This window comes from Streptococcus halotolerans, from assembly GCF_001598035.1.
GTDB lineage: Bacteria > Bacillota > Bacilli > Lactobacillales > Streptococcaceae > Streptococcus > Streptococcus halotolerans.
Genome location: NZ_CP014835.1, coordinates 922,743 through 980,413 on the forward strand (window position 1 = coordinate 922,743; position 57,671 = coordinate 980,413).

The window sequence follows — 57,671 nt, forward strand, 5'->3', positions numbered from 1 at the left end:
TAAGTCAAATCTTTTGGTCCGACTTCTGCTGGGTTTATAAAGGCTGCTTTGGCTATCTTATAAGAGGGATCTTTCTCTGCTAAATCGCTATTCCAAGCCGCTAAAGACTTGGCATAAGGATCCAAAGTTAAGACAGACTTATCACCTCGCTTAATGTCATAATGGTAGTAATAGCTGCGATAGTCCGTAATACCTAAACCACTATTGCTTGTCAAAGTCGCGTTCCAAGTACCTTTTTCCCCCTTAACCATGGCTACTCGTCCGACAACCTTGCTCTGGTCCACCTTATCATAGACCACTAGTGAGACCTGATCTGCACTTGGTGACCACACGGTAACTGCCACTTTCTGACCATTTTCCGTCACACGAGCTCCTAGCTCACCGTCAAATTGATAGAGGCTATCTTTTAACTGCCAATTGATGCCTGTCTTAAATTGCTCACTGCCGTAAGTTATGGTATAAGGTGCATCTGCCTGCCCAAATTCTCCCTGAAGAATCACTTTTTTTGCCTTGTTATCTAAGATAAGGTCCTTGATTGATACAGGCTGATTGTCCTTATTTTTGACCTGCATATTCTTTAAAATAGCTTCTTTTTTGAGATTTTCAAAGTTAGTAAAGGTCGTCTCAATCTCAGTTAAGCTAACATGCTGCGCTCCAGTCATGCGGATATCATTCACGAAATAAGGATTGGTATAAATCGTAGGATCGACATCTCTCAAGAAAAGCTGACGATGGTTTTTCAAATCTGTAAAATGATAATCATTTGGTTGAATCTTCACGTCATCGCCTGATTTGCTCTCATCTAGTAATAAAAAGCCGATTGATTTAGCTAGATCAGCTAATTTGACATCAACATAAGCCCCATACTTCCCCTGCTTGGCAAAATCAATCCCGTTAGGCCAGTCTGTCGTAGGCTGTTCAACATCTCCCCACAACCACAAGGATTTACGGTCATAATTCTTGTCTGAACGCAGGTAATTAATCCGCACCATCCCTTCTGCGATTGGCTCATAAGGGTAGGCTTTATACTTTTCATCAAGCCAGACTTCATTCATCTTAGGACTAATGAGATCAACACTCTTATCTCCTGTCAGGTTGTCACCCGCCGTATTATTGATTAAAAAGCTAATTTTTTCTCGTTTTTCTGCCGATAGTGGTACATCTAAGTAATGCCCGTAGTCATCCGTCTTAGCTTCTGAAAAGCTGGTTGCCCCTGTGGGCCAAGAACCTTTCTGGCTAGATGGTTGCTCCACATCGTCCCATGTCCACAGACCAAGGCTGGCTGGATTATCAGATGGTAATTTCTTGAAATGCATACGGATAGAACCTTCTTGGACCTTATCAGCGGTTGCTAAAGTTTCTTCCTGAGTTGCAGAGGCCTTTACTGTATCAGTTTTTTCTTCTGGCTGTGTCAATACTGCTTGATCAGAAGTATTATTGATGTTCCTTGTCGTCTCTTCAGGTAGAGGCTCTACCACCTCCTTATCTCCTGTCTGATCAGGGCTTCCTGCTGTATCCTCAGCAGCTACCGAGGATTCTACCTGTAGATTGGTGTTAGCTACAGCTGGTTCTTCCGCCTGGACAACCTGTCCACCAAAAGCACAAAAACTGACCGACAAAAGAACTGAGGCAGTCCCACATTTTAACGTCCGCAAGCCAAAATGCTGCCGTTCCTTGCTAAATGTTTCTTGTTTCATTCAGAAACCTCCAAAAATAATATCTGTGCAAGCGCTTGCTTTACTCGTTTATTATACTCTTTATCTCAGATGATGTAAAGGCTTTCATTTAAACCTATAAAAAGGTGTACGGATAAATTTTTTAGCCAATGGATATAAAAACATCACGATCTGATCGTCTCGTGATGTTCTGTTAATCTTATTTAGTCTTGGTAGGCTTGGTCCAATTTTTTCAGGAGTTTATCTTTTTCTTCTTCCGTTGTGAAGCTGGCCCTAATAGCATTCTGGTTAAAGTGATAAAAGTCTGTCTTGCTAGTGTTAAAATGCTCAACAAACAGAGCATACTCCTTGGTTAAATTGGTGTCTGATACCGTGCGATTATCCGTGTTAATCGTGATATTGGCCCCCAGGTCATAGAGGGCTTGGTAAGGGAAATCTGCCAGCGTTTGAGCTGCTCTTGTCTGCAAGTTACTCGTCAAACACATCTCAACCGTCGTACCAGATTGGACAAGGGTTTCCATTACTTGACGATCTTTCAAAAGAGCTGTTCCGTGACCAATCCGAGAAATACCAAGTTGCATAGCATGAGCGACATTGGCAACACATCCACATTCTCCGGCGTGAAAGGTTAGGGGCAAACCAAGTGTCTGCGTCTCCTTAATCGCTTCTTCCAGTGCTTGGGTCGGAAAATCTGCTTCATTTCCTGCAAAGTCAAATCCCGCCAAACCCTCTCGGGCTAGGCTTGCAACTTCTTTAAAGATTGCCTGTGTCTGTTCGGGTGGGCTTTGTTTCAAGCCACAGACCAAGACTTTAGCAACAATTCCAAACTCTGCTTCTGCTTCTTTGAGGCCTTCCAAAACTGCTTCAACCGTCTCTAAGGCAGTTAGTCCTTGATCCCTAGACAATTCAGGGGCAAAGCGAATTTCCATATAGAGAACATTCTCTTGTGCCGCTTGAGCTGCCACATCATAGGCAGCTAGCCGAAGCGCTTCCTTAGTCTGGAGTAAGGGACGAATAAAATCGAACACAGTCAGGTAATCCAGCAGAGATTCCGTCTGCTTTGGTGCTGTCACTAGGGCCCTTAACTCCTCATCATGAGGAGGCAAAGAAATCTGTGCCATCTCTGCCAATTGTCGAATGGTCCCTAGAGATAAAGAACCATCTAAATGGCAATGAAGTTCTGTTTTCACTAATGTATGGAGCATTGTTTCCTTCATTTGTCACCTCTATATTTGTTTATTTTTTTCTATCATACCACATTTAAATTAAATTTCAATAAAAAACAAGTAAGATTTCGTGTTATTTATATTAATTTATACTTACTTTCAAAAAAACTATAAGAATTACTCTATCAACACTCATCACTTAAAAAAAGTGGCGTTTTTCTAATATTTAATCCAAGCAAACACATCATAAATACTCTAAAATTTATAATCCATTAAACGCATTAAAATAAATATCAAGATAAAAAGGCTTCCTCCAAGAGACGGGACCAGTACATTATCCTAGGTCATGAGTGACTTACCTTCCTAGCCATTGGTAAGACTCCTTACTTCCGTGCTAAAAGCAGCTAGTAGCCAACTTTTTGAGGCTTAGTAACATCTCTAGAAAATCAGTCTACGCTGCATTGGTCTGACGTAAAACTGTCTGTTCTATAATGAAATCCTACCACTTTGATCTAAGATCGGAATGGTGTATTCACTAGATTTTCAGAACATCTCCCAAAATAGCATGACCTAATTGTGATGCCGTTTCGCTCTGTTCTTGCTTCATGTGACGATAACATGATATTCAGATGTCCTTGCTTGCTTTTCGAAAATCAGAGGGTTTTCTTAAAAAAACTTATAAAAAAACGTTGTAATCTTAGCTTCTTACAACGTTTTTACATCATGATGTTAAGGATAAGCTTAACAATTAAGGGCATGATCAGCACCGTATAGAGGGTACGACAAATTTGAATGGTTGCAATCTTGGGCATATCTCCGCCTAAATCGCCAGCCAAGAGCGACATGTCTGTTGCACCTGCTGGAGAGGAGGCAAAGAGTGCCGACTGCACATCTAGCAGACCTGTTTTCGCTATCCACTTACCAAAGAAAACATTGATGACTAAATAACTTCCTAAAAGTAACAAAATAGGAATGACAAGTGTGCCCATGTGAAGAAGGCTATCGTGTGAAAAACTAGTTCCGATAAGCGATCCTGCAAGCACTTGCGCAGCGAAGCGATAGTTTCTAGGTAATGGTTGGGTATTTCGTGTCATTTTTAAGATTGACGATACAAGGACAGAGCCAATTAAAGCTCCCACCGGTAAGCCTAACCAGAGACCAAACACCCCACCAAGCGTTGACAGAATCAAAATCAAGCCATCATTGTGCCAAAAACGCGGTTTCGCCCTCTCTCTTTCTTTTTTAATAGAAACTATTTGCGATGCACGCGCAGTCGAAGAACCTGTCTTGTTGCCAATTCGTTTTGTCCAATAAGAAACCCATGCTGGTAAAATGAGCATCATGCCAACGAAGCGAGCCGTTTGAAGGGTTGCCACAACATCAGGCTCTGCACCCATATCAATACTCATCAGAGACACGTCCATAATGCCACCGGGAAGACAACTCAAGAGGGCCGTTGCGGCATCAAATTTAAAAAACACTATCAAACTAAAACCCACTATAAGCATATTCAGTGTAAAGATAAGCATTAGGGTAATAATCAATGGGCCAAGTTTGGGCAAGTGTTTAAGGTCACTTTTGGTAATATTTTGCCCAATATAAGCGCCACTGACAAGCTGAGCAATAATTTTAAAACTAGAAGACAGTTCTATATCGCCATATAAAATCGAAAAAATACCTACTGAAAGCATACTGCCAAGCATAAAAGGTGCTGGAAAGCGCAGGATTTTCCCAATAAAACCTCCTAATAAACCAATGAAAAGGGTTATCAACACTATCATCATACGATCTTCTTTCTAAACTACTCCTTTTATTTTATCACCTTTCAGCTGTTGTGACTTCTACTTTTGCAGCGTCAATTGTCTTTCTATTGTTCTTTCCTTTTATTCCTGAAAAGTTCCAACATCTGAAGTGTTATAATGGAGACAAATGATTTGAACGGTTAGGAGAAGGAATGGTCAATCATCAGATTTCTAGAGTTTTTCCCTTTGACATTGCCAATATGGCTAAGGTGGAAGACCTTTTAAGAAAAGAAAATATTCGCCTCGATCAAAACCTAGACTACACCTGTGCTATTTTTAATGACGATAATCACGTCATCGCAACAGGTTCTTATTTTGGTAACAGCCTGCGTTGTCTTTGTGTTTCCAGTGATTATCAAGGTGAAGGCTTACTCAACAGCATCGTCAGCCATCTGATTGCGGAAGAATATGCCATTGGCAATTTCCATCTTTTCGTCTACACCAAAACTTGCTCAAGCAAATTTTTCAAAGATTTAGGATTCACTGAGATCGCCCGCATTGATGGTAAGATTAGCTTTTTAGAAAACAAAAAGACAGGATTCCAAGATTATTTATCCTCTTTGGAGGGGCCTATGGAAGATTCTGATAAGATAGCCGCCCTTGTTATTAACGCCAATCCCTTTACACTCGGTCATCAATACCTGGTAGAAAAAGCTGCCGCAGAAAACGATTTGGTCCATCTGTTTATGGTTAGCGAGGATAAGAGTCTTATCCCTTTCTCAGTTCGTCAAAAACTCATCCTATCTGGATTGTCGCATTTGAACAATATCATTTTCCACGAAACTGGGCCTTATCTGATTAGCCAAGCTACCTTTCCCAGCTATTTCCAAAAAGAAGTCAGTCAAGTGATTGAAAGTCAAGCCTTGTTAGACACCGAGATCTTTTTAAGCATTGCTAAAAGATTATGCATTACGAAACGCTATGTCGGGGAAGAACCAAGCAGTCAAGTTACTGCTATCTACAATGACATCATGGTGCAGCAATTAGCACAGCATCAGATTGACCTTGTTGTTGTACCGCGAAAAATGACAAGCAATCAAGAACAATTCATCAGTGCTTCAACAGCTCGATTAGCTCTCAAAGAAGACAATTGGCAACTGCTGGAAACACTTGTTCCTAAAACGACGCTTGATTTTTTTCAATCCGACCAAGCGAAAGCTATTATTGATACGATCAAAAAAGCAGACAATGTCGTGCATTACTAAAAAACAGCTTCATCATATCTCTTGTGGGGAGATCCCCTCCAAGGATGATGAGGCTGTTTGCTATATATCCTAAAAGTTTCATTAGACTGATTCTGACGAGCAACTCAATAATGACAGATCAGAGAGACTTCTTGACACTCCTTAAAAAGGCGACAGAAAGCCAGTTATCGACTCAAAGCCATGATGACAACAAGCACCGGCAAAGTATTCTTTGATAGGACGTCTCTAATCTATCAAGTCATGAAATGGCATTGACGGATTCTCCATAGAAACAGCCGTCAAGCATCTAAAACGCGATTTTATCCCCTAATACTGCCATTAGTGAAGAACAGAAACGCAGGCTTGCTTCGATGTGGTGTGCTCTTACGAGATCATCTGCTCTTTCATTATCAAAAGCAACTTTTTAACAATCGTTAACATCTAATATTGCCAATGCTCGCCAACTGCCTGATACTAGCACTCAATAATAAGTCGCTAATTCAGTCATCAAAAACATTTGGCTTTTCAACCTTTAAACTGATGGAACCATAACTTTAGTCGTCTTAAGACTAATCAAAGCTGAAGACGCTCTTGGGGCATGTCTAAGAGTAAAAGACAGCTACTATGCTGACAGTTTGCATTTTTTGAAACGTAACTCCCTTCGATGCCTATGATGCTACCTGACAAAGGATGACTCAGTTCGCGAAACAAACTCCTAGACTTCCTGGCGACAGCAAAAAACACAATGATTTCACTATTGATAAATCAAAGATTGAAATCATTGTGTCCGGTCTTTAAAAACCAGTCTTTGTTTGGAAATTCGGCTAATTATGAGAAAGGATTAAGACGCGATTTCTTCAAGTGTCTGAATGTTAACGCGAACAGTGCTACCATCTGTTTTGGTCAACTGAACCACTGAATTACCAGGATATGAGAAGTTTTCCATGCTGACGCCATATTTAAGCGCAATTTTTAGAAGTTTATCTTCAAAAGTATCAGGATCCATCCCGTACTGTTGCGCATGTTGACGTAGAGCCAAGTCAAACTCATCTAGTTCTTCACTATCATCTTCTGCTTCTGCATTAGCATCAGTTTCAGAACTTGCTTGGTCATTCGTTTCTTGCTCATTGGTCTTAGCGTCAGTTTCTGTTGTTGGCGCCTCGTTTTCACTGGTATCGGTTTTACCGTGATCGCTATCGTCTCCCCAACCATCTTCTTTTGGAAGCTCATCTCTATGCTGCATATAGTATTTTATCGTTGAAAAGAGATCAGACAAGCTGTAACCTTCTGGAGCTTCCCAACCATTTCCACCATCAAACCAATGCAATGGCACATTGTGATAATGATCAAGGTGAGGAACAATCAGGTATTTATTCTCGTAACCAACAGCATAAGCCATATGAGCCCTAATTTGATCTAATGGAACAATTTTTTTAGGAGTTGCTTCTTCAAAGAGTTCATGTGCCAGTTTTTTGACTTCTTTCTTACTTGCTTGTTTATCTGACTTCTTAGGCGTTTCCTTTTTATCAGCTTTATCAGCATCCTTGGCGATTTGGGCATCATTACCCCATTCTTTCACTTTTGGACGTTTTTCAGGGTGCATCATATAGTATTTAGCCGTTGCCAGGTAATCTTCAAGGCTATAAGTCTTATCGAAGTCTTTTAGAATATTTGGATCTTCATCGAACCAATCTAACTTGACATAATGGTAATGATTTTTATGAGGAATGACAAAGGTACCATCACGATATTGTGTTGCTTGAGCGATTCCATAAATCAAATCGTCTGGATCAACAATCGCTTTAGGTTCAATGGCTTCATAAATTTCTTTTGTTTTTCTAACCTTGTTTACTTCATCTGAAGAGCCTGATTCTTCCTCTTTGGAAGCAAGGAAGTCTTCTGCAGCTTTTAATTCTTCTTTAGAAAGATCTTTCTTGGGAACCCAATGCTCATGTGTCATATGAGGAATGACATAACCACTACCAGCATCTTCCTTAATGTCTTTGGCATCAAAGATATAGCCATCAGAAGTGGTGTATTTTCCTGCTGCTTTGGCTGCTGCTATTTCTTCTGGACTGTAAACAATCTGGCTATTTGGTTTGCCCTTGCGTTCCTCTTTAGGCGTAACATGATGTGCTTCCTCTTCGGCTGAAACAATTGGCTTAATAGGCTTGGTGCTATCTGTTTTTGATGGATTTGGTTTCGAACTTTGAGAAGCTGTATCTTCTTTCTTAGGATCTGTTGATGACGGTGTGTCTTCTTTCTTAGGATCTGTCGATGGTGCTGTGTCTTCTTTCTTAGGATCTGTCGATGGCGTTGCATCATCTTTCTTAGGATCTGTCGATGGCGTTGCATCATCTTTCTTAGGACTTGTTGGTTTTGAGCTAGGTTTAGCATCGTCTTTCTTAGGACTTGTTGGTTTTGAGCTAGGTTTAGCATCATCTTTCTTATCCGTTAGCCCTTCAATGGTAATCCCATGATAGATAGCAACTTGTTTTGTCGTTTCTAGTTCCAAAGGAGACATGTCTTTATAATGGATAAAGTGGAAATGGTTACCATGTGGAACAGAAACCCCTGTCTTAGTAAAGCTTGTAATCTTAGCTGGATCATAAACCAATCCATCGCTTTCCACATGTCTTTCTGATAATGACTGGGCATAGAGGCGTTTTAAAATCTTGTCCAAGACTGATTCTTTCACTACTGAATCTGGCTTTTCAGACTTTGTGATTTTTGGTTTTGAGACAGTCGCCCCAGCATTTGGCTTCGTTATTTGAGAAGTATTTGGCTTAGCTGATGATGAAGGGGCAGCTGCCTGGTGATCGTTGTGATAACTTGGGGCCTTCTGCTTGGTCTTGTGAGCAGGTGCTGCGGCTGAAATAGGTGTCTTAGAGCTGTGATTGCTATTTGATTTTCCTGATTTCTTATTCCAGTAAGACTGCGCAGCAGCTAATTCACCAGCTGATAAATCTGCCTTGGGAATATAGTGGAAATGATTTCCATGAGGTACAATAAACGCATCGCCAGTATCTTCTACGACATCTGTCGGACTGAAAATGTAACCATCATCAGTCGTATAACGACCATCCTTCTTAGCTGCTTTAATCGCTTTTGCCTTCTCAGGAGATCCAGCATTTGAAGAAGAATGACGACCATGTTTACCGCCATGTTGTTTAGCTTCTAAAGTCCCTTTTTCGACTTGTTGGGCAATTTGTTCCTTAGTACGAAGATTGGTTCGCTTGCTACCTTCTTTAAGATAGAGGTAATACTTCCCATTAACTTTAATGATGTAGCCATCTTTAACTTCATTGACAACGTCTGACTCATTAAAAACATAATTAGGGTCTTTCATCATCAACTCTTCGCTAATTAAGGCATTATAAGGAACTTTACCATTGTAGTAATGATAATGGTCACCATGTGAGGTAACGTAGCCTTTATCCGTGATTTTTACCACGATTTGTTCAGCTGTGATGCCTTCTTCATTACTGATCTGTTCTGGGGACTTGTCTGCCTTCTGCTTAGCTATCTTGCTCTTGTTTGCTTTAGAATCATTAACATAAGCGACCTGATTATCGTGTTTTTGTTCAGCTTGATATCGTCCCAATTGATAACTAGAGACGCTCGCCAATAAAGCAACGGCTGCTGCAGCAGTCAGCACTTGTTTCTGTTTCATATTAACCTCCTGTTTATTTCAGTTCTTGATAAAGAATGTCTAAATTTGCCTTAATATTGTCAAGGTAAGTCCGATTATTTTTAGGATCAGCTTCCAAGGGACTAAGCATTTTTAGCTTAGCACCAGTTGATTTTGCAACTGTCTGGGCAATCTTAGGAGACACATTTGATTCAACAAAAATCGTTTTAACCTTATAAGTATTGATAAAATCTCTTGTTTCCTTTAATTGTCGTGCTGTTGGTTCTTGTTCAGGGCTAATCCCAGCAATCCCTAACTGAGTTAATCCAAAACGCTTAGCCACGTACGAAAAGGCTGTGTGTTGCGTCACAAAGGTACGCGATGAAACGGTTTTAAACTTCTTCTCGTAATCTTTATAAATCTTGTTAGCCTCCTTACGAAAGCGGCTAGCATTTTTTTGATAAATGGCTTTGTGCTCAGGATCAACTTGACTTAATTTAGCGGCAATGACATCTGCTTCGTCAGCAGCAAGTAAAGGATCTGACCAAGTATGAGGGTCATAAAGAGTCGCAGGATCGATCCCCTTATCGGCTTTAATATCTTCCAAACCAGCCACTCGTTGCAATTTTAAGGTTTTACCAGCTTCTAGCACTTTCACATCAGAGTGATGACTGTTGGCATCTAAATCACCAGCCCAACTCTCTAGAGTATGAGAGTGGTAAACAAATAAATCAGCTTCATAGATAGCGGCAACATCATTTGGTGATGGTTCAAAACTATGAATACCTGCACTTGAGCGAATCATCCGGACATCGTTCAAGTCTCCCGAGACGTATTTCGTCATGGCATAAATGGGATAAAAACTAGTTACAATATGTAACCCTTTATCGTGGCTTTGCTTCTTAGAGTGACATCCAAAGAGACAAACTAAAGATAGGCAACAGATGATAAACACACCGAAACCTAAACGCTTTTTCTTCAAGATTAAACTCCTTTCCAAAAAATAAATAACTGTCATTATAATTAACTAGTTAACTATAAACTTAACTAGTTAATTATATGGTTTAAAAAAAGGTTTGTCAATCTTTTTTTTAAAAATCTTGATAACCTCTTTTTACTGATCGTTGACTATCACTGTCGTAAAGGCAGAATTTTCAGCACCAAAAAGCCGTATGACTTAATCAGATCATTGATCATCAGTCAAATGGAATCCATTAAAATATGGCATATTTAAGTCGGAACTCAACCTCTCTTCATTAACATCAGACATTGCTAACTTGATTTAGTGACCTTCAGTTCTATCGGCATAGGAGTCGATTAGTCTTCTTTTGATTGTCATTGCATATTAGAACACTATTGTCTAATGGCGATAATCTTCTTGACATCTTATTGTCTTATTCCTATTTCAATCACCCCTGTGCTCACCACCAGAAAATCAAAAAGCAAGAGAATTCATTCCCTTGCTTTTTTGGTATCTTCTAGAACGTTTGTCCTAAAGTCAACTATTAGTTTTTCTAATCACCATTATCGTGAATGGAATCCTAATTATTTTTGATCTTTTTTGCGTTTAGCAACGAGACCTGCTCCGAGAAGAAGTCCGAGACCTGCTAAAAGACCATTATTGGTTTCTTCACCAGTGTTTGGAAGTGTCTCAGCTGACTCTGATGATGAGTGAGATTGACTCGCTGAGGCATTTGCGCTCATTGAAGCACTCAAGCTGCTTGAAGTACTCATTGACATTGAGGTACTTGTTGAAGTTGAGAGACTCATACTCATTGAGCTTGATACACTTGTTGACATTGATGCACTTGTTGATTGACTTGCGCTCATTGAAGTTGAAGCTGATACAGACACACTATTCAATCCTGAGATTGAAGCTGATGTTGAGTCTGACAATGAGGCTGAGTCTGATGCAACGGCTGATAATGACGCACTCAAGCTAGTTGAAGCTGATTCTGAAAGTGAAGCATTCATTGAACGTGACATTGAGTCTGATGCTGATACTGAAGCTGACTCTAAATCGCGTGTTGAATCACTCAAGGATGCTGAAGCACTTGCTGAGCTTGATAATGAATCACGTGTTGAAGCACTTAGTGACAAGCTGTTGCTATCAACGTTTGAGTTGTTAGACAATGACAATGACGCTGAAAGTGATTCTGATGCTGACATTGAAGCACTTGCTGATTGGCTGTCACGAACTGAATCTGAAAGTGATTCTGATGCTGCAACTGACATTACCTTAGAATCTGAAGCGCTAGTTGAAGCTGACTTAGACTCTGAAGCTGAGTTGCTCAAGCTATCACGTGCTGAATCTGAAGCTGATGTTGACTCACTCAAGCGGTTTGATTCAGAAACTGAAGCACTTGCTGACGCTGAGTTGAAGCCTGACAATGATTGTGACAATGACTCTGAACTTGACGCATCTAGTTGTGAATCTGAAACAAGAGTTGATAGACTTGCTGAGAAGCTATCTGAAGTTGAAACAGAATTTGAAACTGATGTTGAAGTCGCTTTTGAAACAGAAGCTGAATCACTTGCACTCATGCTATCTGAAGCAGTTGAGTTTGAAGTTGATGCTGAGTCTGACAATGAGGCAGAGATTGATTCTGACAAATCAGTTGACTTACGGATTGATGCTGAATCTGCAGCACTTGTTGATTCAGAAGCTGACACTGACATTGACTTAGAGTCTGAGTCAGAAGCTGATGCTGATTGTGAAGCAGCTGCTGATACTGACTGACTTGCGCTCATTGAGCTTGAAGCTGACACAGACACACTGTTCAATCCTGAGATTGATGCTGAGGTTGAGTCTGACAATGACGCTGAATCTGAGGCAACGGCTGACAATGACTCACTCAAACTCATTGACGCTGAAACTGAAAGTGAAGCATTCATTGAACGTGAGTCTGATTCTGAAACAGATACTGAAGCTGACTCTAAATCGCGTGTTGAATCACTCATTGATGCTGAGTCTTTTACTGCATTTGATAATGAATCACGTGTTGAAGCACTTAGTGACAAGCTGTTGCTATCAACGTTTGAGTTATTAGACAATGACAATGACGCTGAAAGTGATTCTGATGCTGACATTGAAGCACTTGCTGATTGGCTGTCACGAACTGAATCTGAAAGTGATTCTGATGCTGCAACTGACATTACCTTAGAATCTGAAGCGCTAGTTGAAGCTGACTTAGACTCTGATGCTGAGTTGCTCAAGCTATCGCGTGCTGAAGCTGAAGCTGATGTTGACTCGCTCAAGCGGTTTGATTCAGAGACTGAAGCACTTGCTGACGCTGAGTTGAAGTCTGACAATGATTGTGACAATGACTCTGAACTTGACGCATCTAGTTGTGAATCTGAAACAAGAGTTGATAGGCTTGCTGAGAAGCTATCTGAAGTTGAAACAGAATTTGAAACTGATGTTGAAGCCGCTTTTGAAACAGAAGCCGAATCACTTGCACTCATGCTATCTGAAGCAGTTGAGTTTGAAGTTGAGGCTGAGTCTGACAATGAGGCAGAGATTGATTCTGACAAATCAGTTGACTTGCGAAGCGATACTGAATCTGCAGCACTTGCTGATTCAGAAGCTGAAACGGACATTGACTTATTGTCTGATTCAGAAGCTGAGGCTGATTGTGAAGCAGCTGCTGATACTGACTGACTTGCGCTCATTGAAGTTGAAGCTGACACAGACACACTGTTCAATCCTGAGATTGATGCTGAGGTTGAGTCTGACAATGAGGCTGAGTCTGATGCAACGGCTGATAATGACGCACTCAAGCTAGTTGAAGCTGATTCTGAAAGTGAAGCATTCATTGAACGTGACATTGAGTCTGATGCTGATACTGAAGCTGACTCTAAATCGCGTGTTGAATCACTCAAGGATGCTGAAGCACTTGCTGAGCTTGATAATGAATCACGTGTTGAAGCACTTAGTGACAAGCTGTTGCTATCAACGTTTGAGTTGTTAGACAATGACAATGACGCTGAAAGTGATTCTGATGCTGACATTGAAGCACTTGCTGATTGGCTGTCACGAACTGAATCTGAAAGTGATTCTGATGCTGCAACTGACATTACCTTAGAATCTGAAGCGCTAGTTGAAGCTGACTTAGACTCTGAAGCTGAGTTGCTCAAGCTATCACGTGCTGAATCTGAAGCTGATGTTGACTCACTCAAGCGGTTTGATTCAGAAACTGAAGCACTTGCTGACGCTGAGTTGAAGTCTGACAATGATTGTGACAATGACTCTGAATTTGACGCATCTAGTTGTGAATCAGAAACAACAGCTGATAGGCTTGCTGAGAAGCTATCTGAAGTTGAAACAGAATTTGAAACTGATGTTGAAGTCGCTTTTGAAACAGATTCTGAAGCACTTGCACTCATGCTATCTGAAGCAGTTGAGTTTGAAGTTGATGCTGAGTCTGACAATGAGGCAGAGATTGATTCTGACAAATCAGTTGACTTGCGAAGCGATACTGAATCTGCAGCACTTGTTGATTCAGAAGCTGAAACGGACATTGACTTATTGTCTGATTCAGAAGCTGAGGCTGATTGTGAAGCAGCTGCTGATACTGACTGACTTGCGCTCATTGAGCTTGATGCTGATACAGACACACTATTCAATCCTGAGATTGAAGCTGATGTTGAGTCTGACAATGACGCTGACTCTGAGGCAACTGCTGACAATGATTCATTCAAGCTTATTGAAGCTGATTCTGAAAGTGAAGCATTCATTGAACGTGACATTGAGTCTGATGCTGATACTGAAGCAGACTCTGAATTACGTGTTGAATCACTCATTGATGCTGAAGTACTTGCTGAGTTTGATAGTGAATCACGTGTTGAAGCACTTAGTGACAAGCTGTTGCTATCAACGTTTGAGTTGTTAGACAATGACAATGACGCTGAAAGTGATTCTGACACTGACATTGATGCACTTGCTGATTGGCTGTCACGAACTGAATCTGAAAGTGATTCTGATGCTGCAACTGACAGTGATTTAGAATCTGAAGCGCTAGTTGAAGCTGACTTAGACTCTGAAGCTGAGTTGCTCAAGCTATCATGTGCTGAAGCTGATGCTGATGTTGATTCACTCAAGCGGTTTGATTCAGAAACTGAAGCACTTGCTGACGCTGAGTTAAAGTCTGACAATGATTGTGACAATGACTCTGAACTTGACGCATCTAGTTGTGAATCAGAAACAACAGCTGATAGGCTTGCTGAGAAGCTATCTGAAGTTGAAATAGAATTTGAAACTGATGTTGAAGTCGCTTTTGAAACAGATTCTGAAGCACTTGCACTCATGCTATCTGAAACAGTTGAGTTTGAAGTTGATGCTGAGTCTGACAATGAGGCAGAGATTGATTCTGACAAATCAGTTGACTTGCGAAGCGATACTGAATCTGCAGCACTTGTTGATTCAGAAGCTGAAACGGACATTGACTTATTGTCTGATTCAGAAGCTGAGGCTGATTGTGAAGCAGCTGCTGATACTGACTGACTTGCGCTCATTGAGCTTGATGCTGATACAGACACACTATTCAATCCTGAGATTGAAGCTGATGTTGAGTCTGACAATGACGCTGACTCTGATGCAACTGCTGACAATGATTCATTCAAGCTTATTGAAGCTGATTCTGAAAGTGAAGCATTCATTGAACGTGACATTGAGTCTGATGCTGATACTGAAGCTGACTCTAAATCGCGTGTTGAATCACTCATTGATGCTGAGTCTTTGACTGCGTTTGATAGTGAATCACGTGTTGAAGCACTTACTGACAAGCTATCGCTATCAACGTTTGAGTTGTTTGATAATGACAATGAGGCTGACAGTGATTCTGACACTGACATTGATGCACTTGCTGATTGGCTGTCACGAACTGAATCTGAAAGTGATTCTGATGCTGCAACTGACAGTGATTTAGAATCTGAAGCGCTAGTTGAAGCTGACTTAGACTCTGAAGCTGAGTTGCTCAAGCTATCATGTGCTGAAGCTGATGCTGACGTTGACTCGCTCAAGCGGTTTGATTCAGAGACTGATGCACTTGCTGACGCTGAGTTGAAGTCTGACAATGATTGTGACAATGACTCTGAACTTGACGCATCTAGTTGTGAATCTGAAACAAGATCTGATAGGCTTTCTGAGAAGCTATCTGAAGTTGAAACAGAATTTGAAACTGAATCTGAAACCACTTTTGAAACAGATGCTGAATCACTTGTACTCATGCTATCTGAAACAGTTGAGTTTGACGTTGATGCTGAATCTGACAATGAGGCTGAGATTGATTCTGACAAATCAGTTGACTTGCGGAGTGATGCTGAATCTGCAGCACTTGTTGAGTCTGAAGCTGACACTGACAGTGACTTAGTGTCTGATTCAGAAGCTGAGGCTGATAAGGAACTATCCGTATTATCTATAATCTTAGGATCTACCAAGAATTTAGACTCAACCGTCTCAGTCGAACCGTCTTTATAAGTCACTTTAACAGGTACTGTAATGTCTTTACCTGCTTGATCATCTGTTGGCGTGAAGGTCACTTCTCCAGTCTTAGGATCAATACTTGCGCCTGGAACATTGCCCTCAATTTGGAACGGCTTATCTTCTGCCAATGGCACGTCTTTAGCATCAACTGACTTACCATCCTTATCAGTAAAGGTTGGGCTTACCTTAGTTGCTTCACCTGGTGTTGCAGGAGTCTCTTCATAATGTGGTTCATTTGCATCTGCATTTGTTCCTGGTTTTGCGCCAACTGTAATCTCAGTTGCTACAGTATCTGTTGTGCCATCTGCATAAGTTACCTTAACTGGTATTTTAACAGTTGTACCTGCCTGATCATCAGTCGGAGTAAAGATGATTTGGCCGGTATTTTGATCGATGGTTGCGCCTGGAACATTGCCCTCAATTTGGAACGGCTTATCTTCTGCCAATGGCACGGCTTTAGCATCAACTGACTTACCATCCTTATCAGTAAAGGTTGGACTTACTTCAGTTTTGTAGCCTGGCACTGTACCTGCATTTGGATATTGTGGCTCAAATGAATCAGCATTTGTTGCTGATTTTTCACCTACCGTGAAGACTGATTCTATAGTATCCGTTGTACCATCTTCATATGTTACTTTAACCGGTACTTTAACTGTGCTGCTTGCTTGATCACCGGTTGGGGTGAAAGTGATTTCTCCAGTTTGTGAATCAATAGTTACACCGTCTGGTGTGTTATTAGGATCAAGTTGGAAAGGATTTTCTTTTGCAAGAGGCACGTTTGCAGATGTAACTGTTCCACCATCTTTATCAGTAAATGTTGGACTTACCTTAGTTTCTTTACCTGGTGTTGCAGGTGTTTCCACATAAGAAGGCTCAAATGAATCAGCATTTGTTGCTGGTTTTTCACCTACCGTGAAGACTGATTCTGCAGTATCAGTTGTATCGTCTGCATAAGTCACCTTAACTGGTACTTTAACCGTGCTGTTTGCTTGATCATCTGTTGGGGTGAAGGTTACTTCCCCAGTCTTAGGATCAACTTTTGCACCATCTGGGGCACCCTCACCTAACTCATATTTGGTATCAGCTGGGGCATCTACTGGTGAACCTTTATCATCCTTAAATGTCGGTGTTGAACTTACTTCTGTTCCTGGTGTCGCATCTTTGGTTGGATACTCAGGAGTGAATTGGTCTGCCTGTTTCTTACCTTTTTCTGTAACAGTGAACTTAGCATTAACTGTATCTTTTGTACCATCTGCATACTTCACAACAACTGGTACTGTGATTTCTTTACCTGCATCACCTTCGCTTGTGCTATATTCAATTTCACCTGTTTTTGGATTTACAATTACGTCGGTTTTAGGGAAATCTTCTCCTACTTCACCAATATCAAATGGATTTTCTGCTAATGGAACTTTTGAGAAGTCGACTACTTTACCATCTTTACCGGTAAATGTTGGTGATACTGTTGCTGTGTTACCTTCTACAACGGTTGTATCTTTGTAAGCTGGTTCGTTGATAACATTATCGGCGATCGTGTTTTCATCAACAACTGCCGTGAATGAATCTAAGGCAAGCGCACTGTATAAATCATCTGTTTTTTGATTTGGCAAAAATACTGCTGATGTATATGTTGCATTCTTATCTAAGTTTTCTGGCACTTTAAATGGTACTGAAGAAAGTGTACCGTCTACATTAGACGTTTTTGTAACTGGATCACCTACTGGCTTACCATCTTTAAACCATTGAACTTGGTAGTCGCGTGATGGTAGTAAACCACCAGTTGTTGTTTCTGCAGTATCACCAGGAACTGCGAAATTCCTTACAGAGTCGTACATCAATACATCATGTATAGGCTGTGGTGCCAAAGCAATGAAATTTTGGTTAGGCGCATTGTAACCAGCTAATAACTTCGCATCAAACAAGTCTCCACCTGTTGCTGCTTTTGTAAACATGTTATTTTGGTAGTTATTGCTCCAGATCGCGTAGTTATCTATTAATGCACTTACATACATGTAGTCAGAGTTAATATGACTGTGTACTTTAGGGATAAGTAAGCCACCAGTCCATTGGGTTAATAAACTATGATTAACATCTGCATCTTCAAGCACTTTACCATATTGTTCATTAGTCGTTTTGTTACCTTGTCGATCAGCACTAATACCATATAAACCTTTGAATGGGATATAGTATGAACCATCTGATTCAACTGTACCTACTACTGTTTCAGCAATATGAGAACCTTTACCATGTTTCGCTTGATAAGCATTCACGATTTCTTGTTGCGCTGCTTTGAAATCATCTAATGTATAGTTAGGATTTTCTTTCTTCCATGCATCAAATTGACGTGTGATTTCATCATTTACGTATGACGCAATAACTTTAACGCCTGTTGCATTTACATCATTTGAGTCTTTTTTCCATGCACGTGAATCTGAACCAGCTGGGTCATTTGTTTCATACCAAACATTACCTGAAACTTTACCCATTAGCCCCTCTTTTGGCCAAATACCATCTGAATGTGGTGCTGTTGTCCATTGATCTTCTGGTTTCATTAACCAGTCGTTTTGACGTGGGATTTCTTGAACAAGTACTTGGCCATTAACGATACGGTTGATTCCAGCTGTGAAGTCCCAAGATTCATTTGTACGGTTTGTACGTGTATGGAAACCATATTTTTGGTCACCGTGTTTAATGACATTGTATTTTGATGGATCTGGATTTTCTACCCAAGTTCTTACAGCGAACTTACCATCACCTGCTAATTGGAATTGGTGTTCCTGACCAGTTTGATCAATTAATTTTTGTTTAAGATTAAAATAGTAAGTACCGTCTGGATTTGTTGTAGTGTAATAAACTGGAGATACAAATCCTTTACCATCTACCCATTGCAAGTAAACTTTTGTATTTGGTAGCGGTTCAGCATCTTTGGCATTAAAGTTGTTAATGTTTCCGCCTCGGTAAATCCAAGCTTTACCTTCATAACCCTGTGTTTGACCCTTTTCTCCTGGCGCATAGATTGCGTCTTTTTGAGCTGCTTGTTGCAACTCGCTGTCATAGGCACGAGTACCAGTTTTGATTGTAGCGTCATCAGGATTAGCTGCTGATCCATCTACAGCTGTTCCTTGCGTACTGCTACCAGCCGCTCTTTCACCAAATTTACCTGCGTAAGGTGCTACTGCACCTGCTTCAACACCACGCTTAGCGGCGTTTTCTGTTTCTGCCAAGGCACCGGCAGTTTCAGGTGCTGCAGCATTTCTTGCTACCAAAGCGCTAGGGGCTAGGTTAGAAGCTGCTTTTTCTGAAGTTGTCCCAGAAGGTACTGGAGTTTCAGTTACCGGAGCTTCAGTCTCTGGTTCTGGTTCAACATTTGGTACGGATACCTCAGCTTTTTCTGCTAGTTTTGATGCACTCTCAGCTGTTTTTGAAGCTGATGATGAGTCTTCCTTATCAGCTACTGTTGAATCGTCAGTTGCTGTCTCTGATGCTGCAGCTGATTCTGATGCTGATTCAGATAGTGAAGCTGCTTCTGATGCTGCACTTTCTGACTGGCTAACAGAGAGGCTCTCTTTGAGGCTTTCAGAAAGTGAAAGTGATGCTTCTTCAGATATGTTATCTACTGCAGCTTCTGAGTCATCTCCAACTACTGTGGTTTCTTGTGTTTCAATAACAGCAATATCTTCATTGTTATGAGATTCTTCATTTGAATCTCCTATCTCTTCTTCTGCTTGAACAACGGTATCAGCGACCATCGTGCCCCCACCGATTGCTCCTGCTGCTAGCAAGGCTTTAAGTGCTGTCATATTAGACGTTTGGATAGAATCAATATCCTTGATACGAACAGTTTGACTTGCTCCCTTACCTGCTACACGTAAAAGACTGAGTTGTGACATAACTGTCTTAACCCAGCTCTTACCGGACTTGTGCATTTTGACACGGCTCTTGCGATTTACCTCGTCGAATTCTTTATTAAATTGTTTGCGACGCATGTAATCCTCCTAAGTATGATAGATTCAGAACTCTCTCTTTAAAATGTCGGAATTCTCTGTTTTGAAGTATAACAAAAATCTGACAATTTTACTACCATTTTTGCCCTTTTTTATCAAAAATAACTATTATTCTTACAATCTTATCTCACTTTTAGTTTGGAGATTACAAAACCATGACGAAAGATTGCTATCCGTCATGGTTTTCATTGTCTTATCGTTAATTTTTATTGGCTAAAAAATGCTTAATTTTTAATTAAAAAAGTATTGGATTAAAGAAACGATACTAGCAATCAGCCCTCCCAAGATGGTCAGGATGATGATGAGCTGAAAGTCAAATTTCTTAGGCGTTTTATCCTCTTTTGGTGGCTGATAACGCTCTTCAGATAACCGTTTGGAGATACTGTCTTGCAATGGATTTTTTTTTGTCATCTCTACCTACCCAATAATTGCTTGATAATGTTGCTTAGTTTCAACCCTTGCGCCATCGTACTGAGCTTTTAAAAGATTAGCCATAGCTGTTGGTTGCGTTAGGATTTTCGCTAGACTTTCGTTCATCCCCTCATAGTCATCGGAGGCAAAGATGTTTTCTTGAGCGACGTAATGCCTGTTATGACAGGTATTATCAAAAGCCAAGATTGCCATACGATTTTCGAAGGCTGCACGGATAGCAGAAAGGATTTCATTACCATGGTTAATGTCAAGGTAAAGATCACACTGTTCAAACAATCTGGCCACATTGCTCTGTGAGATATTAGGATACAGGCTGACATTTGGATAGCGGCCCAAGTCCATCAGCTTACTTGACATTTCCGTAATGGCGCCAATATGGAAGTGGAGTTGTTGTTGCTGACGGATGAGTTGTTCAGCATTCTCCAGCTGATCAGAGTTTGTTAAGATCAATGCTTCCTTATGATTGTTATTTTGTCTTCTAAATGGGTAGAGGAAGCCTAGGAAATGCGTTTTTTCCTTTTGTTCCTGAGTCATGAGTTCTTGCATTTTTTCATAAGCCGTATAATCTTGAGCAATAACCGTCGTTTGACGCGAGTAATCGCCGCGTAAGGCAACTGTCATATTTCCCGGAAGCTGATCAGCCAGGCCTTCCTGCCAGAACAAGACATCATTGCCAGGCTTATTGAGACGGTAAGCTACAAGAAAAGGAGTTGCTAAGGAGTTGTAGAAAATACGATCAAGATTAAACTGGGCTGTCTTTAAATAAAAAATGACAAATTCTGAACGGTTTTTAAAGATATGGACCTGTCCTTCAAAGTTTAAAATAACATCGCCAGTGGTATGGTTTTCCGTCAGAACTTCCTGACCTTTTTGGTTGAAATAAGAGGTCAGTGTCGCTTGTCCATCGATATTATAATTGGTTTGGGCAAAACGACTGCCATATTTATTGTAGCGATCCGTTAAACGAAGACGTCCTTTTTCGTCCAACCAATCCACCGATTTCACCTGACGAAGGTGTTTGGGGTTGGCATAGTTAATGATCGCCCGTTTTTTCTCATAATCCAAGATCTCACCTTGAGTGTTATTACCAGCTATCTCCCAATAGTCTGGCACAGGTACTTCATTGAAGTAAAGCGGGCGCCCACTAGCTTCAGAGAATCCTGTGAAATACAAGAAAGGCGACGTGACATCATCTGGTAGAAAACCATCATCTGTAATGGAAATCGTTGGGTTGTTATAGCCTGATACAATGAGGGAATAATGTAAATCCCAGCTATTTTGGTCATAAGTTTCAAATAGATTAATCATCGTGTTGCCTCCTCAATCAGTATTCGCCATTTTTCTTCCACTTCTGTTGTGAGGTAGTCTTTGGCCAAGTCATACGAAACCTCATGAGCCGTTTCTAAGGAGTTAGCCTTAAAGAGCTTAACGATTCTAGCCACAAACTCAGTGACAATCCAAGCTTCATCATCCGTTTCAGATCTTGGAATGAGGTAGCCATTTTCTCCATCTTTAATAAAAGTTTTATTGCCATAACGAACATCAAAGCCAATGAGCGGCAAACCAGATCCTACCGCCTCAAGCAAGGTCAAGCCAAAACCCTCACTTTTAGACCCTGATAAGTAGACTTGATAGTCTTTATAAATATCAGTCATGTCTTGATGCCCTTTTAGTTGGATGTAATCTTGTGCCTTGTTTTCGTCAATTATTTGGCGGAGTTTGGCTTCCTGACCACCGGCGCCATAGATATCAAAGGTTAATTCAGGAATGACTTTTCTAGCTTCAATGACTGCTTTAACCAGCCAATCCACGTGTTTTTCAGTAGCTAGTCGTGAAGCCGTTAACATACTGTAAGCTTTTCGCTCTTTGTCAGGATAGCGGAGTTTGTCTAGGCTACCTACTGGAATCGTCACAATCTTTGGATCATGTTTGGTAAACTGTCTAAATTGCTCCCCAAGCAGCTGGTTTTGGGCATCAGTTGCTGTAATAAAAACATCAACCTTATCAGCATTGGTAAACTGATATTCATAGTAATTATTCCATAAAATGGTGTCATTAGTCACTGCATTTTCACTGAAATGCTCCGCATGGACAACAACAGCTAAACGAGCAGGTTTAACGTATTTAAAGACGGCTTGTCCTGTCCCAGTTGAGCGATCAAGAATAACAAAATCGTTATCGCTAAGTGATAGGCTCTTCATAAACTCAGCGACCAGCTCTTCTTTGGAATAACAGATAAAGTCCTGATGACGATAAACCACGTTGTCTCCATCAATGATTTCCTCAAAGGCAACCGACCCATCTTCATTAAAGAAACGGCGCTGATAGAGATAAGCCCTTCCATCACGCGGTGTGTAGTACTCGGTAAAACTTCGAGTATAGCTGAAAAAGTCCTTTCGAATCAAGCTGCCTCGAGACACGTACTCTACCCGATGGACGATATCTTCGTTCTCATTTTTCAAATAAGCCGTCAAAAAGACGTCCTGATCTGGGTAAAAATACTTAACGACCTTCTGATTTTTTTCAATCCGCTCGAGATTTCCATGAAAATCAGCTTTAAGATCAGCTAAAGTGTAGCTAGTCGGTGCTATTTTTTGATCAGTAAAGTGTGTGTATAACCAGATAACTTGCTCATCTTTAAAGCCAATGTTGCGGGTCAAATCACAAATATTATCCTGTGAGATAAAATCCATGAAAATAAATTTAGCATCAATGCCTAGCTGGTTAAAGACTGTTGAACGATAGGCTTGGGCATATTCGACACCCGAGCTGGCCCAGCCAATCCCTAAATTAATATTATAGACTGTCATTTTTTCTCCCTTTTTAGACGAAATGAATCTCCAATTTATTTTTCTTATTATAAGAAACATCGCTTAGCATCAAATACTGTAAGGCCAAGTTTCTAATGTCTTTTTTCATGCGTTGGTAGGATTGAATCGCTTCGCTATGATACTCGTAGACCGGATTACGTTGGGCTGATTGCCGTCCTTGAACAACAATGCGTAGTTGCTGCAAGTAGTCCACTTCTTCGATCCATGATTCATCAATCGCTTTTAAAACTGCTGTCTGACGAAAAGTCTCAAAATCTTTGGTAATGAGACTTTCTTTTCGTGTCTGTTCTTTTGTGATCAGTTCCCATAAGTAGGCTTTGACTGCTTCTTTATCTGTCGCGTCAAAATCCTCGGGGAAGTCTGTAAACTCGTAAGAGAGGTGATCGAAAATATAGCGTTCAACCATAAAAGGCGTTAACTCATCCTGACTATCAATGAAGTCTGTCAGAGCGTCTTCGATGATCTGTTGAACATCAAAGCCTTCACTGCTACCGTTTAACACACGATTACGTTCTTGATAGATAAAATTACGTTGAATTTTAATGCTTTCATCGTACTGGACAATCGTTGTCCTAGACTCTTTCCCTGAACTTTCACTGGCTGCCTGAGCCTTGGTGATGGCTGTTTTAAAACGCTTTTGTCGAAGTTCTTGCGGACGATACTCATCAATGCTATCTCGATGTTTCTTGAAATACTGTTCAATCCAAGAAGCTCCATACTGCGTTAATAATTCATCTTCGAGAGAGACATAAAACTCGCTGAAACCAGGATCCCCTTGTCTACCTGAACGCCCACGCATCTGCAGGTCCATACGCTCATTAAGCATGCGCTCTGTTCCAATAACTGCTAATCCGCCCAATTCTCGAACACCTTCTGCTAATTTAATGTCCGTACCACGTCCTGCCATATTGGTAGCAACAGTAACCGCATTAAGTCTTCCTGCTTCAGAAATCATCTGCGCTTCCTTGGCAGCGTTATAGGCATTAAGTAAGCTATGAGGAATCCCTTCCATCAACAATATCTCAGAAAAGAGTTCCGACATTCGAACTGATCCTGACACCACCAAAATAGGTTGTCCTGTCCGGTGAATCCGCTTGATTTCCTGAACGCAGGCATTAACCTTCTCAGGTAAGGTGGTGAAAATTTTATCCGGTAAATCTTTTCGCTGAACAGGCTTATTGGTCGGTATGCGGATGACTTCCATGTTGTAAATCTCGATGAACTCTTCTTCCGCTGGTTTACCAGTTCCGGTCATGCCAGCGAGTTTTCGAAAGAGCAAAAAGAGATTTTGATAAGTGATTGAAGCCATGGCACGCATCTCAGGTGATATTTTGACCTTTTCTTTAGCCTCAATCGCTTGATGTTGCCCTCCCTGAAGTTTGGTTGACTCGAGGATACGGCCGTTTGTTTGATCGAGTAGCTGAACTTTGCCATTTTCCACGACATATTCTTTACCTAGGGTAAACAAGGTGTGGGCCTTTAAAGCAAGATTGACATGACGAACTAACTCAAAGTGAGTGACATTATAAATATCATGCAAAGCAAAAAAGCTTTCAGCGGCATCCATCCCTGCTTGTTTTAACCAGACCTCTTTTTGGTCCAGATTCACATAGTAATCATCACCTTCAACTAAGGTTGAGACAAACTGATTACTAATTTCATAAAGGTTAGACTGAACCCTTGGTGCTCCTGAGATAACAAGCGGGGTCTGTGCAGAGTCGAGCAAGACGGAGTCGGCTTCGTCAACGATTACATAATTTAACTCACGCATGTATTTTTTGGATTTATTAGGAGCAAGATTATCGATAAGATAATCAAAGCCTAATACCGAATTGGTAGTGTAGATAATGTCTGAAGCGTAAATTCTCTTTTTCTCGGGAATTTCTATTTTTTTCTCGTCTTCACGAACACCAATACCAACCGTTAACCCAAGAAACGTATAGACAGGACGCATTTCTTCAGCATCTCGACAAGCGAGGTAGGCATTTGTAGTGACCAAGATGGCACCGTCCCCTGTCAAACCATTTAGATAGAGAGGCATGGTGGCCGTCAAGGTCTTGCCTTCTCCTGTCTTCATTTCAGCAAGATTACCTTGGTGAAGAACAATCGCCCCCATGACTTGCACATCGTAGGGGAATTTCCCAAGAACTCTCTTGTCTGCTTCTCGCACTACTGCATAGGCTTCCGGTAGTAAACTGTCCAAACTCTCACCCTTTTTCAGGCGTTTTCGAAATTCTACTGTCTTATGCTTCAACTCACTATCTGATAGCGAGCTCATCTCATCTGCTAGTCCATTAATCTCATCAACAAGCTTTTGAATCTTTTTTAAGCGATAAAAATCTAAGGTGAAATAATCTTTGATATTACTCATACTCTCTCTTTATGTGATAAATGGCAAACTAGCCAGCTTGTCCATTTGGTTATATCTATTTTTAACAATCCCTAAATCATGACTCCCATTATCTAACACTCTGTCATATATGGTAAGTGAGGTAGCATAATGGTACCTCTCAAATAATTCTTCAATGGGTGAGCCGAGCTTACGACCGTCTTTTTGAAAATGTTCAATATAGGTTTCTTTATCCCCTAAATCAGAAGTAATAAAAGCCTCACAATCATCCATACGCTCCATCATCTGAAGCACTGCCAGATTTCCCTTGGGCCCATAGCCAATCAACCGCAAGCGATCGTACTGCAGCTCATAAAGGGTATCTGTCAAATGTTTGGCAAAATCTTCTTCTAAATAGAAATCTTTTGCCGCTCTTGCATCCGAAACCAGATAAACATTAGCTATCTGTTCTATGATTGACAGATCATTTGAAGTGATGGGTTGCGTTGGATTCTCTACAAAAATGACTGATAAGGGTTTGGTATCATCTTTATAAAATACATCGTCTTTAACAAAGGTTAGCTGCTCCGATGGGATTGGCTCATCCGATAAGAGGATAAAATCAAAGGTCATGGAAGAACAACCAGCGTTGATCAGACTGATATCATAAGCATAGGCTCCCTGAGGATAAACAAAGGAAGTCTTACCGTTTTTTAAGGTGATGGTCTCCAAAGAACGATCAAAGCGGTCGTAAAAGGTGATTTGCAGCATGTATGTCTGTTCGGGTTGACAGTCTATTTTTGCTGATAGAAAGTAGGTTTGTCCTTGTCTTAACAGGGGCAAACTTGGTTCTATGCGATCAGCCTGAAAGTTTGTTCGTGACTTCCAGCAGTTAATCACCTGACCCGAAGGCATTAAATGGTTTTTAAAGTGGACACGCGTTCCTTGAAATAGTAGTTCGGAACCGTAAAGGTAACTACGACCGGCGTCGTAATCCCAAGTGATCGTATATCTCATTTCAACTCCCTATCAAAATCACGATTCAATATCTTATGATACTGTGATACAAACCAGCCGACAACAGCCGTACTATTGTCATTGTGTCGACCAATCCAGCCTTTACCGTATATTTTTAGTTTTTTATCACGTGACTGTTCGATAATGTCATCGAAGGCCTTATCATCGTAATCATCGTCTTTCATATAAGCAAGAGCAAGCTGGGTCTGGCTAAAATCTGCTTTTAAAAATTTGTCCCAAAAGCGATTGTTAAGACTTTCGATTGCTTTCTTATCCTGAGCACCTGACATGGCTTGTAGTAGATCTAAAGACGTACCGAAACCATTCGGTCTGCTCAACCGTTCTTTGTAGGCCATATTTCCCAAGTTGACTAAGGGTTTTCCAACCACAATAGCATGAGGGGAAAGTTCAGAGCCATAATATAAAGCACCAAAAGTCCCCATTGACAAACCTGATAGAACTAAATCTTTAGAGGTAAATCCTAAGAAATCCAGGGTTTCTTTAATTTTAGAGACAATGGCTCTTTCATAGTTCTCGCTTCCTAAGTAGAAGGCGCCTCCTTCGTTTCTAGGATCGCAAATCAGAAGAAAGGGGGCACCGAAGCGTTTCATCATGTAAAAACCTTCGAAACCTTCAGCAGTACGGTACCCTGAAAAATAAACATTAAGAGGAGGTTTCAAGTCACCAGGATTAAAGTAGGTCATAAACTCTTGACCGTTGGTGTCAGCAAAGCGTTCACCTCCTGGGATATACTCTCCCAAGCCCTTTCTGGCAAACCGATAATGGAGTGGTCCTAGTTTTAAAGTTCCCTCACCTTTGGCAAAAATCGATATAAATAAATTTCCATCCACAGAAGCCTCTAAGGTCAGAGGTTCCTTCAATAAATCGCCTTCAAAACACCAGTCTTCTGCTATTTCAGAGACAGATCCTGAGGGAATCAATTGTATTCTCAGTTGCAAATCAACAGTCGGATCATGGATTATCTCTTGCCATAAATCCAGATATTTTCCTGATTCAAATGGAACATTATAGCGATAATAGGCAACTTGTTCAAAGTCATCGCCAAAATCATCATTTAATACGGTATAGCGATTGCCTTCAAAACTAATGGGATTGAGGAGCGTTTTTGACATCATCAACTCTTTAATCCCCAACTTAGCACCATATTGTTTACTAAACAAACCTTTTGACAACCTATCAAAAAGAACAACTTTATCTGTCATATCCAATGGCTTGGCTAATTTATAGCGAAACAAGGAGGCTAACTTTTCAGGAATGCTAAGGTCATTAGGGTAATAAAGCGCGTGCGGCTCAATCCAGTCTTCTAAAGCTAAAAAGTCGTCGCCGACTGTACTATCAGTATATAAAACTGCTTGAAAACTAATCAATGGATGTGTCTCAAGATTTTCCTTTTGTAACCGTTTGTTTTCTGCTTTTTTAGCTAATTCAGTAGCGATGAAATCGTCAATCTCATCTGGTTTAAGATGTATCCATTGTAGCGTTTCTGGTATCTGATAACTATCCTGCCAATTGTCATAGGAAACCTGTAAAATAGTTATCTTATCATCAGTCATTATTAACATCCACCACACTTTCCATTACTTTTTGAGCCAAATTACCACTTGTGTACTCGCCAATTTTTTGAACCGAATGGACTAACGAGTGATTCCAGTGACTAAGACCCTCTAGAAAGTAAGCTAAAGCTTTTGGAATCTCAGCAATGCTAGTAACATGGTAGCCATTTTTTTGATGTTCTACAAACTCTGTCTCCACACAATTGACTTGTGGAATACCGGCACTGATGCCCGCAATCTGCGTATAGAGATCAGGTGTCTGGCTCATATCCAAAATCAATCGTGCTGAGTCTAAAACGTCAATGATATCAAGTTCTGTTACTAAGAAATGGAGTTGAACACGGGCAGGATCCTCATCCTCTTCATCATCAACCTCATAACTTTCATCCACTTCTTCCATCAACTTTAGGTAATCCTCTTCACGACTACCTAGCAATTGCTCGACATAAGCTATGAGTTCAGCTTTTTTCGTCAAATCTTGTTCATAAGACACAATAGCTAAGATGACGTTGTCGTTGACAGACATCAACTCAAAAATATACTCCAAACTCTGAGTCAAGTCATCACGCGTCATCCCATCAATTTGGAAATAGACAATTAACTCACGTAGCCGTTGACTTTTACCAAGCGACAGCCTTGTGTCAAACAGACTAAGATGAAGCACCTTAGGATGAACACGGTCTTTCAATAGTGATTCTGTTGATGCTTGATCCACCAAGATCAGATCACTCTGATTGATAAAGTCAGTAGACATGAGTTCAATTGGGTACCGCTCTTGGAAAAACGACACAACCAAGTCTTTCACACCACGGCAGGCTTCTACTATCTGATTATGATGTTCTGACAAGGCGACAAGAAGAACATCGCCCACTTGATCGTGATCTAAAAAGTATCTGTAAGCCACTTCTGCCACTAATTCAGCCATCGAGCCATACTGTTCTTGCCAAAAACGCTGCTCATCATAAACCATGACTTGAACATGCTTATCCTCTGCCGTTAGGTATTCACGAAATTGGATATCACCCCGTTGGTTTAAGTAATCTTGATAATAAGCTTGCCCATCTTGAAAGCATACAATACTAGACAGAAAGCCTCGGTCATCAAAAACATAACGCTTCTCTAAAATTGAGTCCTCATAATAATCAATCCAAATAAGCTGTCCATCATTGCCAAACTCAACTTTAGCTATTAAGGTTTGATTGACATAAGCCAAGACCATGAATGGGGTATAGACAAATGACGTCCCCTTAGGCCAATCAAAATCTCTAAAATTCAAGCCCCTGGTTGCAACATCCTCAATATCTTGAAGATAGTCAAATAAAGACCAGTAAGACGTTTCATAAAGATCATACTCGTGCAAAAAATACCTTAGATTTGGGGCATAATTAAAAATGGTGAGCTGTGTTTCTGCTTCTGTCGCTTTAAACATACGAAGATGATTGATCGTATCATTAAAGGAAAGTCCTTGTTTTTTACGATACCAAGGCTGAGTTGTGTCGTAGAAAGGGCGGACAGAATCATACCAAGCTGGGATAAAATAATACATATAGCCTTCCTTTACTCAAATAGTGTTTGATACTGCTTACTGAGTCGACTGATTTTGACTTCATCTATCAGGTTAAGCAAAATCCCTGCAATCATCATAGCGATCCCAGTCAACATAGCCATCCGCTGAAAACTAGGATCGCTTAAAGCATAAATCAAAGGAAGACTCGCTAAAATGGCCATCACACAGCCACTAAAGATCCCTAGACGCCCAACTATTTTTGATAGATAGATTTTTGTAGCAGAACCTGGTCTTAACGATGCGATGTAATCTCCAGACTTCCGCATGTTTTCAGCTGTTTTTACAGTATCGAAATTCATATAAGCAAAACTTAAGGTTAGGACAAAGATAATCAACATGTAGAGTAAAACACCTGATGTACTCGTAATAGCAAAGAAGGAAGTGGCTTTTTTCCAGGCTGGGTTATCAGGATACAGATAGGTTAAGAGTAAAATCACATATTGGGGCAACATCAACAACGAAAAGCCATACATTACAGGCATTCCTCCGGCCGTATTGACTTTTATTGGCATGTAAGTATCCTCTGACAAACTATTGTTAATGCCAACACGTTTAACCGGAATACGATATTCTGCTTTTTCAAACAACACCATCAAAAATACCGCAAATAAGCTCCAGAGAATAAGACCAGCTATGAGAAGGAATTCTCGGTTTTCTATAAAAGTAATCCCTTCTTTCATCAGACTTTCCTGTGAAAGTAAGATATTAACCATAACCAAGATGGATGGCCCACCAATACCCTTTTCAGAAATACGGTTACCAATCCAAACCAAGACAAAAGCACCAGCAATCAGGATAAGACTTGTCATAAACACCAACTCTAACCTAGGTATAGAACTTTTTTGATAATCTAAGCTAATCGCTATACCAAGCGCCTGAATAATCGCAATCACTAACATGATGGTACTGTGTCTGCGGTCTTGAATTTTTTTGGAAACAGACTGGTCATTTTTCTTTCCTAAATTAAAAACACGGCTTAAAATCATGGCGTACATCCATGGTCCCAAACCAAGTGAAAACAGGCTAATTTGGGATAAATTCCCTCCCGTAACAGCTGCTCCAAATCCTAGCGAAGAGTCTTGTGAAAACAAGTAAGCATCAAGGGCAACATTAGGAATAGGAACATTTCTCCCAACCAGAAAAATCAAGAGAAAGAAAAAGGTCACCAAAACTTTCCTTGTAAAATTATGTTGTATTAAAAATCGTGTCAAAACGGTCAATCTCCATCTCTCAAAGGCTTTGTTAGTTACTTGAAAGTATATCATTTATTGACCTACCTTGCAATTAAGCTCGCTGGAGTATTACCTTCCACATGACATCTTGCATCGGACAGATTATCTTCTGACCCTATCCTTGATGTCTCTCTTTATCCTAATAACGCTTTTTAAGGAGCATAAGTCATCAGAGTAGACAATGACACTGTTCTCCTCCAGAATCCGGCCTTTCAACTACCACAACTATGGGCGGTGACAAAGAGACAAGGCAATAGGTTATGATATGATAGTGTCTATCGGCGCTGTGCTCGTTACCAGTATAGTGATGGAAAAAGTTCAAGAGTAGCCCCTTGTTGTCGGACGCTTGCCTTATAAGGCTACCACTATGGTTGTCAAAAAGGCACTATAATGAAAAGCACCTCAATAGCTAGGAATACCTAACTTTGAGGTGCTTTTTCAGCTTCGACGGGACCTACCCATAATTTTTCATTTTGATTCAGTCGATTCATCAAAACTTAGTTTGTGGGATAGTCAGTCATCATTCTTCACGATCTCTTTTACGTTTTTTAAAGGCAAACAAGGCGGTTAAGGCAATGGTCACACCACCATAAATGGTAGCTAATGAGTTGCTTCTTTCACCTGTCCTTGGCAGACTCTCGTCACTCTTCGTTTGAGATGGCGTTGATGTCTTAACTGATTGAGACGACACTATCCGTCCAGCAGGTTTTGTTCCCATTGGGACAACTTTGTGACCTGTCTTAGCGGAGTTGCCTTTTTCTGAATCATCAACTTTTGGATCCAATTCAGGCTTCTCGATCTCTTGACTATCAGATTTGCCATTGCTATTAGCATCGTTGACAATAACTTCTGACGTCTTCACTTGGTCAAGACGAGCTTTGAGGGCAGCCTTCGCTGGGCCGTCTGGTAGCTTGTCGACTAGGTCTGTTGCCGTAGCTTTCTTAGCTGTCGTTGCTTGGTTCAAGTTATCCACTTCTGCTTTTTCAGCTGGGTTAACAAGACCATCTTTTTCAACGTCGGCTTTTTTAGATGCGCCTGCTTGAGCGGCGTCTTCTGCAGCTTTAACAGCAGCTTCTGCATCTGCGAGGGCTTGGGCAGCATCTTCATCGTCTTGACTATCAGCTTTGCCATTGCTGTTGGCATCGTTGACAGTAACTTCTGAAGTCATCACCTTGTCAAGGCGGGCTTTAAGACCTTCTTTAGCAGGACCTTCCGGTAGCTTGTTGACTAGATCTGTTGCCGTAGCTTTCTTAGCTGCCGTTGATTGGTTCAAGTTATCCACTTCAGCTTTTTCAGCTGGATTAACAAGACCATCTTTTTCAACGGCTGCTTTCTTATCTTTTCCTGCTTGTGCAGCCGCTTCGGCAGCCTTAACAGTGGATTCTGCTGCTGCGAGGACAGCTTTGTTAGCAGCATCGACGTCATCTTGACTATCAGCTTTGCCATTGCTGTTGGCATCGTTGACGACAACTTCTGAAGTCATTACTTTATCAAGGCGGGCTTTGAGGGCTTCTTTAGCAGGACCTGTTGGTAGCTGGTTGAATAGATCTGTTGCCGTAGCTTTCTTGGCTATCGTTGTTTGGTTCAAGTTATCCATTTCAGCTTTTTCAGTTGGGTTAACAAGACCATCTTTTTCAACGTCAGATTTCTTAGCTTTACCTGCTTGTGCGGCTTCTTCGGCGGCTTTAACGGCGGCTTCGGCAGCTGCGAGGGCTTGAGCTGCGTCTTTGTCATCTTGACTATCATCCTTGCCATTACTATTAGCATCGTTAACAACAACTTCTGAAGTCATCACGTTATCAAGACGAGCTTTGAGTCCTTCTTTAGCAGGACCCGCTGGTAGCTTGTCGACTAGGTCTGCTGCTGTAGCTTTCTTAGCTATCGTTGTTTGGTTCAAGCTATCCACTTCTGCTTTTTCAGCTGGGTTAACAAGACCATCTTTTTTAACGTCGGATTTCTTAGCTTTTCCAGCTTGTGCGGCTTCTTCGGCAGCCTTAACAGCAGCTTCTGCAGCTGCGAGGGCTTTGGCTTGAGCTGCATCTTTGTCATCTTGACTATCAGCTTTACCATTGCTGTTGGCATCGTTGACAATAACTTCTGACGTCTTCACTTGGTCAAGACGAGCTTTGAGGGCAGTCTTCGCTGGGCCGTCTGGTAGCTTGTCGACTAGGTCTGTTGCCGTAGCTTTCTTAGTTGTTGTTGCTTGGTTCAAGCCATCCACTTCTGCTTTTTCAGCTGGATTCACAAGACCATCTTTTTCAACGTCGACTTTCTTAGCTTTTCCAGCTTGTGCTGCTTCTTCGGCAGCCTTAACAGTGGATTCTGCGGCTGCGAGGGCTTGGGCTTGGGCAGCATCTTCATCGTCTTGACTATCAGCTTTGTCATTGCTGTTGGCATCGTTGACAGTAACTTCTGAAGTCATCACCTTGTCAAGGCGGGCTTTAAGACCTTCTTTAACAGGACCTTCTGGTAGCTGGTCGACTAGATCTGTTGCCGTAGATTTCTTAGCTGTTGTTGCTTGGTTCAAGCCATCAACTTCTGATTTCTCAGCTGGGTTAACAAGACCATCTTTTTCAACGTCGGATTTCTTAGCTTTTCCAGCTTGTGCAGCGACTTCGGCAGCTTTAACGGCTTCCTCGGCAGTTTTGTTAGCAGCATCGACGTCATCTGGAATACCGTTGCCATCTTTGTCGTTAACGTCAACAGTTTCGGTTGTCACCTTATCAAGGCGGGCTTTAAGACCTTCTTTAGCAGGACCTTCCGGTAGCTTGTTGACTAGATCTGTTGCCGTAGATTTCTCAGCTGCCGTTGCTTGGTTCAAGTTATCCACTTCAGCTTTTTCAGCTGGATTAACAAGACCATCTTTTTCAATGTCAACTTTTTTAGCTTTACCAGCTTGTGCAGCGGCTTCGGCAGCTTTAACAGCGGATTCTGCTGCTGCGAGAGCTTTAGCTTGAGCAGTATCTTTGGCGTCTTGACTATCAGCTTTGCCATTGCTGTTGGCATCGTTGACGACAACTTCTGAAGTCTTCACTTGGTCAAGGCGAGCTTTGAGAGCAGTCTTTGCTGGACCGTCTGGTAGCTTGTCGACTAGATCTGTTGCCGTAGATTTCTTAGCTGTTGTTGCTTGGTTCAAGCCATCCACTTCTGATTTCTCAGCTGGGTTAACAAGACCATCTTTTTCAACGTCGAATTTCTTAGCTTTACCTGCTTGTGCTGCTTCTTCGGCGGCTTTTACGGCGGCTTCGGCAGCTGCGAGGGCTTGAGCTGCGTCTTTGTCATCTTGACTATCATCCTTGCCATTACTATTAGCATCGTTAACAACAACTTCTGAAGTCATCACGTTATCAAGACGAGCTTTGAGTCCTTCTTTAGCAGGACCCGCTGGTAGCTTGTCGACTAGGTCTGCTGCTGTAGCTTTCTTAGCTATCGTTGTTTGGTTCAAGCTATCCACTTCTGCTTTTTCAGCTAAATCCACAAGACCATCTTTTTCAACGTCGGCTTTTTTAGCTTTAACAGCTTGTGCAGCAGCTTCGGCGGCTTTAACAGCTTCCTCGGCAGCTTTGTTAGCGGCATCAACGTCATCTGGAATACCATTGCCATCTGTGTCGTTAACGTCAACCTCTTCAGTTGTTACTTTGTCAAGTCGTTCTTGAAGTTTAGCTTTTGCGTCGCTTTCTGGCAAGTTTTTCAACAAGTCTGTCGCTGTGTCCTTCTTAGCGTTGGTGATGTCATTCAAATTATCAACAGCTTGTTTTTCGTTTGGATTAACAACACCATCTGCTTTGACGTCAGTGACTTTATCTTTACCTTTTTGACCAGCTGATTCTGCAGCTTTGATGGCTTCATCAATATCATCTGCGATATTATTGCCATCTTTGTCATTGACTGTAACATCTTCGGTGGTGATTTGATTCAGTTTTTCTTCCAGTTTAGCTTTAGCTGCTTCATCTGTTACTTTTTCGATTAAAGTTTTTGCTTTAGCTTTCTTAGCGTTAGTAGCTTTATTCAATTCATCAACAGCTGCTTTTTCTTCCGTATTAATCAGACCGTCTTCTTTGACTTCAGTTACTTTTGCTTTGCCTTTGTCGCCTGCTTCTTTTGATTCTTTTAACACATCTTCCGCGGCTTTAATAGCTTTGTCAACATCATCTGCGATACCATTATCATCTTTATCGTTAACGTCAACTGTTTCAACTGTCACCTTATCAAGACGATCTTGAAGTTCTTTTTTAGCCGTTGGGTCAGTGACTTTATCAACTAAGCCTTGGGCTGCATTTTTCTTATCTGTGGTATCTTCATTCAATTTATCGACAGCTGCTTTTTCTTCTTTTTTAATTAATCCATCTTCTTTGACTTTTTTGACTTCAGCCTTACCTTTTTGACCAGCCTCCTCTGCTGCTTTAACAGCGGATTCTGCGGATTTTTTAGCTGCTTCGGCAGCATCTGGAGTCCTTTGATCAGTGACTTTTACTTCAACAGCCATAACTTCTTTAAGGCGATCTTCAAATGATTTTCTCTCTACATCATCTGGTAATTTTTTCACCAATTCTTCAGCTTTTTTCTTAGCTTCTTCTGTGGCTTTATTTAATTGATCTATCTCATTCTTCTCGGATTGTGTGACACCTCCTTCTTCTACTTCAGTCTTTTTATCTTTACCTGCTTTAGATGCTTCTTCAGCAGCTTTCACAGCTTCGGCAGCAGCTTTTATGGCTTTATCTACATCATCTGGAACACCATTAGCATCTTCATCATTGACCTCAACCGTTTTAGGGTTTATGGTATCGAGGCGACCTTTTAATATTTCCTTATTAGTTTCATCTGTTAAAGCATTTACCAATTTTTCAGCAGCAGCCTTCTTTTGTTGAGTCGTTTCGATTAACTGATCAACTGCTTCTTTACCTGCTTTAGTAATTGCTCCTTTTGTTTCCAGTTCTTTTTTCTTAGCTTCAACTGCTGCATTTGCCTTTTCTGCTTCTTCAACAGATTTGATGGCTGCATCCACATCATCTGGAATGTTGTTCTTGTTTGTATCATTGACCTCAACTGTTTTAGGGACTATTTTATCCAGACGTGCTTGAAGTTCTTCTTTTACTTTTTCATTTGATAAACTTTTCACCAACTTATCAGCTGCAGCTTTCTTTTGTTTAGTTGTTTCAATCAACTTATCAACTTCTTGTTTATCTTCTTCAGTAATTGCTTTCTTTTGTTCAAATTCTTGTTTCTTAGTTTCAACTGCTGCGCTTGCATCTTCTGCTTCTTGAACTGCTGCAGTGGCATCATTCTCTGCGGCTTTTTTAGCAGCTGATTTGTTTAAGGCATCAATTGCTTCCTTAATCTTTTTAATTGAGTTCGTTACGCTGCCTTGATCCGCCTTGGTGTCCTCTAAGACCTTTTTACCTTCCGAAATTGCATTATCATACGCTCGTTGGGCTGCTTCATCTGCTAGCGTATAAGTAGGACTTTCCTTTAATCCAGAATCTTCATTGACAAGTCTCTGCAATTCTGTTTTATCAACTTTTTCCTCAGGAGTAACCTGAACCGATTGGGTCTTCACATTAGCAAGTTTTTCTAGAAGGTCAGCCTTTACGTGCTCATCTGTTAAAGCATTCACCAATTCAGTGGCTTTTTTCTTCGCTGCTTCTGTGGTTTCATCTAGCTTATCTATTTTTTCTTTGTCAGTTTGATCAATCTTATTATCTGATAATGCTTTCGCCTTGGCTTCCGTACCTTTTTGACCTGCTACTTCAGCTACCTCAACGGCTTTTCTAGCTGCAGAGATCTTCAATGCATTAATCGCGTCTTCAATTCCCTTAGCAGAGCTATTCACGCGGTTCTGATCCGCGGTTCCATCTTTTAATGTCTTTTTCCCAATCTCAAGTGCTTCATCATAAATGGTTCGTACAGCTGGGTCTGCAAGTTGATATTCCTTACTTTGCTTGATGTTAGTCTCATCATCTACAAGTTTTTGCAACTTGTCTGTATCGACTTTTTCTTCTGGAGTAACTTCCACCGATTGAGGCTGCACCTTGTCAAGCTTTGCTAGAAGTTCAGTCTTTAATGTCTCGTTTTTTAGAGCATTCACCAAATCAGTAGCTTTTTTCTTCGCTGCTTCTGTGATTTCATCTAGCTTATCTATTTTGTCCTTTTCAGATTGATCAATCTTATTATCTGTTAATGCATTTATTTTTGCTTGCTCACCTACTTTACCTGCGGCTTCTGCGGCTGCAATAGCAGATGCTTCGTCATCTGGAATACCATCGCTGTTTTGGTCGTTGACTTCAACTTCTTTGGTTGTTACTTTTCCAAGTCTGTCTTTCAATGCTTCTTTAGCTTTTCCATCTGGCAAGTTTTCGACCAATTTCTCAGCAGCATCTTTATTATCGTTGGTTTTTTTATTTAAATCATCAACTTCTTGTTTATCTGTTGGATTGATAATTCCGTCCGCAACGACATCTTCCCGCTTAGTATCACCTATTTTTTTCGCTGCCTCAGATTCTTCAACTGCTTTTGTCGCTGCTGCTTCGTCTTCGCTATCTGGTGCTCCATTATTGTTTGCGTCATTGACTTTAACTTCTTCGATTGTTACTTTATTAAGACGATCTCGAAGCTCTTTTTCAACCGCTGGGTCAGTTACTTTATCAATATAACCTTGAGCTTTGTTTTTCTTAGTTATGATATCTTCATTTAATTTATCAACAGCATCTTTTTCTTCTTTTTTAATTAAGTCATCTTGTTTGACTTCTTTTATTTTCTCTTGAACTTTTTGACCAGCGTCTTCTGCAGCTTTTACCGCTGCTTTAGCTGCCGATATGTTTAATGCATCAATTGCTGAGTTAATTCCTTTAATTGAATTATTCACATTTTCTTGTGACGCTTTTTCATTCTCTAATGCTTGTTTTCCAATAGAAATTGCATCATCATAAATTCTTTGTACAGCTGGGTCTGCAAGTTCGTATTCCTTACTTTGCTTGATTGCAGTCTCACCATCTAAAAATTCTTTCAACTTAGCTTTATCAACTTGCTCTTTAGGTGTAACATCCACAGATTTTATTTCTATATTATTTAATTCATCTTGAAGTTTTTGTTTTTCTCCCGCATTGGCTACTTTTTCAACCAAAGCTTTTGCAAGTTCTATTTTTTCATTTGTAGTCTTGTTCAATTCGTCTACTGCTTTTTTATCAGCTTCATTAATTTCGTCTTGTTTTAATACTGAATCTCTCTTTTCCTTACCTGCTTTACCTGCTGCTTCGGCTGCTTCCACGGCTTTTTTAGCGGCGGATATCTTCAATGCATTAATTGCTTTTTCAATTTCCTCAATAGAGCCATCCACTTGTTTTTGACTCATTGTGTCATCGTTTAATATTTTTTTCCCAACAGCAATTACTGTATCATAAGCGTCTTGTACAGCCAAGTCTGCAAGTTGATATTCCTTACTTTGCTTGATGTTAGTCACATCATCTACAAGTTTTTGCAACTTGTCTGTATCGACTTTTTCTTCTGAAGTAACTTCCACCGATTGAGGCTGCACCTTGTCAAGCTTTGCTAGAAGTTCAGTCTTTGATGTCTCATTTTTTAGAGCATTCACCAAATCAGTAGCTTTTTTCTTCGCTGCTTCTGTGATTTCATCTAGCTTATCTATTTTGTCCTTTTCAGATTGATCAATCTTATTATCTGTTAATGCTTTTGTTTTTGCTTGCTCACCTGCTTTACTTGAGGCTTCTGCGGCTTTTACTGCTGCTTTAGCTGCCGATATGTTTAATGCATCAATTGCTGATTTAATTCCGTTAATTGAATTATTCACATTTTCTTGTGACGCTTTTTCATCCCCTAATACTTTTTTTCCAATAGAAATTACATCATCATAAACTCCTCGTACAGCCGAGTCTGAAAGCTTGTATTCTGGACTTTGCTTGATTGCAGTCTCACCATCTACAAATTCTTTCAACTTAGCTTTATCAACTTGATCTTTAGGTGTAACATCCACAGATTTTATTTCTATATTATTTAATTTATCTTGAAGTTTTTGTTTTTCTCCCGCATTGGCTACTTTTTCAACCAAGGCTTTTGCAAGTTCTATTTTTTCATTTGTAGCCTTGTTCAATTCGTCTACTGCATTTTTATCAGCTTCATTAATTTCGTCTTGTTTTAATACTGAACCTCTCTTTTCATTACCTTTTTTACCAGCTTCTTCTGCTTCTTTTACTGCATTTGTCGCTGCTGACAAGTTCAAATCAGCAATGCCTTTTTCAATATTCGTAACTGACTTGTCCACTTCATCTTGCTTCGCTGCCTTGTTATTTAACACTAAATCTTTTGCAATTTCAATTGTTTCATCATAAGCAACTTTTTGGGCTTGGTCTGCAAGTTTATATTCTGGACTGTTTTTCATTGCAGTCGAATCGTCTACAAGTTTTTTCAACTTCTCTTTATTCACTTGCTCTTTTTCTTTGACATCTACAGATTTTATATCTATTTTATCTAATTTTTCTTGAAGTTTTTGTTTTTCTTCTACATTGGTTACTTTTTCAACCAAGGTTTCTGCAATTTCCTTCTTGCTTTCAGTAGTCTTGTTCAAATCGTCTACTGCTTTTTTATCAGCGTCAGTAATTTCTTCTTGTTGTAATACTGAGTCTCTCTTTTGCTTACCTTCTTTTCCTGCTGCTACGGCTACTTCAACCGCTTTTGTCGCTGCTGACAAGTTCAAATCATCGATCGCTTTGTTAATTTTAGCGATTGATTCATCAACTTGTTTCTGAGTTGTAGCTGTATCTTTTACAGTTGTTCCTTCATTAATAGCTGCATCATAAGCGCCTTTTTTACCCTGTTCAGCAAGATCATAAGCAGAACCTTTTTTCACCTCAGGTGCTGCATCAACGAGTTCTTTCAATTCATCCTTCACAATTTTTCTGTAGGTATACGTAACTGTTTGAATACCTGGTTTGAAGCCAATTTTAGTGTCACTTTGATATCCTGGAGCAGTATTAGCATTTGTTCTTAGTAGTTCGTAATCATCAATGGCCAATTTGCCAGTTAAATCTGCACTTTGCTGTATTGTCCCTTCAAGCAGAGTTTCTTTTATCAATTCACCTGTTGCATCATCCACATGACGAATACTTACATAGCTTCCTCCAGCTGAGTATTCAAATCTTTCTAAATCAAATTGATGTTTATTAGTTCCTGTACCTGTAGACGCAAATAAAGCAAAACTTAAATGCTCTTTCCCTGCTTGCTGTTTAGTTGTGTTTCTACTGGCATTAAGATAGCTGCTAATGTTTTTTGTAAATCGTTGACCATTATATTCAACAGTCATTTCTTTCGTTGTTCCATCATACGATACCACATATGGTTTAAATTCATTATTTTCTGGTTGCGTGTTAAGCTTTTGAACATCTCTCGATTCTGTAATGGCTCTTCCGCCTGCATCCGTTCTGTAGAACGCCCCGAATGCTCCATTTTCCCAGCTTTTTCCAGGCCCATACTTAGGATCTGGACCTGCTTTTTGATCTGCCTCAGGTGCACTCGTATTATGCCATGTGTCCAATTTGAATCCAAACGAATTTGGAATATCACCTAAACCAATACTAGCTCCTGATTTCCCAACGGTTCCGGGTTCAGCCGTTGTAAATACCGCAGCTAACCCATCTCCACCAACTCGTTCATCTACTTTCTTACCTTCATATTTATTCCCAATATTAACTTTACCTTCAAGTCTAAAACTCTCATTCATGTTAATTCGACGGCTAAGAGCTAAACTACCTGCTTGACTGTGTGTATCTTCCGTTAATGTTACTGGTTTTTCATTATCGCCACGCGCAGTACCACCCACTATAAAGTGGTTTACCATATTCTTTTTAGTAACAACTAAACGTGCCTTATCAATATATTCTGCAGCTCCCAAAGCAAACTGTGGCGCTGTACTTTGCAATGCACTTGGACTTACAGGAGTTTCAGGTGCTTCTGCAGCTCTCTCCTCTACCTTATCCTCTGTTTTTTCTGTGTCATTGACGGCTGCGCTATCAGTGCCATTCTGAAAAGTTTCTGCAGATTTCTCTACCTGAGTTTCTGTTACTTTAGTAGCAGGGTCTTCTGCATCAGATCCCACAGTTTTTACGACATCATTATCTTCAACCGTTTGTGGTTCTTCTACTTGATTAGGTGAAATCGCTTCTGGTGTAGCTTGTTGTCCTTGGTTTACTGGTTTAGTTGCAGCTGTATTTTCTTCAGCTAATTGAGTTGTCTCCTCTGCGCTTGGAGTTTCCTCAGTAAGGTCTGCAGGTTTCAGTTCTGCCTGTTTTGTGATGAGTTCTGAACCCGGAGTTACATTTGCTGTCTCCTCAGCGTAAACTTGAGGTGCTACTAACAAGAATGACCCCAGGAACACTGAGCCAACGCCCACTTTAAATTTCCGTATTGAAAAACGATCTTTTTGTTCATGAAACATAATTTTCTCCTAATCTTTATGATATTGACTGTTTGTAAGAGATAACTATCTTTTAATGCAACTAATGGTACGATTCTTTAGACATTTTAACAAGACATGCAAGCTAATCCAAGACTTCTCCAAATTAAATTAGTTATACATTTGTAATATTAAAACTTTAAGAAATTATCATCACTTGATTAACTGATGCTTCTCATCTTATCCTCTTGATTGTACTCTTTTTTTCTTTAAAAACTCTTAATGTCACTACACCTTAAAGATATTGTAATATTTTAGTCATGTTATAATTGCTTTTTCCCATATAGATTCTAACTCTATCATTTTTTTATTAGGTAATCCACGATATGAATTATATATATTTAACATTACATGAAAATTCTGTTATTATGTTATCGAAATCTATTAATCACCTAAAAGATCATTAATAGAGCGTTTTGATAAATCTTCCACTATGTAATCCTAGACTCATCACTACCTTTTTGTCATCTTTGAAAGCGTTTAAAGATAAATCTATCATTAATAAAAGCCTTAAATTAATAATGATATGAAATTAAAAAAACAATAAATTTATTGTACATTAGATAATTGACTTTTGAAAAAGCGTTATTAGTTAAACACATAAAACATGCTACGCTTATCAGCGAGAAAATCATCGCTAGAAGAGTAATTGCTCCTTTTCCATGATGTTAAAATGGTGGTCTTGCTAAACCGTAAGTCTTTGAGGTGCTGGAGGTCGCATACAAAAAAGTAAAACATCTATTTTAAATAGCAAGTTAGTATTACTCTTCTTATCAAAGCGAGGTGGTTTTGGCGTTTCTAAAGTACGAAAGTGTGAGGCATAAGAATCGTAAGCAACCCATAACGAGGTATATTGAAAAATATTCCAAATGTCTGAACTGCCTCTGGAATGTTGTCTACTAACAGTAGACTGGAGGATTGTGAGGATAACTAGATACCTTGTAATGGAACGCTTACAAAATAACTAGTCAGATGGCTAAGAAGCTAAAGACACTCTCTGAAACGTTGCCCTTCCCTTGCCCCTTTGAAGATAAAAAGAAAGCCAACTCAAATTAAAGAGTTGGCTAAAATATTATTATATCAACGTTTCTATTCATGAATTTCAAGCGGCAACCCATCTGGGTCGAAAAAGAAGGCCATTTTCTTTTGGTCAAAATCATCCCATCGTAAAGCTTCATGATCAATACCTAAACGGTCAAATTCTGCCAAGCAAGCTTCCACATCAGAAACCTTAAAAGCCAGATGACGAAGGCCCTGATGTTCAGGATTGGGAAGTTTGGGTCTTGGTGGGGCATCCGGTTTGATAAAAATCTCTAACACCAATTGACCTTGGCGAACGTTAAAAAGAATATCCTTTTTCTCTGGGCGAATGTGTTCATCTAACTGTTCAAACCCTAACAGGTCACAATAGAAATGACGCGTTCTCTCATAGTCACTGCCGATGATAGCCACGTGATGAATACTATCAACCTTCATACTTTCTCTCCTTTTACTGCGGTGACTGCAATACTTTTCTTGGTTTAGTTCCTTCAGCTGGTCCAATAACACCTGCTTCTTCTAGTTCTTCCATAAGACGTGTCGCTCGGTTAAATCCAACAGACAGCCGCCGTTGAATCATAGAAGCGCTGGCTTTTTGGGTTTCCAATACCAGAGCTTTGGCGTCTTCAAAGAGGGGGTCCCCTTCAGAAGCTCCTCCCCCGTTAGAGCCCGCCATATCGGCCTCTGTTACTTCACCTGGATCAAAGGAATCATCGTATTCAGCTTCTGCTTGATCCTTGATGAAGGTCACTATTCGCTCGACATCATCATCTGAAATAAAAGAACCTTGCAAACGAATTGGGTGGTTTTCATCAATCGGTTTAAATAACATATCTCCGCGACCCAATAATTTCTCAGCCCCATTTTCGTCTAATATGGTACGGCTATCTGTACCAGATGATACAGCAAAGGCAACCCGAGATGGGACATTAGCCTTGATCAACCCTGAGATAACATCAACGGACGGACGTTGCGTTGCCAAAATCATATGGATACCAGCGGCACGCGCTTTTTGCCCGAGACGAATAATGGCGTCTTCCACTTCCTTGCTGGCAACCATCATCAGATCAGCCAGTTCATCAACGATGACAACGATGAAAGGCAATGGAATATGTTTTTCTTCTGAAGTAGCATTCCACGCTTCGACTTTGGCATTGTAGCCGGCAATATTTCGAACACCAAACTGACTAAAGAGTTCATAACGGTTTTCCATTTCATCAACCACTTTTTGCAAAGCTTTACTAGCTTTACGAGGATTGGTCACAACTGGAATGAGAAGATGGGGAATATCATTGTAAACAGAAAGCTCAACCATCTTAGGATCAACCATGAGAAACTTGACTTGATCAGGACGAGCCTTCATGAGAATACTTGAAATAATCCCATTTACCGCTACTGATTTACCCGAACCAGTTGAACCAGCTACAAGCAGGTGAGGCATTTTGGAAAGATCAAAACTACGAGCCGTTCCATTGACAGCCTTGCCAAGCGGAATTTCTAAGAGATTTTCAGGTTTAGCACTGGATTGTTCCCAAAGCTCACGGAAAGAAACAGTCGCAATCTCTGAATTAGGTACCTCAATACCAACCAAAGATTTTCCAGGAATTGGCGCTTCAATGCGGACATCCTTAGCAGCCAATGCTAGCGCTAAGTCATCAGCCAGATTAGAAATACGATTAACACGTACTCCAACAGCCGGTTTAATCTCATACTTGGTCACAGATGGACCAATTTCGGCACGTTCCACTTTAACATCAATGTTGAAACTCTTAAAGGTATCTTCTAAAATTTTGATGTTTTGACGAACAATGTTTTTCTCTTTAGCTTGACTCTTAGGCCTATCAGCTGCAAAGAGATCAATTCCAGGAAGTTTATAATTAAGATGTTGCTTTAGGGTGAAGTCTACAACAACTGGTGAATCAGGCTCACTATCCAATTGATCCAAATCTACCGCTAGCGATTCCGTAGGGACTGCCATTTCTTGGTTATCAGAATCATAAGCATCAGATGGCGAATTCTCGAATAAACTCTCATCAAAAGTTGGAATCCCGTCACTACCATCATCTGGTGTGTAGCCTACAATCTCAATCTCACGGTTTGACTCTTGTTCTTGAATGGCTTCAGGGTTAAGAGAGTTAGTCTCTAGAATTTCACCTGTTTCTGGATCAATCTGAAGTGATGCTAAACGTTCAGCCTCAGCTTTTTCAGCTGCTTCCCGCTCTTTTTTCTCTAAGGCTAACTGGCGTTTTTCCTCTCGACGTGTAAAGCGCTCTTGCTTACTAATCTCGTGTTTGGCCATCCATTCATCACGCTTTTGCCGAAGAAATTCTACTAAATCATAAAGATCCCATGAACTAATAATGAAAATCCCTATTGCAATAATGAGAAGTCCAATAAAGAAAGAACCTATATTGGTAAATAAAAAGGCAGTGGGTTTGTACAAAAGGGCACCAAACATACCTCCACCCAGAAACTGAGTCACACTAAAATGACTAAGGTCTCTGTAAATGAGACGCGAAGTAGATTTAAAAACTTCCTGCCCTTGTAAAAATGGTTGGGTATAAAGGTAGGCATGCCATTCTAATAAGAGACCGACAAAGAGGGTCACAAGCCCAGTCATAACCCCTTCATGTCTTTGAAACCATCTAAAACCAAAAAGACTAGCAAAGACTAAAAGGATGGCTGGATAGGCTAAGCTTCCTACAAAAAAACGAATGATATTGTAAACAGTTACCCCAAACACTCCCAGTCGAATGACCCCAAATAGAAGAATAATTGCCGCTAAAAAACTGATAATCATACGTCTGATAGCAGCTTGCTTCGCCATTTCTGCCTTGGTAGGGCGGCGCTTTTTCCTACCATTAGCTTTTGTTTTTGTTCTTGTTTTTGCCATAATTCCATTATAGCATATTTTGAAACAGCATCTTCTTGGATGAAATTAAAAAACTAAGGTCAAAAATAGTCCGCAACATCTCCAGAAAATCAAGTCAGCTTACCATTGCCAACTGTCAGCCTCTTTTACTAGAAAAATATTTAGGATAATACTAACATTTTTTGGGAACCATCTATCTCTCGAACTCTATAATAAAAAAGAGCAGAACAAGAATCGGTAACTCGCAGGGTTCGATTCTTGTTCTATACTCTCTTTTCAGTCAGATTCTTTTACCAGTTATGGTCATCCACATTTTCTTTGGTCACAAGGAAAATTGGTGACACTGTTTCTTTGTCGATCTTTTTACCTTGATAATGATCAATGGCAGCTTGGATGGCAATTTCGCCCATCTTAGCAGGTTGTTGGGCAATGGTTGCTGACATGTCACCTTTTTTGATAGATTCATGTGCATCTGGTTGACCGTCAATACCAACAATCAAAACATTGTCAAGTCCAGCTGCTTTGGCTGCTTGAGCTGCACCCATAGCCATTTCATCGTTTTGTGCAAAAATGGCTTGAACATCTTTATTTCCTTGAATCATGTTTTGAGCTGTGTTTAGGGCTTTAGCACGATCAAAGTTTGCTGATTGACTTGATAAAATATCTAATTGATTTTTAGCTGCTTCATTAAATCCGTTACCACGGTCAACTGTCGCTGATGCTCCAGGTACTCCTGACAATTCAAATGTTTTAGCATCTTTCCCCAATTTTTTGATAATATAATCAGCTGCCATCTTACCTGCTTCAACGTTGTCTGATGCTACAGTTGTTAGAACATCACCACCATTGCTACCGCGGTCAAGTAGGATGACAGGAATATTGGCAGAATTAGCTGCTTTAATAGCTGGCACAATGGCATCTGAATCAACTGGATTGATTAAGATAGCATCAACATTTTGGCTAACAAAGTTTTGGACATCATCCGCTTGTCTTGCAGCGTCATCTTGGGCGTCTGCTACTTTTACTTTAACGCTTTTATCTTTGGCATATTTATCAATCCCCTCTTTCATGGCTACAAAATAAGGATTGTTAGTTGTAGAGATAGAAACACCTAAATTTAAATCTTTAGCTTCTTTTTGGGTAACTTCTTTACCTGATTTATCAGATCCGTTGTCCAGTCCTGTTTTACCACAGGCTGCTAAAATGGTAAGAAGACTTAGAACAAGAAGAATGCGACCAAACTGTTTAATGATTTTCATGATAGACTCCTTTATTGATTAGCTACTTTAAAACGATCCAGTAGCACAGCGATAATGATAACAATACCTTTAACAACTTGTTGCCAGAAAGCCGAGACACCGATAATATTAAGTCCATTATTTAAGACACCAATAATAAGGGCACCGATCAAGGTTCCGATAATACGACCTTTTCCTCCTGACAAAGACGTCCCTCCAAGTACAACAGCTGCAATAGCATCCATCTCATAACTACTTCCTGCAGTTGGCTGAGCCGAACTCAAACGAGAAGTGATAATCAATCCTGATAAGGCTGCCATCATCCCTGAAATAGTATAAATAATAATTTTTACTTTATTTAACTTAACACCTGAGATATACGCCGCTTTTTCATTTCCTCCTATGGCGTATACAGATTTCCCAAATGCCGTTTTATGAAGTAACACATATAAGAAAATAAAAACAAGAAACATCAGAATGACTGGGAAAGGAACCCCAACAATGTAACCTTGTCCCAAAAATTGGAAAAGAAAACTATCTCCAAGTCCTGCTGTAATTGGGTTACCATTAGTGTAGACTAAGGTCGCACCTCTAAAAATTGTCATGGTTGCAAGGGTAACAATAAATGGTGCTAATTTCCCAAAGGAAATCAAGAAACCATTTAACATACCAAATAGACCACCCAAAACTAGTGCCAGTACAATAGCTAAAGGAACTGGCATGCCACTACCAATAAACCCAGCTGATACTGCGCTAGACAAGGCCAAGATTGATCCAACAGACAAATCAATACCACCGGTTAAAATTACAAAAGTCATCCCAAATGCAATAAAACCATTAGCCGTGACTTGCAAAAGTAAGTTAAGCAAGTTATTAGTTGTTAAGAAATTAGGATTAAGCATTGTGATAACAATCATCAATGCTACTAATGCGATCAGAGTTGTTAATTCTGATACATATTTCATTACTTGTTTCACACTATTGTCCTCCTGTTGCAAGTTGCATGACTTTTTCTTGATCTGCTTCTAATTGACTAAGTTCCCCACTGATACGCCCTTCATGCATAACAATAATCCGGTCACTCACTCCTAAAATTTCAGGGAGATCAGATGATACCATAATAATGGGAACTCCTCTTTCAGCTAATTCATTCATTAACTGATAAATTTCTCGCTTAGCACCCACATCAACACCTCGTGTCGGCTCATCTAAAATCAATATTTTAGGAGCGATGCCAATCCATTTAGCAAGAACAACTTTTTGTTGATTACCACCAGATAAATTACCCACAGGTAATTTGGGAGTCCCTGATTTGACACGAAGTCGCTCAATTAATTGATTAACAAAATCGGTACTTACTTTTTCATCAAAGAAACCGTGTTTACTAAAATCTCGGGTACTTGGCAAAGTCATATTATCTTTAATCGAAAAATCTAGAATCAATCCTTCATCTTTACGATTTTCTGTTAAAAAACCAATGCCTTTTTCAATGGCTTGTACCGGATTAGCAATCGTAACTTCCTGACCATCTATTTTAATCTGACCAGATTTTAAAGGATCAATACCAAAAATAGCCCGCATAACCTCGGTCCGACCAGCTCCCATCAGTCCAGAAAAGCCAAGAATTTCACCTTTTCTAACTCGGAAAGATACGTCCTTGAAAGTATTTCCTGTTAAATGACTGACCTCGAAGGCGACGTCTCCAATCTCTGCTACCTTATCAGGATAATAATCTTCTAATTCTCGACCAACCATTTTTTTCACTAACTCATCTGAAGTCGTCTCACTGGTTAGTGTCGTATCAACTACGAATCCATCACGCATAACTGTGATCAGATCTGTTATTCTAAAAATTTCTTCCATTCGGTGAGAGATGTAAACAATTCCAACTCCTTGCCTTTTCAGACTATTGATGATTGAAAAGAGACTTTCTGTTTCTCTGTCAGTTAGTGCTGCTGTCGGTTCATCCATAATGAGGATTGAAACTTCTGATAACAAACACTTGGCAATTTCAATCATTTGTTGCTGTCCAACTGACAACTTGCCAATCTCGACAGTTAAAGGAATAGACACTCCCAAGCGTGCAAATGCTTGATTAGCTTTTTCTTTCATAGCTTTTTGATCAAGCAAACCAAAGTGGTTTTTAATTTCACGACCTAAAAATAAATTTTCTAAGACAGTCATATCTGACCAGGTATTCATTTCCTGATGAATAAAGCTGATGCCAAAATTTTCTGCTTCTTGTGGATTCGTAAAGGTCATCTCCTGACCGTCAATCAAGATTTTTCCCTTAGTTGCTGGAAACAAGCCAGTTAATATATTCATTAAGGTTGATTTTCCAGCACCATTTTCTCCCATCAGTGCATGAACCTGTCCAGATTGTAAATCCAAATCAATCTTTTCAAGAACCTTATTATTCCCGAATGACTTTGAAATGTCTCTCATTTCAATTTTCATGTATTCACCTCGCTATAGGGTCACACCAGACTGTAAAATGATGTTTGAGTAAGGAGTATCCTCACCTGTTCGGATAACTGCTTTAACACCTTTGTTAAGTTCCTTCAACTCTTCATGGCTGATATATTGAATCTCTACACTAGAGTCCAATTTTTCCAGTATCGCTGCTAATTGCTTAGGATTTTCAGTTTTAATTTCGTCTGCTAAGATAACTTTTTCCACTAAGATATTGTCCAAATAGTTATCAAGAACGTCTTGAAACGTTGGCAAACCATGCCTAAGAGCAAGGTCAATTTTGATAATATTTGGAGGAACTGGCAGCCCCAAATCGCCAATACAGACACGATCCGTATGTCCTAAATCAGCTGCTACTTTCGCTAAATTACTATTTAATAGACCATGTTTCTTCATAATAGCCACTCTCTTTCATTTCTTTCAAATGAGGCATGCCGCCTTGTGCTCCGAATCCTTGAACAGATAAATGAGAAGCCAGCGTTCCAAAAGACACGGCTTCTTTAAATGACATCCCCTTTGAAATCGCAAGTCCAAACGCACCATTAAAGGTGTCTCCTGCTCCAGTTGTATCAACAACCTTTGCTTTAATGGCAGGTACTTTTTGAATATCTTTTCCATCGAAAAAGATGGACCCTTCTGTACCTAGCGTTACTAAAAGTTTGTTTGGATAAGCTTGGATGATTTCCTCTAAATCGCTATTAGGAAATAGTTCTTTTACTTCATGTTCGTTAGGGGTAAAAACATCTACAAACTCAAGCATTTCGATATCGGTATCCCGTGATGGCGCCGGATTATAGAGGACCTTAACCCCTTTTTGATGACAAAATTGGGCAATGGCTAGATTGCTGGAATGGCTAATTTCATTTTGTAGAATGACCAGGTCTGCACTCGCGATAACGTCCCATTCTCTATCGAAACGACTTGTATCTACTTTTCCGTTAGCTCCCGGACAATAGATAATCCTATTGTCATTGTCAAAAAGCGTTATTTGAGCAACTCCTGTCGAACATGGTACCGTTCCCACATTGTCCGAAATCACTCGATTTTGAGTTAAATTGTCTAAAAGACTAGATCCAAACGAGTCTTGACCAACAGCTCCCAGCATCTCGACATGATCATTTTCGGAACTCAATCGTCCAACAGCTACCGCTTGATTGGCACCTTTTCCACCAGGTACCATGGAAAACTGCTTTCCAAAGACCGTCTCGCCAGCCTCGGCTACACGGTCTGTTTCCATGACTAAATCCATAGAAATACTACCTATAATCACTATTTTACTCATGTGGCCTCCTTAATGTTTCTCTTTCAATATATCTAACTGGTAATTGCACTCTTTTCTCTTCAATAGGTAACTGATTGGCAATCTTATAGATTAACTCTGCAGCTTCTTGTCCAAGTCTATACGACGATTGATGAATAGTCGAGAGCGATGGGTAGATGAACCGACTAACCAAAACATCGTCATAACCAATAATCTGAATGTCTTCAGGTATTTTTTTTCCACGAGCTAATACCTCATGAATATAAGCTATAGCATGCACATCAGATGGAGCAATAATACTATCACAATCAGGATGTTCATCTAGCATCATCAAAGCTTCTTTTTGAATCGTATCAAAGTCAAAAGAGTGACTATCAGAGATTGATACGGCTATATGATTATTTTGTAAATACCTAAGACTCGCTTCGAACCTCTGATTAATACTTTGCGCATTATCTGATGGGCCTCGAACAAGTAACACTTTGTCCGTACCCGATTGGACAATTTGTTCCGCAGCCAATCGTCCACCAGCTTGATTATCTGAAAAAACACCGTACTCTGTTTCCTGATCAACGCGGTCAACGACAACTATCGGAATATCTAGATTTGGATGCGTTTTGGTAAAATCATGGGTCGTGATAATCCCAGCTGCCTTAGTTTGTAGAAGAACATTTAAATAGTCCTCTGCTAGAGCATCTTCCTCACTAATATTCCCCAGCATGACCCTGTAGCCTTTTTCTTTTAAAAATTCTTCTGCTCCTCTAGCCAAGCGAGGAAAAAATGGGTTGGAAATATCCGGGAGTAAAAGTCCTACTAATTGATTGCGCTGAGACTTTAGAGACTGCGCCAAAACATTTGGAACATAATTCAATTTTTTGATAGCTTGTTTTATCTTCTCTTGAGCCTCTTGCCCAACATACCCTTTTTGAGAAATATAGCGGGAAACTGTTGATTTTGAAACCCCCGCTTCCTCTGCAACCTCTTTTATCGTTACCAAAAAATCATCCTTTCCTTATGTGGAACCGTTCTCACATATTAAGTGTAACCGCTTTCTAAAATTTTGTCAATCATTTTTTCAAATAAAAAAAGTAATTTCGGTTTAACCGAAATTACTTTATCATTGACTAAGATGTCTTTTCAAGATAGTCAATAGCGTCTTGTACATTTTTGACTGGGACAATTTTCATCTTTGTTTTGATGCGTTTAGCGGCTGTTTTAGCTTCCTGATAGTTGTTTTTAGCATTAGGGTGCTCTTTCAAGTAAGCTCTAGGGATAGGGTTGTTGGGCACAAAGAAAATGTCTGCCTTATCCTTAGCTGCTGAGACAACTTTCTTATCAGTTCCACCAATATCACCGACAGAACCGTCTTTTTCAATAGTACCAGTACCTGCGATCATACGACCCTTTCTCAAATCCTCTTTATTGATTTGATCTAAGATATCCAAGGTAAACATAAGACCGGCGCTTGGTCCACCAACGTTTCCTGTTGAAAAACGAACTGGTGTTTTGGTCTCAACTTCAGTATGGTCTACAAGTCCAATGCCAATACCATTTTTACCATTTCCTAGCTTAATGATTTTTCCTGAAGCTTCTTTTTTCTTATTATTTGATAGGTACTGCACCGTCACCTTGTCACCAATCTTTTGCTTGGCCACATAGTTGATGAGCTCCTTAGAACTTTCAAAAGTTTTGCCATTGACGCCTGTTACAGTATCTGCAAGATCTAAAATCCCTTTGAAGGTTGAATCTTTGGCCACGTCAAGCACATAGACACCAAGGTATTTTAAATTCACCGATTTCCCAGCCAATTTAAAGGCTTGATAAATGGCTTCATTCTGAGACGTTTGCATATAAAATCGATTGAGACGGATGTACTCATCTTCAGTATAGTTCCCCAAGCTCTCCTTGGCAGTTGACACATCTGTAAAAGGGGTCGCCCAAGCATAAAGAAGAGCTGCTGGTGTTGCTTGCATTTGGGAAATAGCTACAAAATTATAAGATCCTTTTGCCTTGTCTTCTTTTTTATCAACTTCTAGAACATCACGAATGTCATAGGCTCCGCCAGGCATTTCGATATAATAAGGCAATGGTAGTAAAAAAGCAATTGCTAACAAAATAGCTGTTCCAATTCCCAATAGCCACCATTTCAAAGGAGATTTCTTTTGAGGAGTCTCCTCGATGATTCTAAATTCGTGTTTGTTCATGTTTTTTCTCTACCTCTCTAACGACAGATTCAGGAACAAAATCCGAGATATCTGCTTTGAAATAAATCAATTCTCTAATGCGACTAGAACTCACTTCCTGCCATTGATTAGCTGACATGAGATAAACGGTATCAATCTTATCGTTCAAATGCTTATTGAAAAACTCTAAATTAGCTTCATAAGTCAGATCATTACCGTTACGTAGTCCTCGTACGAGATGCGTCACTTCAAGCCTTGCTGCAATGTCAACAGCTAGACTATTATTAGCCGTAAGAACCTTAACATTATCAAGATTCGCTACTGCTTCTTCAAGCATATGGCATCGTTGATCAATACTAAACTGGCCTTCTTTTTCCTTATTGTAAAAAATGCCAACGTACAGTTGATCAAATAGTTGACTAGCACGCGCAATCAAATCCACATGTCCCAAGGTTACCGGATCAAAAGACCCTGTAAATAAGCCAATTTTCTTATCTGACATAAACCGTTACCTTACTAATTCCGTAAATTTTTTGTTTCCAAATGCCAAAAGCTGATATTTCCTCAGGCAAGTCTACCGCCTTATCGGTCTCACAAACAAGCATAACCTCCTCAGCCAGTAACCCTCTGTCTTCCAAGTCTGTTACGACTGATGCAATTTGTTCCTTAGCATAAGGAGGGTCTAAAAGAACAAGATTGAAGGTACCTGAAAGCTGACGAATAGCCTTTTTATCATCCATCTTCAAGAGCTGGAATTGATGTTCAGATTTAGTCATCTTAATGTTTTCTTGAACAATGGCCTGGGCTGAGCGATCTTTTTCAACCAAAACAGCATGGTCCATGCCACGCGAAATAGCTTCGATAGCCAGACTACCACTACCAGCGTACAAATCTAGAACCCGACCACCATCAAAAAAAGGGCCAATCATATTAAACATAGCCCCTTTAACCTTATCAGTTGTTGGGCGTGTCGTCTTACCGGCCAACGTCTTCAAAGGACGTCCACCAAATTCACCTGCTACTACTCTCATAATGTTTTCTATTATAGCAGATTTCTTTGGGATAATTCTCTCAAAAAATGCTATAATAAATCTTAAATTTTTGATAACAAGGAAAACTATGACAAGATTTGCACTCATCATCAATCAAAAATCTGGTAAAGGTGACAAAGACCAGTTGATTGAAACCATAAAAAACTTCTTAATCGACAAAGAGATCCCTGAAAAAAATATCGCCTATTTTTACCCGAAATCTGCCGATCAAACGAGAGAAATGGCTAAAGAGGCCTGTCTGGATAAAACCGATGTCATCATTCCACTAGGAGGAGATGGTACCATCAAACTAGTTTGTGCGGGTATTTATGAAGGTGGCAGTTACTCTCGCTTAGGACTAATCCCGACTGGCACTGTCAATAATTTGGCCAAATCTCTTGACATCCCCTTAAATCCTAAAAAAGCCTTAGAAAATCTCTTTTCTGGACGAGAACTAGCTATTGATATCGCAAGGGTTAATAATCAATACATGATTTCTAGTTTAACGTTAGGCCTAATGGCTGACATGGCTCTTGGTGTCACACCTGAAAAGAAGCGTCGTTACGGTGCCCTAGCCTTTATTAAGGCCGGTTGGAAAATTTTTCTACGACGACGCTCCTACCGCGTACAAGCCATATCGGATCAAAAAACACAATATATCAAAACAAAATTACTTTTAATCACTATGAGTAATACGGTTGCAGGACTCCCTGGTTTTAATCAAAAAGACACCGTAGACGATGGACTCTTTACCGTTTATACCTTAAGAAGAACCCACTTCATCCGATTCTTTTTTTACTTCTTTTTCCGCATTGGTAAATTTAGTCGATTCAGGCATTGGGATGCTTTCCAGGCTTCTGAATTGCGTTTAATCAATGTGCGAAAAAAAGATAAAAATAATCCCAATGTTCGTATCGATGGGGATGTCGCTGGAAAACTACCTGTCCTTATTCAGATGCTTCCAAAAGCCATTACTGTTATCGTTCCACAAAAATAATTTCTGTATCTTAAAAGCACTCTAGTTGTTAGACCAGTAATCTAACCATTAGAGTGCTTTTATCCTGTTATTGACTGACAAAAATTATTAGCCATAGCCACAACCTCAATCACATCTAAAACCCCAAATGAAGCTTTTGATAACCGTGGATAAACCATAACGGCTAATTGATTTGCGATAACAAACCTATCAAACCAAGAGGAAATTGTACCAGTTAATACTCCCTCTTACGAGCCATTATTGACTCAGCTTTTTGAGTCAGTTCGTTCTGGATTAATAGCTTTGAATTGAGAAAATTCCTTCTCAAGGTAATCGACCAAGTCCTTACTTAGACGTCTAGGGCCTCTAACTGCCCTGACTCCTTTTTCCACCATCAGTTCCAAAGGCAGTTGGTCATCCAAAAAAGTCTCTTTTAACGATAGTTTCATCAACTGCTTGTTTTGAGGCTTATCCTCATTCTCTTTTTGGTCAATGTTGGTCTCTAAAACCTTACAAGCATATCGAATAGCCTTAATTGGGCTTGTCATGTAAATCAATACCCAATCGCCAGTCTTGATGCTGGCTTTTTGTGTCCAGAGGATTTCAGGACTTTGCGAGAATTCAGCGTCGATATTATAGTATTTGGGGTTAGCTGGAATCACCCAATAATCAGGCCCATTAGGATTTGATAGGGTTGTAGGAGCTACAAGCGCACGACTATTTTCAACTAAATGAAATAAATCCTCATCTGAAAGACTGTCATCTAAAACAATGGTGATCCAAGTTTTCTTAGACATATGATAGGAAGGATAAATGCCCGACCTCTTCAATAACTCTGGTAAATGGTTTGGGTCAACTTTGACATTGATGAATTCCACTTCTTCATGCAGAGCCTTCTGGGACCACTTTTCGCTATCAACTTGCAATTTCCCCCTCGTAACTGTTCCTATCAGCCCATACCATTTTGAATTATCAGGATGTCTAAAGACGGTAAAGCCTGGAAATTTAGCAAAAGGGTTATCCATCTTATCTCCAAATGTGTTTGTTACATAATGGGCTAAGCGATTGGTTTGATCATATTGAAAGAGAGTCATCACAAAACACGCTTCAGCTATTCGTGTCAAAATCTGACCATAAGCCTCACGAACTTGACCAATGAAGTTTCCCTGAGCTGTACTCGCACGAAAGGCATCGTACTCTTCTTGCAAATCCACATCTAACACCTGACCAAAAATAGCACCATCAGGTGTTACCCTAATAACCGCCTGAAACTGGTTATCCAAGAACTGTTCTCGATAGACATAAGCACCAGCTTCCTTGACAAAGCCAAACTTCTCTAGTTGCTCAAATCGAACACTTTTTTTCTTAAAAAACTCAGATTCAAATGACATAATCTTCCTTTCGTTTTTATGGGTTTCATTCATCATACTTTAGAGACGCCCCCTGCAATTCATACCTTGCTGTTTCAAGATTTCTGCCTAAGTGGTTGACCATCTCTAAGGCCAGCAATTGACCACCTAATTTTTCAATCAATCGACGAGAAGGATTATTTTTTTCGTGTGCTACAACAAGTACACTATCAATGCCTAGAGAACGATACTGTTTTAACGCAAACGCTATTAAGCTTTGAGCAACTCCCTGATGTCTAAAAGAAGGAGCCACTATATAACCAATATGCCCCAGTTTCAAACAATCGGGATGTGTCATTTCCCAAAAGCAAATCACAAAACCTGCAATGGCACCCTCTACAAAAGCAAAATATCGAGTATAGGTTGGATTATGTTGACCAGACTGCTTGATGTCAGACATATCGCTTCTCATTACAAAATCTTCGAAATCCTCAACCGGCCACCATTCTACAAATGGATTATGGCGCTTATCTTCTAACAGCTCATCTTCAAAATCGAGAAAAGCCAGTTGATCACTTAGGGATATTTTTCGAATGTCCATACTATCTCCATTGTGCAAAAAAGCCGCTCAGATGAGCAGCCTTGATTTAGTGACTGTCATACCAGTCTTTATTTATTTTTGGCTTGCCATCCGCATCTACTAGCAGGATGGGAGGGTTACCATTTTTAAGGTATTCCACTCCAGTTTCCAAATCCACAATAATAGTGGATCCAGAAGAATCTGTCAAATACTCAAAACGGTTCATTATTTTTTTTACCATAGTAGCACACCTTTCATCAATCGATTAAATCTATGGTAACAAATCCAAAGAATGATTTCAATGACTAGCTTTTTTATTTTACCAGCGGAATCAAGCGTACGCGTACAATGTTATCACTTGTTTCAAATTTAGCGACTAGCTGATCAATTTTCGCTCTGTCGTCTTCATCCAAATCAAGCAAGGTATAGGCATAATCGCCTTTTGAACGATTGAGGATATTATCGATATTGATATCTAAATCCGAAACGGCTGTTGAAATATTTGCCACAATATTAGGGACATTTTTATTAATCAAGGTTATACGGTAAGGCGCCTCTTGAACCTGATGCATGTTAGGAAAATTAACGGAATTGGTAATCTCACCCGTCTCCAAGAAACGGCGAACAGTTTGACTTGCCATGATGGCACAGTTGAGCTCTGCTTCTTGGGTTGAACCACCCACGTGTGGAAATACAGTTACCCCATCTTTATTGAGCAATTCTTCTGTCCCAAAATCAGTCACATACCGCTTCACGACTCCTGTTTCTAAAGCATCAAAGAGAGCAGCATTATCCACAAGTTCTGCACGGGCAAAGTTGATGATAACAGTGTCTTTTTTCATCTGAGCGAATGCTTTACTGTCAAATGTATGCTTGGTATCTGCAGTCAAAGGCACATGAACCGTGATGTAGTCAGACTGACTAAAAATCTCTTTTAAATCATTAACACGTTTCACATGACTAGAAATGTTCCATGCTGTTTCAATAGATACATAAGGATCGTACCCCAATACATTCATCCCTAAACGGCGCGCATCGTTTGCGATTCTAGCGCCAATAGCACCAAGTCCAATCACGCCAAGCGTTTTACCAGAAATCTCTGTTCCAGCAAACTGAGACTTACCAGCTTCTATTTGTTTAGGCACATCAGAACCTGATAGATGATTGACCCAAGTATTAGCTGATAGGTAATCCCGCGCTGATAAAAGAATAGCGGTCAAAACAGCTTCTTTTACCGCATTGGCGTTAGCCCCTGGTGTATTAAAGACAACAATACCAGC

At 40.1% G+C, this 57,671-nt stretch carries 32 protein-coding genes (2 of these 32 cut by a window edge); 2 read left to right on the forward strand and 30 right to left on the reverse strand.

Translation table 11 applies throughout. The features are described 5' to 3' along the window. The 3 genes from A2G56_RS04055 to A2G56_RS04065 all read right to left on the reverse strand — a co-directional run. Positions 1 to 1,697 carry the 5' portion of a pullulanase gene (locus A2G56_RS04055; RefSeq protein ID WP_062709401.1) on the reverse strand. 2,296 nt of this gene lie to the left of the window's left edge, so 1,697 of the gene's 3,993 nt are visible here — the first part of the coding sequence; the start codon lies at positions 1,695 to 1,697; its stop codon lies off the left edge, out of view. Between the two features lie 182 nt (positions 1,698 to 1,879). Beyond that, positions 1,880 to 2,893 (reverse strand): adenosine deaminase, encoded by a 1,014-nt coding sequence (gene add, locus A2G56_RS04060; RefSeq protein WP_062709405.1) that lies wholly within the window; start codon positions 2,891 to 2,893, stop codon positions 1,880 to 1,882. A gap of 665 nt (positions 2,894 to 3,558) precedes the next feature. Then, positions 3,559 to 4,626, reverse strand: coding sequence for an AbrB family transcriptional regulator (locus A2G56_RS04065; protein ID WP_062709408.1), 1,068 nt, complete (start codon positions 4,624 to 4,626; stop codon positions 3,559 to 3,561). Between the two features lie 170 nt (positions 4,627 to 4,796). Between A2G56_RS04065 and citC the strand changes: the two genes are divergently transcribed. Next, a complete protein-coding gene (citC, locus tag A2G56_RS04070; RefSeq protein WP_062709411.1) occupies positions 4,797 to 5,849 on the forward strand; it encodes a [citrate (pro-3S)-lyase] ligase in 1,053 nt (350 codons plus the stop codon). A gap of 820 nt (positions 5,850 to 6,669) precedes the next feature. On the opposite strand, the gene A2G56_RS04075 is transcribed toward citC, so the two are convergent. From A2G56_RS04075 to rsmD, 23 genes are all read right to left on the reverse strand, one after another. Then, a complete protein-coding gene (locus tag A2G56_RS04075) occupies positions 6,670 to 9,501 on the reverse strand; it encodes a pneumococcal-type histidine triad protein (protein ID WP_062709414.1) in 2,832 nt (943 codons plus the stop codon). Positions 9,502 to 9,514: 13 nt separating this feature from the next. After that, the gene (locus A2G56_RS04080; RefSeq protein WP_099091459.1) at positions 9,515 to 10,477 is read right to left on the reverse strand and encodes a metal ABC transporter solute-binding protein, Zn/Mn family; all 963 of its coding nucleotides are present in this window, start codon (positions 10,475 to 10,477) and stop codon (positions 9,515 to 9,517) included. A gap of 527 nt (positions 10,478 to 11,004) precedes the next feature. Continuing rightward, positions 11,005 to 19,929, reverse strand: coding sequence for a YPDG domain-containing protein (locus A2G56_RS04085; protein WP_062709420.1), 8,925 nt, complete (start codon positions 19,927 to 19,929; stop codon positions 11,005 to 11,007). A gap of 249 nt (positions 19,930 to 20,178) precedes the next feature. Further along, complete coding sequence (locus A2G56_RS04090) at positions 20,179 to 20,358, reverse strand: hypothetical protein (protein ID WP_062709423.1); 180 nt, start codon at positions 20,356 to 20,358, stop codon at positions 20,179 to 20,181. 6 nt (positions 20,359 to 20,364) lie between these two features. Beyond that, positions 20,365 to 21,687 carry an accessory Sec system glycosylation chaperone GtfB gene (gene gtfB, locus A2G56_RS04095; protein ID WP_062709427.1) on the reverse strand — a complete coding sequence of 441 codons (1,323 nt, stop codon included), beginning with the start codon at positions 21,685 to 21,687 and terminating at the stop codon, positions 20,365 to 20,367. Then, positions 21,684 to 23,189 carry an accessory Sec system glycosyltransferase GtfA gene (gene gtfA, locus A2G56_RS04100; RefSeq protein WP_062709430.1) on the reverse strand — a complete coding sequence of 502 codons (1,506 nt, stop codon included), beginning with the start codon at positions 23,187 to 23,189 and terminating at the stop codon, positions 21,684 to 21,686. Before gtfA ends, gtfB begins: the two co-directional genes overlap by 4 nt. A gap of 13 nt (positions 23,190 to 23,202) precedes the next feature. After that, entirely contained in the window at positions 23,203 to 25,581 is a 2,379-nt protein-coding gene (gene secA2 / locus A2G56_RS04105) for an accessory Sec system translocase SecA2 (protein ID WP_062709433.1), read from the reverse strand. Between the two features lie 9 nt (positions 25,582 to 25,590). Continuing rightward, positions 25,591 to 26,556 (reverse strand): accessory Sec system protein Asp3, encoded by a 966-nt coding sequence (gene asp3 / locus A2G56_RS04110; RefSeq protein WP_062709437.1) that lies wholly within the window; start codon positions 26,554 to 26,556, stop codon positions 25,591 to 25,593. Beyond that, positions 26,553 to 28,130: an accessory Sec system protein Asp2 gene (gene asp2, locus A2G56_RS04115; protein ID WP_062712438.1), complete on the reverse strand. Its 1,578-nt coding sequence runs from the start codon at positions 28,128 to 28,130 to the stop codon at positions 26,553 to 26,555. The genes asp3 and asp2 overlap by 4 nt, the downstream gene beginning before the upstream one ends. After that, positions 28,123 to 29,676, reverse strand: a complete 1,554-nt coding sequence (gene asp1, locus A2G56_RS04120) for an accessory Sec system protein Asp1 (protein ID WP_062709440.1) — start codon at positions 29,674 to 29,676, stop codon at positions 28,123 to 28,125. Before asp1 ends, asp2 begins: the two co-directional genes overlap by 8 nt. An 11-nt stretch (positions 29,677 to 29,687) precedes the next feature. After that, positions 29,688 to 30,863 (reverse strand): accessory Sec system protein translocase subunit SecY2, encoded by a 1,176-nt coding sequence (secY2, locus tag A2G56_RS04125; protein WP_062709444.1) that lies wholly within the window; start codon positions 30,861 to 30,863, stop codon positions 29,688 to 29,690. 586 nt (positions 30,864 to 31,449) lie between these two features. Beyond that, positions 31,450 to 41,373 carry a GA-like domain-containing protein gene (locus A2G56_RS10930; protein ID WP_062709446.1) on the reverse strand — a complete coding sequence of 3,308 codons (9,924 nt, stop codon included), beginning with the start codon at positions 41,371 to 41,373 and terminating at the stop codon, positions 31,450 to 31,452. Positions 41,374 to 42,480: 1,107 nt separating this feature from the next. Next, positions 42,481 to 42,867 (reverse strand): SMU1112c/YaeR family gloxylase I-like metalloprotein, encoded by a 387-nt coding sequence (gene gloA2, locus A2G56_RS04135; RefSeq protein WP_062709448.1) that lies wholly within the window; start codon positions 42,865 to 42,867, stop codon positions 42,481 to 42,483. A gap of 13 nt (positions 42,868 to 42,880) precedes the next feature. Then, positions 42,881 to 45,322 (reverse strand): DNA translocase FtsK, encoded by a 2,442-nt coding sequence (locus tag A2G56_RS04140; RefSeq protein WP_062709451.1) that lies wholly within the window; start codon positions 45,320 to 45,322, stop codon positions 42,881 to 42,883. Between the two features lie 269 nt (positions 45,323 to 45,591). Next, positions 45,592 to 46,560 carry a substrate-binding domain-containing protein gene (locus A2G56_RS04145; protein ID WP_062709454.1) on the reverse strand — a complete coding sequence of 323 codons (969 nt, stop codon included), beginning with the start codon at positions 46,558 to 46,560 and terminating at the stop codon, positions 45,592 to 45,594. A gap of 11 nt (positions 46,561 to 46,571) precedes the next feature. Further along, a complete protein-coding gene (locus tag A2G56_RS04150) occupies positions 46,572 to 47,516 on the reverse strand; it encodes an ABC transporter permease subunit (RefSeq protein ID WP_062709457.1) in 945 nt (314 codons plus the stop codon). Between the two features lies 1 nt (position 47,517). Further along, entirely contained in the window at positions 47,518 to 48,996 is a 1,479-nt protein-coding gene (locus A2G56_RS04155; RefSeq protein ID WP_062709459.1) for a sugar ABC transporter ATP-binding protein, read from the reverse strand. A gap of 12 nt (positions 48,997 to 49,008) precedes the next feature. Beyond that, positions 49,009 to 49,407 (reverse strand): D-ribose pyranase, encoded by a 399-nt coding sequence (gene rbsD / locus A2G56_RS04160; RefSeq protein ID WP_062709461.1) that lies wholly within the window; start codon positions 49,405 to 49,407, stop codon positions 49,009 to 49,011. Next, on the reverse strand, positions 49,382 to 50,293 hold the full coding sequence (gene rbsK / locus A2G56_RS04165; RefSeq protein ID WP_062709463.1) for a ribokinase: 912 nt from the start codon (positions 50,291 to 50,293) through the stop codon (positions 49,382 to 49,384). The genes rbsD and rbsK overlap by 26 nt, the downstream gene beginning before the upstream one ends. Beyond that, positions 50,286 to 51,269, reverse strand: a complete 984-nt coding sequence (locus A2G56_RS04170; RefSeq protein WP_062709466.1) for a LacI family DNA-binding transcriptional regulator — start codon at positions 51,267 to 51,269, stop codon at positions 50,286 to 50,288. The genes rbsK and A2G56_RS04170 overlap by 8 nt, the downstream gene beginning before the upstream one ends. Positions 51,270 to 51,396: 127 nt before the next feature. Then, positions 51,397 to 52,476 carry a SepM family pheromone-processing serine protease gene (locus tag A2G56_RS04175; protein ID WP_062709468.1) on the reverse strand — a complete coding sequence of 360 codons (1,080 nt, stop codon included), beginning with the start codon at positions 52,474 to 52,476 and terminating at the stop codon, positions 51,397 to 51,399. After that, positions 52,457 to 52,957 carry a pantetheine-phosphate adenylyltransferase gene (coaD, locus tag A2G56_RS04180; protein ID WP_062709471.1) on the reverse strand — a complete coding sequence of 167 codons (501 nt, stop codon included), beginning with the start codon at positions 52,955 to 52,957 and terminating at the stop codon, positions 52,457 to 52,459. Before coaD ends, A2G56_RS04175 begins: the two co-directional genes overlap by 20 nt. Further along, complete coding sequence (gene rsmD / locus A2G56_RS04185; protein WP_062709474.1) at positions 52,947 to 53,486, reverse strand: 16S rRNA (guanine(966)-N(2))-methyltransferase RsmD; 540 nt, start codon at positions 53,484 to 53,486, stop codon at positions 52,947 to 52,949. Before rsmD ends, coaD begins: the two co-directional genes overlap by 11 nt. An 88-nt stretch (positions 53,487 to 53,574) precedes the next feature. Between rsmD and A2G56_RS04190 the strand changes: the two genes are divergently transcribed. After that, positions 53,575 to 54,483: a diacylglycerol/lipid kinase family protein gene (locus tag A2G56_RS04190; RefSeq protein WP_062709477.1), complete on the forward strand. Its 909-nt coding sequence runs from the start codon at positions 53,575 to 53,577 to the stop codon at positions 54,481 to 54,483. 245 nt (positions 54,484 to 54,728) lie between these two features. Here A2G56_RS04190 and A2G56_RS04195 read toward each other — a convergent pair whose 3' ends face one another. The 4 genes from A2G56_RS04195 to A2G56_RS04205 all read right to left on the reverse strand — a co-directional run. Then, entirely contained in the window at positions 54,729 to 55,853 is a 1,125-nt protein-coding gene (locus A2G56_RS04195) for an MmcQ/YjbR family DNA-binding protein (RefSeq protein ID WP_062709480.1), read from the reverse strand. Between the two features lie 25 nt (positions 55,854 to 55,878). After that, positions 55,879 to 56,412, reverse strand: a complete 534-nt coding sequence (locus A2G56_RS04200) for a GNAT family N-acetyltransferase (RefSeq protein ID WP_062709483.1) — start codon at positions 56,410 to 56,412, stop codon at positions 55,879 to 55,881. A gap of 46 nt (positions 56,413 to 56,458) precedes the next feature. After that, a complete protein-coding gene (locus A2G56_RS10750) occupies positions 56,459 to 56,632 on the reverse strand; it encodes a DUF6440 family protein (RefSeq protein ID WP_172793782.1) in 174 nt (57 codons plus the stop codon). A gap of 73 nt (positions 56,633 to 56,705) precedes the next feature. Further along, a protein-coding gene (locus A2G56_RS04205) for a 3-phosphoglycerate dehydrogenase family protein (RefSeq protein ID WP_062709486.1) crosses the window boundary here: on the reverse strand, positions 56,706 to 57,671 show its 3' portion. 216 nt of this gene lie beyond the right edge of the window; 966 of the gene's 1,182 nt are visible here — the last part of the coding sequence; the start codon falls outside the window, past its right edge; its stop codon occupies positions 56,706 to 56,708.

Excerpts from the sequence above, each read along its gene's own strand:
- add (WP_062709405.1), bottom strand. The coding sequence starts at position 2,893 with ATGAAGGAAACAATGCTCCATACATTAGTGAAAACAGAACTTCATTGC.
- A2G56_RS04065 (WP_062709408.1), bottom strand. The coding sequence starts at position 4,626 with ATGATGATAGTGTTGATAACCCTTTTCATTGGTTTATTAGGAGGTTTT.
- citC (WP_062709411.1), top strand. The coding sequence starts at position 4,797 with ATGGTCAATCATCAGATTTCTAGAGTTTTTCCCTTTGACATTGCCAAT.
- A2G56_RS04075 (WP_062709414.1), bottom strand. The coding sequence starts at position 9,501 with ATGAAACAGAAACAAGTGCTGACTGCTGCAGCAGCCGTTGCTTTATTG.
- A2G56_RS04080 (WP_099091459.1), bottom strand. The coding sequence starts at position 10,477 with ATGACAGTTATTTATTTTTTGGAAAGGAGTTTAATCTTGAAGAAAAAG.
- A2G56_RS04085 (WP_062709420.1), bottom strand. The coding sequence starts at position 19,929 with ATGCGTCGCAAACAATTTAATAAAGAATTCGACGAGGTAAATCGCAAG.
- A2G56_RS04090 (WP_062709423.1), bottom strand. The coding sequence starts at position 20,358 with ATGACAAAAAAAAATCCATTGCAAGACAGTATCTCCAAACGGTTATCT.
- gtfB (WP_062709427.1), bottom strand. The coding sequence starts at position 21,687 with ATGATTAATCTATTTGAAACTTATGACCAAAATAGCTGGGATTTACAT.
- gtfA (WP_062709430.1), bottom strand. The coding sequence starts at position 23,189 with ATGACAGTCTATAATATTAATTTAGGGATTGGCTGGGCCAGCTCGGGT.
- secA2 (WP_062709433.1), bottom strand. The coding sequence starts at position 25,581 with ATGAGTAATATCAAAGATTATTTCACCTTAGATTTTTATCGCTTAAAA.
- asp3 (WP_062709437.1), bottom strand. The coding sequence starts at position 26,556 with ATGAGATATACGATCACTTGGGATTACGACGCCGGTCGTAGTTACCTT.
- asp2 (WP_062712438.1), bottom strand. The coding sequence starts at position 28,130 with ATGACTGATGATAAGATAACTATTTTACAGGTTTCCTATGACAATTGG.
- asp1 (WP_062709440.1), bottom strand. The coding sequence starts at position 29,676 with ATGTATTATTTTATCCCAGCTTGGTATGATTCTGTCCGCCCTTTCTAC.
- A2G56_RS10930 (WP_062709446.1), bottom strand. The coding sequence starts at position 41,373 with ATGTTTCATGAACAAAAAGATCGTTTTTCAATACGGAAATTTAAAGTG.
- gloA2 (WP_062709448.1), bottom strand. The coding sequence starts at position 42,867 with ATGAAGGTTGATAGTATTCATCACGTGGCTATCATCGGCAGTGACTAT.
- A2G56_RS04140 (WP_062709451.1), bottom strand. The coding sequence starts at position 45,322 with ATGGCAAAAACAAGAACAAAAACAAAAGCTAATGGTAGGAAAAAGCGC.
- A2G56_RS04145 (WP_062709454.1), bottom strand. The coding sequence starts at position 46,560 with ATGAAAATCATTAAACAGTTTGGTCGCATTCTTCTTGTTCTAAGTCTT.
- A2G56_RS04155 (WP_062709459.1), bottom strand. The coding sequence starts at position 48,996 with ATGAAAATTGAAATGAGAGACATTTCAAAGTCATTCGGGAATAATAAG.
- rbsD (WP_062709461.1), bottom strand. The coding sequence starts at position 49,407 with ATGAAGAAACATGGTCTATTAAATAGTAATTTAGCGAAAGTAGCAGCT.
- rbsK (WP_062709463.1), bottom strand. The coding sequence starts at position 50,293 with ATGAGTAAAATAGTGATTATAGGTAGTATTTCTATGGATTTAGTCATG.
- A2G56_RS04175 (WP_062709468.1), bottom strand. The coding sequence starts at position 52,476 with ATGAACAAACACGAATTTAGAATCATCGAGGAGACTCCTCAAAAGAAA.
- coaD (WP_062709471.1), bottom strand. The coding sequence starts at position 52,957 with ATGTCAGATAAGAAAATTGGCTTATTTACAGGGTCTTTTGATCCGGTA.
- rsmD (WP_062709474.1), bottom strand. The coding sequence starts at position 53,486 with ATGAGAGTAGTAGCAGGTGAATTTGGTGGACGTCCTTTGAAGACGTTG.
- A2G56_RS04190 (WP_062709477.1), top strand. The coding sequence starts at position 53,575 with ATGACAAGATTTGCACTCATCATCAATCAAAAATCTGGTAAAGGTGAC.
- A2G56_RS04195 (WP_062709480.1), bottom strand. The coding sequence starts at position 55,853 with ATGTCATTTGAATCTGAGTTTTTTAAGAAAAAAAGTGTTCGATTTGAG.
- A2G56_RS04200 (WP_062709483.1), bottom strand. The coding sequence starts at position 56,412 with ATGGACATTCGAAAAATATCCCTAAGTGATCAACTGGCTTTTCTCGAT.
- A2G56_RS10750 (WP_172793782.1), bottom strand. The coding sequence starts at position 56,632 with ATGGTAAAAAAAATAATGAACCGTTTTGAGTATTTGACAGATTCTTCT.